Below are 57,671 nucleotides of genomic sequence, written 5' to 3'. Positions count from 1 at the left end.
GCTCAATATAAGCAGAACACTGACAATTCAATGGATATATACCCAATTTCAAGCACACCATCTTTGGTGCTGATATTAAAATCAGCCTTGGTTTGCCAACAAGCTTAACCAGATATGTGCTTGAATCGCACCGACGTGATATTTAACGACTTTTTTACAATAAAATGCGATTCCCTCAGCTTGAGGGAACCGCTATCGATTTATTAGTCACTACCAAACAGATCGCGGGTATATACCTTGTCTGTCACATCGCTCAACTCTTCAACCATACGGTTGGCCAATATCACATCACAACTCTCTTTGAATTGCGCCAGATCGGTAATGACTTTAGAGCGGAAAAACTCGGGCTCCCGCAAGGTGGGCTCATAAATGACCACTTCAATCCCTTTCGCCTTGATCCGCTTCATGACCCCTTGAATGGCAGAAGCACGGAAGTTATCGGACCCCGCCTTCATCACCAGTCGATAGACACCCACTCGCTTTGGATTCTTGCGGATCACCGAGTCGGCAACAAAATCCTTACGCGTGGTATTGGAATCAACAATTGCCCGGATCAGGTTATTCGGTACCTTGTTGTAGTTGGCCAGCAGCTGCTTGGTATCTTTCGGCAAGCAGTAACCACCATAGCCAAATGACGGGTTATTGTAGTGGCTACCAATACGGGGATCGAGACCGATACCATCAATAACCTGGCGACTATCGAGACCATGGAGCTGGGCATAGGTATCGAGCTCATTAAAAAAGGCAACCCGCATGGCCAGATAGGTATTGGCAAACAGCTTGATCGCCTCGGCTTCTGTGCTGTCGGTAAACAACACAGGCACATCTTTCTTGATCGCCCCTTCCAATAGCAAATTGGCGAACACGTGAGCCCGCTCGGAACGCTCACCCACAACAATGCGAGACGGATGCAGGTTGTCGTAAAGGGCGCGACCTTCACGCAAAAACTCCGGCGAGAAAATAAGATTGTCACATCCCAACTCTTCACGCAGCCGAACAGTAAAGCCGACCGGAATGGTGGATTTGATCACCATCACCGCATCGGGATTAATGGCCATCACATCCTGAACTACCGACTCCACCGTGCTGGTATTGAAGTAGTTGGTTTCGGGATCATAATCAGTTGGCGTTGCGATGATAACGAAGTCTGCCCCTTGATAAGCCTCTTCTTTATTAAGGGTGGCTCGCAGATTCAGATCACGGCTGGCCAGATAGCTTTCAATCTCTTTATCGACGATGGGGGAGCGGCGCTGATTGATCAGCTCAACCTTGCTGACAATCACATCGACGGCAACCACTTCATGGTGTTGCGCAAGTAAAACAGCATTTGATAATCCGACATATCCCGTGCCAGCGATAGCAATTTTCATTATTACACCTTAAGGTGAGTTATAGACAATTAAAGAAATATAAAAATGATGCTAGATATAATCCTATTACGACTGTACTATTCAAATCGCTTAAAAAGAAAATCTAATTCAGTCTCAGTGAGGTTAAATTTACGCCCCCAATATTTACCATCAGAGAAATTATTGTCAGGTCTTAGATAACTTGGATTCTTAGCGCCATTCCACTCGATATGAAATAAATTATCATTTACACATGAGAGTCGCCATTCAGAATTGCCTATAATTGTATGAAAGAACACTTCATCGACACAAACACTATATTTAAATTTTTTTATGAGTTCCTTTACATTACATTTATAAACAAGCCAATCAACAACATCCCTTTTTAAAGTAAACCATGGGGACCCTTTGTATATATCTACTTTATCAAAGTAATTGTTTCTAAAACCACAAATTGATAGTACAGATCCGATAGCATCAGAAAATTTACGCAGCAGAAGAAATTTTGGATAATATTTACTAGTAACATACAGGTGTATTTTAGATACTCTCTTTCGCATTTTAGGTTGAATAGAGTGAGCTAAAAAACTTTTGTCTGACGATGCAACAAACTTAATGAAATCGAAGGTGCTTTTTATTGGGAGACACTCACCACTTAATAGCGTAAACGCTGAGTTATCATCTTTCAGTGCATGCTCTAATAGATTAATTGTTGCCATTACTTGTGAGTAATGTCCCCACATGACACTAACCCTATTCTCTATGAACACTACATTTTCTAATACACACTCATCCTTCCATGCGTTTAATGACCGATAAACATTTTCAAATTTTTTATCTATATGTACATATATCCTAGCATGAGAGTTTAATAGTATCAGCAACCGCCTGAATTGGATTGTATCTTTATGAGCTTGTATTAAAAATGCATGCATACCACTTCACTCGCTATTACTTCGCCGGGATAAAAATCACAGTAACTATCATCGAAAGTTTTTATATAAAAATTTCAGAATTGATACAGGAAGAATATGAAAGAAAAGTCTGGAGAATATAAGAAAAAAATGTTTCAATGACAAATTTTTACTGCTAGCCATATAAGATAGCCTAATTCTAAATTCACTCCATGCCTTTCTTAATCCAATTCTTCTTTTCACTGCATTTTCATTCAACCTATAATCTAGTAAAACTTCATTTAAATTGGCTAGTTTATACCCACTCAAAATCAGCTTAATCCACAATGCCATATCTTCGGTAAGCTGAGTATTCACAGGATAACGATTGCCATCTGCAAAAACAGTAATTCTAAACATGACTGTTGGATGAATAAAAGGACAGCGAGTCACACTGAATTTAACTAAATCAGAATGAGTTTCTGGTAAATGCTTTTCGGCTAAAGCATAACTAGCACCGAATTCATGGCACGATGTCCCTAATATATCTATATCAGGATGCTGATTTAAATACTTTACTTGCCTGGCAATACGAGTGGGATGAGATATATCATCGCTATCCATTCTAGCTACAAAGTCATATTCTTTAGTTAGAATCTCGTCAATCATAGTATTAAGTGCATGTGCCAAACCACAATTGACATTCGACACCATCAACGTCACATTCGCATGGACATCACGTATCGAATTTAGAAGCGTTGATACTTCTGTGGACACAGGTCCATCTTGATAAAGATAAAGCGAACAAGGATATGTTTGCTTAAGTATACTGTCGATTGCATTTTCTATATCTGCGCATTTATCTGAGCGATAAACCGACATAATCACTGCAACACGCGCCTTCGATTCCTCAGTAACATCATTAAACATACTCGTCTACGCCTTAACAACCCAGAATTATCGATACATATAGCTCAAACAAAAGGCTTTATTCGTTTCAACAGCGAAGTTGGCATGAATAATGCCATTGATTTTAATGCTGGCTTGCAGACAAAAGATTTTATTGCAAAGCGCACTTTCAACAACTCGCTGGCATGAGAGCAGGAAAGAGCGACTCTAAAATAAACTTCCGCCCAAAAACATCTTGACACATCAAACTTATCCAATTCATTTTTGAATTTATCTGATATATAAGTTGCAGCAACCAAATATTTTTCATATTTAGAGCTTATTTGCGCTCCTGATGAATGGATTGTATAAATTAGATTCAAACCACCATCACTCATGACTTTTCCATGCTGAATCATGCGAAGCCATAACTCATAATCTTGCATTGCACCCAGTTTTTCATCAAACATTCCTGCGGCAATAAAAGCTGATTTACGAACTGCGGCGCAAGAGGTCGGCCCAATCAGGTTGCCTTGAGCCAATAGATGCTTAAGCGATAATTCATTGTCAGCTATCGGTTGCTTTGTTCTCACAACCATATCCAGATTATCACTCATTACAAACTGCACACCTGTATATACAAGGGCAAGTTGAGTATCACTTTCAAACAGACGCAATTTTTCAGATATTGTGTCAGCAGTGTAAGCATCATCATCATCTAGAAAGAAGATAATATCACCACTAGCGGCAAGTACGCCTTGGTTTCTGGCTTTATTACCACCAAGAGAAGTATCATTATTTATAACTTTAAACTCACAAATAGAATTTAGTGGCAGTACATTGTTTAATATTTTGGTGCCACCATCATTAACAATAACTATATCATCAGGGGTTATAACCCCCATCAAGATTGACTTGATTGCTCTAATTAGAAATTCAAATCTATCTTTAGTTGTAATTACGACACTAATTTTCAAGCTGCTACCTTTAAAATCACATATCAATTGAGTTATGCTGACGTTCAATATTTACAATCACCAAGACCAACAAGGATAGAAATATAAACAAACCATACGAACTAGCTAAATCATTTGATGTCATCCATGAAATCAACAGAGTTAAAAAAGCATAAAACAAAGGGAGTAAACAATTATTTGCAATTTGAGCATGTCTATTGATAAACGTATAGACCACAACAAAAACAATGTAACATATAAATATCAAAACCCCAATAAGGCCTACATTCAATGCAATTTCAAGCAAGATATTATGGGGATAAAAACCAAGATATTTAATGTAATTGTTGAGTCCCAGTCCAAAAGGATTATCAAGTATAAGCTCTAATGATTTTTTATAAGTTTCAAATCTAGGGTCTGCGCCCCCCACGACTGCAAGCGATTCCATTTTATAAATAAAATAACTATCAAAAATGTGGTCGTATAAAAAAGAAATTATTACATTCCCAATCATCACAAAAATAAAAATGGATAATGATATTATATATACCACAGTTTTGAAGCTTTTAAAAAATGAAACAATAAGAAACATGAAAAACATAGTAAATATGGCTGTTCGACCAGCCAGAGATAATACTGTGTAAGCAAGAATCAACAAGACAGAAAAATATACAAGTCTAACCTTCCCTTTGCCGTGGAAAAAATAACCCATCGCAACACTGCATCCAATTAATACTTGCATCGCAAGTATAAGATAACTTAACTCCCCACTACCAGAAGGTTTTACCACATTAAAAATAAATAACAACGACATTACCAGAGAATAAAAAATAAAAGAATGCAAAAAAAACTTGAAGTTTATATAATTAAAAATAACTGCGCAATATATTACGCATTGAATTATAAATATGATCCTAGTTAATGCTACTAAATCAGCATATCTATCATCTAATAATGGCGAAAATATATGTAGCAATAATAGTATGATCATCCCTGATATTGCCAATAGACTTCCTTTCATCATTTTAACATTCTTATATAGAATGCAATAAATTGAGATGCCTATCATCATAACAAAAACAATCATATTGACAACTGGGCTAAAAATGAAAAATTTAATGCTAGGGATAAATATAACTAAGGACAAAATAAATGTCGATATAATGGTGAATTTATCCTTCATTTTTCTATCAGCCCTTTTCGCCGATTAAATCATTAAGTAGGGAAACCCATTTACCACTCCACTGCTCTTTGCTAAATGAATTTGATATGGTATTTATTGAATTTCTTCTTACGTATTTTAATTGTTTATAATTTTCGATCACTATCGAGCACTTTTCTGTAAGATCTTTGACATCAGGTGAGGACATAAATCCATTATGACCATCAATAATAATATTTGTCATTCCACCAATATCTGTTGCTACACAAATGCAGCCACTTGACATGGCTTCTAATAATGATAGCGATGTACCTTCTGATCCTATGGATGGGACAAGTGCAATATCAAAATCACGATGAAAATTTATGCTGTCTTGACTTTTATAAGTTGTAATATTGACACGACCTGGGAATAGCTCTTGTAATCTCTCAATTCGATATTTTTCTGGTCCATCACCCGCAAAGGTCACGAATAAATGACTAAACTTTTCAAGAAGAATCTTGCAGGATTCTACAGCGAGTTCAATCCCACGTCGCTTTACAAAGCGGCGAGCAATTACCATTCTTACCGTTGCATCTGCTTCGGTATCGTAATCAACAAGTTTACTATCAAGTAACTCCGAGAAATTAGGGATAACAACAAAACGGGATTTTTCATATTCACTTGAAATATATGTTCTAATCCAGTTTTTGAAGTTGTAATCAACACAAACAACCTTAGCCCCATTTTTAACTAGAGTTCTTGCACGATATCTTTGTAACAGCTTATAAATTACAACAAGAGGAGAGTTTACAACAAGTTTCTTGATAAATGTATCTGTTGCTTCTGTATCAAACGCGATACCATGTTGAATATTAATGGATTTATAATTTTTTAGCTTAAAACTATATTGATCAGATCCCCATATAACAATGGTATTACTAGGTTCATAAGTGGACTGAAGACATTTCGACAATTTTTTTATTTTTCTCCTTTCATTGGGTTCTTTACAGACATCAACGCCTTTTACATAGTGGAGTCCTTTGTCTATAAAAAAGTCTTCGTTCCCATATTGTAATATAACAGGCTTCACACCAATCTTATGAAATATTACATCACAGAGATTTATCAAATAGGTTTGAATTCCGCCAATTGTAAGATCTTTACCATCTAGGTCGTACACTCTATTTGTTAAAATAATTAAATTCATTTTTCACCCAAATATATATTGCTTGACACAGAAGAAGAATACTATAAGAGATAATTAATCCATATGCTACCGAAAACGCGCCATTCTGACTATTCAAAAATATAACTGTCGACAGCATTAACAATGAAGACCATATTATATTAAATAGCAATGATGTATACATTTCGCCTTTTGCAATAAAATATTGTCCAGTAACCTTACATAAAGCACATGGCAATGCAGCTATAGACATATAAATAATAAGAGAGGATATATTAGTAACTTGATTGTCATAGAAGGCATCAATAACTGGAGAAGCAATATAAAGCAATACGATACAAATTAGTGTTGATATTAAATTCACTCCACAACTAACCATTAACACCTGACTGGTTTGTCGCTTAGATGCAGAAATTAATCTTGGCAAAAGTGCAGTTGATAAGGATTGTGGTATAAATGTAAGAGCATTAAACCACATAAGTGAAACTGCTATAGATGTTGCAGCCTGACTATCCTTATATATATTTAAGACGACAAAGATCTGCAACCAAGTAGCTAAAGAATATGTTAAATTTGAAAAGAATGCAGGCAGCGTAATATCAATAAATGGGTTTTTATATTTTTCATTACCTCCTGAATGTTCAGTATATTTAATTATGTTTTTTATCCGTGAAAAATATCTCATTATTGGATGGTACGTCATAAACACATAAAATAATGCCGTAGACAAAAAAACATAAAATGCGTTACCATCTTTAAATACATAGAGCAATAATAAAGAAATTAGGTACACTATTGTTGATACTATTCGATTGTACGATAGATATCCAAAATCTTTCATGGCAACCATATATGAAGATGCCACTACAGAAGAAATAGCTGCTACAGTTAAAATATAAAAATATAATGTAAAAAAATAATTCCCCGAAAACAAGCTCTCTGAAACAGGCTTCACAAAAATGATTGCCATAGTTAATACAATTATAGAAGTAAATTTGACACTCTGCCAAAAACTAGATAATTGTTTCAAAAAATAAGAATTGTTTTGACATAAAAGTTCAGACACAATTTTCACGATCGTTGTACTAAGTGCAAATCCAATTGCAGCAACAATCATATTTAGCGTTGAAATTAGTATAGTAAAATGTTGAAAGTCTGTATCTGATAATATTTTGGCAGTAATCACTGATAGAAAAATGAAGGATATTCTTACAACTGCATTACCTAAAAAATTAAGGATCGTATCTTTGATTAATGACTTGAACACTTTATATCTCCAGAGACTACAGAATCAAGTGTTCAACTATGTGTGCACAACTTTGTCCATTACCATATGGGTTATGTGCTTTGGACATAGTTGTATATGTAGATACATTTTCCAGTAAATGCTCTACCTTACTACAAATAACGTCAATATCGGTCCCCACAAGCACAACTGTGCCAGCGTCTACAGCCTCAGGACGCTCGGTAGTATCTCTCATAACCAAAACGGGCTTTCCAAGTGAGGGGGCTTCCTCTTGAATTCCACCTGAATCGGTCAAAATCAGATATGAACGATTCATGAGATAGACGAAAGGTAAATATTCTTGCGGTTCTATCAAATAGACATTATCTAGACCGCTTAATAAACGATTAACTGGCTCTTGCACATTTGGATTTAGGTGTACAGGATAAACGATTTGTACATCAGGATATTTTTTTGCAATCAGAGACAATGCCTCACAGATGCGCTCAAATCCACCACCAAAACTCTCTCTACGATGCCCAGTCACCAAGATCATACGACGGGATGCATCGAGGAACGGAAAACATGTAGCAAGATTATCGGAAAGCTCTCGATTATTCTCGATTTTATGCTTCACCATCAACAATGCATCAATCACTGTATTTCCTGTCACATAAATATGATTTTCATCATATCCTTCATCAAGCAGGTTTTGCCGCGATGTTGCTGTAGGGGCAAAATGGTAAGATGCAAGCGCACCAGTTAGTTTCCTATTTGCCTCTTCTGGCCAAGGGGAATAAATATTTCCCGTTCGTAATCCAGCTTCAACATGTCCAACTTTAATTTGTTCATAATAAGCAGCAAGGCTTGCCGCAAATGTTGTAGCGGTATCACCATGCACAAGAACAACATCAGGTTTAAAATCCTGCAAGACAGGCTTTAATTCCGTCAGTATTCTGGCAGTAATGTCGTTGAGAGTCTGACCAGCTTTCATAATATTCAGGTCATATTCAGGCGTTATCTCAAACAGCCCAAGCACCTGATCCAACATCTCTCTGTGTTGAGCAGTAACACAAACTCGAGCGTCAAAGCGTTCATCATTAGCTAACTGATGTACCAAAGGAGCCATCTTAATCGCTTCGGGTCTTGTTCCAAATACTGTCAAAACCTTTTTCTTATTCATGTTTACAGCCTTTTATATACTCTCAATACAATTAATGTGTCTTGTATGCATTTCTTTCTTTAAACTTTTTAACCCACCGCCCAAACTTCCATGCATATGTCAGACAAAGCGAATAAGCCACAAACAGCAACAGATAGAGCCCCATCATTAGCCACTCCGGTAATTTGGCCTGTTCGGCCAGAATACCGAAGAACACAACACCGAGGTTGGCAACGACAATCAGCAATAGGGATTCGCGAGGGGTAAAGCCGGCGTGCAACAGAATATGATGCAGATGATTGCGATCCGGGCGCAGAGGGGATTGGCCTTTGCGAATACGGCGGACCATGATGCCCACCATATCCATCAGCGGCAGGCCGATCAACCAGAGTGCTGTCACAGGGCGAAATGCAGGTTCCAGCTCATTATGTTGTGAACCAAACAGCACCAGATAGCCGATGATAAAGCCGAGGAACATGGAGCCGGCATCACCCAGGAAGATCTTGCGTTTGAAAGGAGGAATATTGAGATTGACGATCAGATAGGGGACCAGAGCAATGGTGATCACCAAACAGATATGAGTCATATCAGGCATGGTGCTGGCAAACAGAATAGATAGCCCCACGAGTGAAATACCTGCCATGCTGCCAGCCAGACCATCAATACCGTCCATCATGTTATAGGCATTGATCGCAGCACAGACCGCAACAACGGCAATCAGCAAGTCAATAAATGGAATTGTGATGTTCCCGATGCCCAGCACATCACCAAACTGATGGAGGCTGATATCGGTCGACAGGCAGAGGATAAGGATGAGCAATGCTTGCAGGGTCAGTCTGATCCAGGGGGAGATATCCTTGGCATCATCGATAGCACCAATCACCATCATGCAACCGGCACAGGCCAGCATGGTGATGATCGCGCTCTGCAGTGGAAGGGTGAAGAAGACGCTGAGGTATACCCCCAGACAAACCGCAATCCCACCAATCAGGGGGATCGCACCGACATGTTGTTTACGTTGATTCGGTAAGTCAACGAGTTGTAGCTTGGCAGACAGTGGACGCAAACAGGCGATAGCCAGCGCGGTTCCAACGAATGCAACCAGACCAGACGTTTCCATTATTGTTTTATCCCTAGAAATTTCAGGTTCGCTTCTGATGGCGACCTGCTTTTTATTTGCTTGATTACTGCCTGCCATCCAATTGATGGCAAAACAGCCAATGCCAGCTCAATAAACAACCAGATTATTGAAAAATTGAATAGCTACCGCCCCTGAGTTACAGCTCCCAGTGTGCATGCAGTCTTTTTATATTGTTAAAAGAGTTAGTAAATAGCGTTGTGATTTACAATCAGCAACCTCTGGCAAGAGGGGCGACAAAACCAGTCGCCACGCCAGCTATTCGCCATAACCCCTACACTGTGCACCAATATTTCACGCCAAAATGTAGGATAATTCCGAAATAGCGGGGGGGGATTGTACCTATGGTTCATCGAAATGAGTAGCCAATCTGGTCCATGACTGGCTCGATCGATTAAAAAACAAACAAATTGAGGGGGGAGCAAAAAAAAAGCGCCCAATAATGGGCGCTAATATAAAAACTCAGTGATTGGCAAGCAAAAAATCTATGTTATGTGAGGGCAATTTAACAACATTATCACTTGGTGGTAGCTGCTGCTTGGCCAGCCACACCAGATCACAAATACCATCCGTCGGTTCGAAGGCAGCCGGAGCATGCATCAGGATGTCGCGCACTTGCTGTTGATCAAAACGGTGACAAGCATCATCCAGCGAGGCCAGCAAGGGGCGCAGTCGCGACCAGGGCAGCCAGCTCTCTTGTGCCACCATGATCCGGGGATGCTCGGTTCCTCTGGCATCATCACCAATCAGTAACTCTTCGTAGAGCTTTTCACCCGGTCGCAACCCCGTCACCTCGATGGCGATATCACCATCGGGCCGCTGCTCATCACGCAGTGTCAGACCGCTGAGGCGTATCATGCGTTTGGCCAGTTCCATGATCCGTACCGGTTGACCCATATCGAGCACAAAGACATCGCCCCCCTCCCCCATGGCGCCAGCCTGGATCACCAGCTGGGCAGCCTCGGGTATCGTCATAAAGTAACGGATAATATCGGGGTGAGTCAGGGTGATGGGCCCCCCTTTATCTATCTGCTGCCTGAATAACGGCACCACTGAGCCGGAAGATCCAAGAACATTGCCAAAACGCACCATACAAAAACGGGTGCTGTGCTTCTCGCGGGTCAAGGCTTGCAAGATCAACTCGGCCAGACGCTTGCTGGCCCCCATGGTGTTGGTTGGCCGCACGGCTTTATCGGTAGAAATAAGCACGAATGTTTCCACCCCTGCCTCAATGGCCGCCTGTGCCGCATAAAGAGTGCCGAATACGTTGTTACGTACCCCTTCAATGATGTTGAACTCAACCAGCGGGACATGTTTGTAAGCAGCCGTATGGTAGACGGTCTGGATCCTGAAGCTCTGCATCACCGTCTTGAGACGATGCTGGCGCTGCACTGACCCCAGTAACGGCACCAGATCCGTTTCGATTTCTTCACGCTGACACTGCTCCCGCAGGTTCTTGTGCAGGACATAGAGGGCGTATTCGGATAGTTCGAACAGTACCAGAGTGGATGGCCGGCACCGCAAGATCTGGCGGCAGAGCTCAGAACCAATGGAGCCACCGGCACCTGTTACCATGACCGCTTTACCTGTGATATTGGCTTCCATCAAGGTGGTCACCGGCTCTACCGGATCTCTGCCCAACAGATCGTCGATGGAGACCTCATTGAGCTGATCTATGCGGGCAGAGCCATTGACCAGATCGGCCATCCCCGGGATAGAGAGCACTTCGCAAGAGAGGGGCTCAAGTGCATTAATCACCTCCTGACGACGCGCTCTGGTGCTGCTCGGCATAGCCAGCAAGATCTTCTGCACCCCATGGTGGTCAATCAAGGTTGGCAGCTGGGCGCTGTTATAGACAGTACACCCCTGGATTACACACCCCTGCTTGGCTGGATCATCATCAACAAAGGCAACGGGATAAAACTCATTGCCTTGCAACAAGGCCATTTGCAACTGTCGGCCCGAAGAGCCCGCGCCGTAAATCAACACCTGGGTGCGAGCCAAACGGGTGGTATTAAGGAGCGCCCGGAAAAACAGCCTTACACCACCAACCAGTAACACCAAAAAGGAGAGATAGATAACCGAGACCGTTCTCGGCAGAAAGATATCGAAGTAAAACGCAGAGAGAACAAAGAAACAGGTTGAAAGAAATGCCCCTAGCGAGATTGTCCATAACACCCGAAAGCTGACATATCGGAGCACTGCGCGATAAAGCCCCAGCCGTACAAACAGACTGAGGCTGACAATGATAATTGCGCCAAGGAGTGCCCAGTGATGCGGGCTATCGATTGGCCAATTATGTTCAAGCCGGATCCAGTACGCCCCCCAATAGGTCATGGTGATCAGGAGCATATCAACGGTGACAGAGATGGCACGCTTGCTGGCTCGTGACAGGGAGCCCAGGCAAGTCAGTAGCCAGCTCCCACCGGGTAAAAGCTCATTTCTCATTCTGGTACTCCTGCATTCAGGTGATACGCAAGAAAAGCTAACGGCAAGTAGGCAATGACCAGACCGCTCACACCATCGAGCTGGCCCAATACAATCATGACAGCGATCGGCGCAAGCCAGAGGCTATTTATAAGAAGCACAGCCAAAGTCACGTTTCGATGGCTCTGCCAACGCCTCGCCGCATACTGAAATGCATGGGTCCGATGAGCCTGGCTCAAACGGCATTTCAGGCGAAAGCGATTCAGCAAAGTCCAGGTCGCATCAACCACAAAGACTCCGAGCATGACGAGCCATGCCCACAGGAATTGAGGTGCAGATGCAGCATCCAGCAACATCAGGGAAGCCAGCATCAAGCCAAGAAATCCGCTGCCACCATCCCCCATAAAGATCCTGGCGGGCGGAAAATTCCAGCACAAAAAGCCCGCCGCCGAAATCCCCAGTAGCAGGATCAAACTGGCAGACGACCACTCCCCCCCAACCAAATAGTGAAATAACGCCATGAACAGGCAGACGACAACGGCCTCGCCAGCTGCCAAGCCATCGATGCCATCCATAAAGTTGTACAGGTTGATAAACCAGATCACCCCCAGCCAGGCCAGCAGGTAACCAAACCAGGCAAGATCCAGCTGCCAGCCAAAGAAGGTCAGCGCTGGCAAACCATTAACCGCAGATACCACCAAAGCTGCCGCCATGCTCTGCACAATCAGGCGGGTTCGGGGCTTGAGAGAGATGTGGTCATCTATAAAACCAACCAAGGCAATTCCCAGCGCCGCAGCCCATATCAATGCGAAGCTGCTCTGGGATATGCCAGAGGGCAGTGGGATCAGGGTGACAAACAACGGGGCTGCCAGCAGAAAGGTCGCCACGATAGCCATGCCACCGCCTCTCGGGGTGGGCACCTGATGCGAACTACGATGATTGGGTTGGTCAAGCAAGCGGGTCTGGGCGTAGCGCCTGAGCAGGCCGGTCATGGTGATTGAAAGAAACAGACAAAATATCGACAACAAAACAAATGCCAGCATCAAGACGACTCACTATGGATTGACGCCATCAGAGATAGAGTCTGAGAGAGCGAATAGGGTGCCGACCATTGTAATCGGCTCTGAGCCTTGCGGGTATCCATTTCCAGAGAGCCATAAATCCGTTGTAGCTTGGCATCAATCCCCAAACAGCGTCCAAGCACTCTTATTACTCCTGGTGGGAGATAAAAAAGCCGACAGCTAACGCCTTCTGCTTCTGCAATCGCCGCCAATAACTGCGACGTCGACACTGCGACAGGATCTGCGACTAAAAAGACCTGATTCACTGTAGCCGGGTGCGCCATCGCATGGGCAATAAAATCACACAGATTAGGTAACGCCAACAGGCTACGCGCATTGGTCAAGCGGGCAAAAGGGAGCGGGATCCCTTTGCGCACCCAGGTCATCATGCTGGCAAAATTAGCCTTTACCCCTTCCCCGTAAATAAGAGGAGGACGGATGATGGTTACAGCCATACCACACTCTTTCGCGAGTGCCATCAGCCCCTGCTCAGCCTCATATTTCGAGCGTCCATAGGGATCTTCTGGCGGACTTTGCACATTCTCATCAAATGGCTTGCCAGGCTCGGTCTGCTCGCCATTCACTTTGATCGAACTGATAAAGATGAAGCGCTTTACTCCTGCCTCAGCCGCTTGTCGAGCAAGAGCGAGGGTGCCCTCTGTATTCACCGCTCGAAAAGCCGCCAAAGGATCTGTCGCGGTATCCGACATCACGTGCACCCTGGCTGCACAGTGAACAACCACATCCACCTGTTGCAATTGGGCTGTCCAGTTTGCATCGGCAGTCAAAGAGGGAGCCTGAACCTGGTACGAAGCGAGCGGGCTACTGCGTACTGCACCTTTCACATTCGCTCCACACCTAAGCAGGTGTTCACAGACCGCTTTGCCTACAAATCCGTTGGCACCTGTCACCAAGACTGTACTTTTGATATCTGCCATTACCACCAACGCCAACCGTGAATATTGAAGAAAGTCACCATGGAACGCCCAAACATCCAGATATGGCGCCAGCCTTTGCGGGATGCATGCCCACCGTGATGAACGACCTTCACCTGAGGGACATAAGCAATCCTGCTGATCTTTCCTGCCCGCAAACTGATGTCAAAATCTTCAAAATAGAGGAAGAAGCGAGGGTCAAACCCTCCGAGCTGCTGCAGAACATCTGTGCGAAACAGCATAAAACAACCACTGACAATGGGTGGGTCCCACAGCACGTCACGATTGTTGAGCTGATCTGCCATCTCATATTTCGCCAAGCGAGTCTGGAATAACTTCTTCACAAACGCGGGCGCAAAACCACGCAGCAATAAATCAAATACGGTTGGATAGCGTTTACAAAGCCGTTGTACCTCACCATTTTCCCATGTAGCGAAAGGCGTCAATAATCCACAATCCGGATGTTGCTCCATAAACTCGAGCGCATTTTTCAGTGCATCTGGAGCAACTTCAAGATCCGGGTTAAGGATGAGGTGGTATTTTAAACTGCTATCATATCGCATGGATTGATTGTGTGCGATCCCAAAGCCAGGGTTATCATCACGGCCAATATATTTTATTGAGTTAAAGCATTGGATGGATTCTATATATTCTTTAATTTTTTTTGATGGTTGACTACTATTATCAATAACAACTAGGCTAGTGGATAAATCATGATGATTAAATGAGTTCAACGCATCAAAAAGCTTATCAAAAACTGTACCTAACAATATCTTATCAGGATTAAATAACACCATTGATATTAAGAGCAACGTTGAAAAACCTCATCAAACAACACAGCGAAACGATCACTCCATCTGGGCACTCTTGCTTTCATATGGTCATGCGCGAAAAATAATGTCCCGCTAGGTATAGAATAATGACAATTGCTTTTATTTATAATCTCTCTATGATGCCAAACCATTTCGCCAAAGTTAGTCGAGAGAATAGGTATTTCTGCAAGCGCATATTCGTAGTATTTTACTGGATCAACAAACCGGGTAATCTCGTTGATAACAAAAGGGATGATTGCCACATCAAATTTCGAGATTTCTGACATGACTTGACTATGAGGTATGGCACCTTTCAAAATAACATTTTTTGGCAAACATGTCGGGAGTCTGCTCTTGACAGGGCCAAATAGATGAACAGATGATGTTGGATTTAAATTGGCTAGCTCTATTACCCATTTCCAATCAAACCAACTAGCAATCGTTCCAATGTAACCAAAAACATGCCCCTGACTTTTGTCAACATCTTGCTCTTTAGTTACCCCATCAGCACAGGCATTTAAAACTAGCAACTTTTTATCATGAATAAACTTGTCATATAACTCATGGCTAGAACACATTATGATATCAACCTCTTTGATGAGATTAGCTTCCATTAGAGCCATGTGTGTTCTAGATAGGCCATGATAAAAAGATGGAAAGTCATCCATAGCATCATAACAGGAGAAGTCCCAGCCTCTTGCCTTGAGTAAGGCAAGAGAAAGGCGACATGGCTTACCTATAACAATACCAGCCTTTTCCGTTCCGACAAACTCAAGAATTGAGTTAATCAACTTATTAATACGACTACCATTGAAGAAATCAAATAATATTTCAATAGGTTCTAAAGGCATTAAAGAACCAGCCGAAACAATCTGCACATGATCTATGTTTGCAAGACCTGATGGTTCCGGGGCATGGCGCCCCGGAAGAAGATCTCCAAAATTAGGAAATCGGCTTGGATATGGTTCAACCCATAGTAACTCATCAACTCCATACTTAACTGCCATTTTCGCAAAAAAGTGTGGACGTTGATTTATACTACTCCAAGGTACAGGTGATATATATACCAGTCTCATATTTGCTTGCTATTAAAGTAATTTCTTACTATCTCTACAATGCGCTTACTAGCATTACCATCACCATAAGGCGATGCACCAATAGCCATCTTATCGTATGAAACTTTATCGGATAGTAACTGAGATGCCTCACGAACAATATCTATTGTCTCTGTACCGATTAATCTGACAACCCCCTCTGTTACGGCTTCAGGACGCTCTGTGTCACGACGCAAAACCAGTACAGGCTTACCAAGCGCCGGAGCTTCCTCTTGAACGCCACCTGAATCAGTAAGAATAAGATATGCGGACTTCATCGCCGTCACAAATGGACCATAGTCAAATGGCGAAACTAGCTGTATACGCTCATGGCCACGCAGATAACGGTCAGTAACCTCACGGACATTCGGGTTGGGATGCACAGGGAAAAGCACATAAATATCTTCGTGCTTTTCTATTAACTCCAAAATCGCCTTACAAATATTTACTATTGGTTGACCAAAGTTCTCTCTTCGATGAGATGTTACTAATACAATTCGCTTATCTTTAGGGATCTCGATACCAAGATTAAAGTCCGTCTTGGCTGTTTCTAGAAGTGCATCAATAACTGTATTTCCAGTTACAGTAATCTGCTCTTGTGAAATTCCCTCACGAAGCAGATTTTCTCTGGAAACGGAAGTTGGTGCAAAATGCAAGCATGCCAAGTGGCCAGCTAGAACTCGATTTGCCTCTTCAGGGAAAGGAGAATATAGATCATGAGTTCTTAGCCCAGCCTCTAGATGTGCAAATGGTATCTTTTTGTAAAAGCATGCAAGAGCGGTAACAAACACTGTTGTTGTATCACCCTGAGCTATAACCATGTCGGGCTTTGCCTCATCCAGCGTTTTATCTATGCTCAACATTAGACGTGATGTCAGCTCTGGTAGCGTTTGTCCCGGAGTCATCACATTAAGGTCATAGTCCGCTTGAATATTGAATAGGGCAAATGCTTGATCTAACAAATCACGATGCTGAGCCGTTGCCAGAACAATAACATCAAAGTCATCAGCTTTCTGTAACGCTTTAACCACTGGGGCCATCTTAATGGCCTCTGGCCGAGTTCCAACAACGCACATTATTTTTTTCATACATGCTCCAATTACATAATTTCTTGCCAATCTAACATAAACTTATCAGATGAGAATGTATTCCTCAGTAAGAGCATTTTCTCGTATGCCTGAATGTAATTATCAGCTACTGATGCTAATTTTAAACTCAAGTCTGTGCTATCCCCTAAATTATAAGTAAATTCATCAGAGTAATCTCCGACTAACTCTTTATGGGCATCAATATCGGATAACACTACAGGTATCCCCATACAAATTGCTTCTGCTGCAGATAAACCAAAGGATTCACCAATAGAACATGAAACAAAAATACCTCTTGACTTGTGTATCGAAAAGAGTAACTTTTCACTTTTCGAAAAATTTATCTCTGGCAATATAATCACACGCCCCTCAAGCCCTCTATAAGATATTTCACTAAAAATATCAATATCTGCACCAAGAGGTCCACATAAAATCATAAAGTATTCATCTCTTCTCTCTTGATTGAATTTGCAAAAAGCATCCAAAGCCTCAAGTGGATTCTTGTGTTTATCAAGTCTAGAAAAGAATAATATTGGCTTTAAATTATAGCCACAAAAAATATTTTCATTAATTTTATAACTCGTTACATCAACTATATCCCAAGGTACGAAATTTTGCACCGTTAATATTTTATGTTTATTTTCTCTATTTACAGATAAAAAATCTGCTAATTTACTCTTGAAAAGAACTGAAGGAACAATGATCCCACAACATGATATTGGTAGTCTGGTAAGATAATCCCAGCCATACTTATAAGTAGTATGACATTCTACATAATATTTTATTCTATTTCTATCACAAAAATCTATTGCCGCCTCGAAATCTATACAAAATACACAGTCGTAATTTCCATCTCTAAGAGCAGACAAATCAGTGACCTTAGCATTACACAAGGAAGATAATCCATAGTCATCTATAACCTTGTTCAAGGGTGCCAATCCACCAGAATCATGAGTAAATATAATATCAATACAGTTAACAGCTATTTTTTTATTTCTTGAAAATGCAAGTGCTCGATTAATAAGAACTCTTTCAACACCACCAAATGTAGCCCAGGGATATATAAAGGCAATTTTATTCATGGTCATATAGACGCCCTATCTTTTTATTTTTCGATATTTTCCCCATATACTCAAATCTAGCATGCCATGAGGTTTTAAGTAAGAATGCATTTATGTCTTTTTTATTAACTCTAAGTTTAAGCTCATCTATGTTAACTTGTTCAAGTTGTTCTTTATCAACAACAACCGTATTTGGATATGATGACAAATGTTCTATGCCAGTAACAATTACATCAAGACCAAAAAACAAATATTCATATATTTTTATCGGATCAACAGCTTGTGACAATTTTCCTTTCTTAAATGGGATGAGACCAATGGACCAATGCTTAATATGCTTATGCAGATCCTTTGGATAAACCTTCCCATGGAAAAATATATTGCTATGCTTTTCGATCTCGTTATAAATATAATCAGGCTCGCCATAGCCAATAATATGAATTTCATATTCTTTATTATCTAACGCCAATCTAAATATAAAATCCCAATCAAACCATGCATCTGTGAGATGGCCTACGTAACCAATTTTCTTTGCATTTCTATCAGCAATGAACCTATTATCACCAAGTACCACCTCAGAATATCCATTACCAAGAACATCTATATCTGCTCTAATGAATGAAAATTTCTCTTTCAAAGAAGGTGCAACACAAAATACGCTATCAGCCGATAGGAGTATTCCTTCCTCTATCTCTTTTTTATACCAAGGAGCTTGGCCTGCAAGATTAAATTCCTCCCACTCATCCATTATGTCATATACAATAGAGAAGTTTTTTCTGCGTAAAATATATAAAACGTCGAGAAATATTTTTGCTGGCATAGTAATCAAAAATATTGCTTCACCAAAATAATAATTTATATTTTTTACAGCGTTCGTAAACTCATACAACGGAACCTGATATACCTTGTCATAAACTAGACCACACCCTTTACTAAGTTTTTCATGGGGAGACCATTGCCAGGCAACAAATAACACCGTGAATCCTAGAGCTGAAAACTCTTTCGCTGCATTAATAGGTCTCTGATTTACAAGCTCATCAAACTCAAATCCACAAGGAACAATTAATAGTTTAGAACTTTTTTTAGCCGCCAATAACCAATCTGGCTCACATAGAGAGCATTCTTCTGTCGTGACATCTTTATGTAGGTTAATATTTGATACATTGCTAAGTAATTTTTTTTGGACATACCGATGCCTATGTCCATCCAGCTTCAGCCTTAACCATTCAGGTAAAGACCAATACATGTTTTTTATGGCTACATATCTTTTGTTTTTATCAAACAACCACTTTACATTTAAAAATAAGGATTTCATTCTATTTATCTTTATGGATTTACTTTTAACATTAGAATGTTCTAAATAAGAGTAAAAAGTCGTCAATGAAGCTTCGATTCTAGATAGCTTCTCTGCCATGTCCTCATTATGTAATTTATTAGTGACATTAACATCATGAAATCGTTGTGACATAGTCTCTTCGAGGTCATGGATTCGCTGGTATAAGTGATCAATATTTCTACGAGTTGCGTACGTATATATCCCACCTAAAAAAATAGGTGAGGATATATACGACTCATCACTAGCGTTAGTCAAATTACTTGATTGCAGATAATAATACAATGAATACAACACTTCTGGCGCGGTAGTATCAACCTGATCTAGTTTAGCAAAATATAATGGTAATACTTCATTTACATCATAATTACAGACTTCAATTCCATCTAAAACTTTTATATTAGTTAAAGCACGTTCAAAATCCTCTTCCTCTACCGTACGTAACGATCGTCCTGAAAAGTTACAAGTTTTAGCTTTTTCAAAAAGAGCGTTATCAACAATACCTTTGACACCATCGTAACCGACCAAAACAGCTGGCATCCCAGCTATTATGCCCTCTAAAAGGGCTCTACCCATACCAGCCACACCAAAATATTTTTCAAAAAGCTCTGATGGTTTCGCAACGTCACCAATAATATTAACCCATAAAAAACCATGAGATTTTATATAATCAATTAATTCCTCTAAAACAGGTCCATTACCAATGATGTCGACCTCATAAATTTTATTAGACTTAGATGCTAATTCTATAAAATGTATGATACCTGGTAACTTTTGAGCATCAATACGGCTCACGACTACCCATTTTTGTTTTGAGACATGAGCTATATTTTTATTATTCCTGCCAATATTATTTAATTCATGAAAATCAAAAAAATTAGGTAATATCATTCCATCTCTTCTAAAAAACGGCTCTGATATGAACTTCATTTCCTCGGATACATATAAAGTTAAGTCAACAGAACATCCTATTATATACCTTAGAAGATCGTTATATGGTGCTCCAGAAAAGGATGTTATTGTGCTTGGTCCATGCACAGTTAAAACTAGTTTCTTGTTCTCTAATTTTGCAGCGAATACAGACGGAATTATACTACCAAATGGGTGGGCATGTACCACATCAATATTTTGCTCTCGAATGATATTTCTTAACTCATCAATTGTTTTAAGTAATTCAGCCAAAGAATTGTCATGTGAAAGTTTTAGACCACTGTAATATTTATCAATTGATGCGTGAACTACCTTGCTTTCATTCGATTCCCCTGTAGCCAAATATAGCTTACAATCTTTTCCATGTAGCCAAGATGACATTGTATCTATATATGTTTCCACACCACCATGTTTATAGCTTTCACTAACCATTAATATTCTGTACATACTTCCTCTTTATTATGAAATTTTCAGAGAAACGTTAACGGGCAATGCTGCTATTCCCGACATGGTGGTTTTACCATGAAAAACCTTCATAATTAAAACATCAGTTTTTTTATCTAAATATCTCATATCAGCATGACTGATTGACTCCGCTATTGCTAACGTTACAAAGTATGTTCCCTCACATAAATTTAAATTTAAAGCAAACTTGGCTATTGCTTTTTCACCCGCTCGCAGGTTATGGATGTTCATGTTATGATACAAAGTACTTGTTCCAAACACTGATACACCTTCGATAGTTCTAATTAGTATGCCAGCTTGCAACTCATTAATATTCCCTAGAGAAGAGATTTCAAACTCTACACTTGCGACTTCACCGACACGATAAACCTCGCAGGGATTACCATTAGTATCGTAACATCCCCACTTAGTTATAAGCGCATCATTACTGGATGATTCATTATTATAATCAGAAATATCATCATTAATAACTGGCTCTTCTGGAACATTGGCGACATCGGATGAGGATATTTCATTTGGCAATAGCGAATTCAAATATCTAGCATATGTTTTTTCATCTGAGTAAAGTAATGCATGGTATTGATCGACAATTTCCTTTGCTGCTCCGATACCCTCAACATTACCTTTATTCAGCAAAACTGCTCTCTGACAGAATTTCTCTACAGTAGATGTTGAATGTGTAACTAACAATATTGAGCACCCATTTTCACGTAATGACTCTATATACTCAAAACATTTTCTTTGAAATTTTTCATCCCCTACTGCAAGAGCCTCATCTACTATTAGTACATCGGGCTTAATGCAGGCTTGTACAGCAAATGCTAACCTCACAGCCATACCACTAGAATATGTTTTAACGGGTTGATCAATATGATCACCGATATCTGCAAATGATTCAATTTCAGAAAATTTACCCTTCATTTGCTCATGAGTAAAACCTAAAATAGAACCATTTAGATATACATTTTCACGCCCGGTAAATTCAGGATTGAATCCAGAACCTAGTTCAAGTAATGCAGCTAGACGACCATTAACATTTACATCACCATCAGTTGGATTTAATGTGCCAGCAATGATTTGTAGCAATGTACTTTTACCACTTCCATTTCGACCCAATATACCAACTGTTTCTCCCTTATTGACTTCAAATGTAATATTTTTTAATGCTAGAAACTCTTTATGCTTTTCGCTTTTAATAGAAAAAAGACTTAACAGTCTTTCAAATGGACTTGAAAACATGTCATATTTTTTTGAAATATCTTTAACACTTATTGCTATGTTATTAGATGACATCAGCAAAGCCCTTCTTTGTAATCAAAAACCAAATATAACCAAATACCATAGTTAACAATGAAATTGCTGTGTATAAGAAAAACTCAAACATATTTAGTCCATTACCGAATATCATCAGATCCCTAGCTGACTCAACTATAAATGTAAGGGGACTTAGCTTCATAAAAACCTGATATGATTCTGGCAACATTGATACAGGATAAAATATAGGGGATAAATACATCAACACCATTACTGCAACACCAACAATCTGAGTTACATCTCTTACATATACAGAAAGTGAAGATAAAAACCATGACAAGCCTAGGACCATCATGGCAAAAGGAATGAATATCAATGGCACTAATATAAATGTCGCATGTGGCATACCAAAAAATATGATATAGAAAATAATCCACACAATGAGGCTAATAACAAAATGAAAGAAAGAAGATAGTAGAGATACTATAGGTAATATTTCTATTGGAAAAACTACTTTTTTAACGTAATTTACATTGGATGTAATTAAAGTTGGCGCTCTTGATATGCAATCAGAAAAAAGATTAAAAAATAGAAGACCACAAAATAAAACTAAAGCAAACTCCGTTTTAGAGCCTTCACCTCCAGACCACCTAGCTTGAAATATAACGCTAAAAACAAATGTATATACAGTCAACATCAATAGAGGAAATATAAATGACCACAGGACTCCGATCAAGGAACCTTTGTATTTAGATGCTATATCTCTTTTAGTTAATGATACAATAAGATTCCAGTTTTTAACAAACAAAAAAATAAACTTTAAAATTAAATCTTTCATCTTAAGATCCAAGGTAGAAATATGGTGCTATTTTGTCTTTATCCGAAATAATAGGGGTGTGCACGTCCCCCCAGTTAATATTTAGAGTTCTATCATCCCATCTAATGGCTCTCTCATATTTGGGGTTATAATAATTTGTTGCTTTATATAAAACTTCTGCTGTTTCTGTTCTAGTTATAAAGCCATGGGCAAACCCTTTAGGAATCCACAATTGCCGCTTATTCTCAGCTGATAGATGAACACCGACCCATTTTCCAAAGCTCGGTGAACTTTCACGAATATCCACTGCTACATCAAATACTTCTCCTACTACACATCGCACCAGCTTTCCCTGAGCGTGTGGAGATGATTGATAATGTAGTCCACGCAACACGTTTTTCGAGGATTTAGAATGATTATCTTGAACAAAAGTAACAGGATATCCTACTGCTTCTTCGAACAGCTTATGGTTGAAGCTCTCAAAGAAAAAGCCACGCTCATCACCAAATATTTTGGGCTCAAAAATAAGTACATCAGGGATCGCGGTCTCGATTACATTCATCTTCATATCCATATTTTATTTAGTTTATTTTGCAGGAATGGGTGTACACCCTTAACTCCAACTCATACTTTCGAAACCATCCTTAACAGGTATTGTCCATAAGCATTTTTCGCAAGTGGTGTCGCCAACGTTTTTACTTGCTCTGCATCAATGAATTTCTTGCGATAGGCGATCTCTTCCGGACAAGCGACTTTCAACCCCTGACGAGTCTCGATGGTCTGAATAAAGTTGCTCGCTTCAATCAGGCTTTCATGGGTACCGGTATCCAGCCAGGCATAACCACGGCCCATCATGGCCACCGACAGATTGCCTTGCTCCAGGTAGATACGGTTTACATCGGTAATTTCCAGCTCACCACGGGGCGACGGCTTCAGGCTCTTGGCGATCTCCACCACGCCGTTGTCGTAGAAATAGAGGCCGGTCACCGCATAGTTGCTCTTGGGCTGCAGTGGCTTCTCTTCCAGAGAGATAGCGGTACCCTCTTTATCAAATTCCACCACCCCATAACGCTCGGGGTCATGCACATGGTAGGCAAAGACGGTAGCGCCACTCTCTTTGGCCGCTGCCGCCGCCAACAGCTTCTGCAGGTCGTGGCCGTAGAAGATGTTGTCCCCCAGCACCAGCGCACAGGGATCTGAACCTATAAACTCTTCACCCAAAATAAAGGCTTGGGCCAACCCGTCCGGACTTGGCTGCACCTTGTATTGCAAGTTCAACCCCCACTGGCTGCCATCCCCCAGCAATTGCTCAAAGCGGGGGGTATCTTGCGGCGTGCTGATGATCAAGATCTCGCGAATACCCGCCAGCATCAGGATGCTTAACGGGTAGTAGATCATCGGCTTGTCATAGATAGGCAACAACTGCTTACTCACCGCCATAGTGACCGGATAGAGACGGGTGCCAGAGCCACCGGCCAGAATAATACCTTTACGTTTGGTCATGATGCTTGTTTCTTATTTTTAAATTGCAAAGAAAAGGGTGGCTTGCGGCCACACCTTCCTGTTTTATCCCTGCCAGCCAGGGAGGCAGTCACTACATCCCAGGCCAGTAATTTACTTACCGAGGATCTCGATCAACATCCGCTCCACACCGACGGTCCACTCCGGCAGCACCAGATCGAAGGTGCGCTGGAATTTACCAGTATCAAGGCGGGAGTTATGGGGGCGCTTGGCCGGGGTTGGGAAGGAGCTGGTCGGCACCGCATTGAGTTGCGTGACAGCCAGTTCAACCCCGGCTTCTCTGGCTTTGGCAAACACCAGCTGGGCGTAGTCAAACCAGGTTGTTGTACCAGAGGCAATCAGATGGTACAGCCCAGCGACCTCGGGTTTACTCTGCGCCACACGGATCGCATGGGCGGTGCAATCAGCCAGCAACTCGGCACCGGTCGGAGCGCCGAACTGGTCATTGATCACTGACATCTCGCTACGTTCTTTGCCAAAACGCAACATGGTCTTGGCAAAGTTGGCGCCACGAGCGGCGTAAACCCAGCTGGTGCGGAAGATCAGGTGACGGGAACAAAGCGCGGCCCCTTGCTCACCCGCCAGCTTGGTTTCGCCATAGACGTTGAGCGGGGCGGTTGCATCTGTTTCCACCCAGGGGCGCTCACCGCTGCCATCGAACACATAGTCGGTGGAGTAATGCACCAGCCAAGCACCCAATGCCTCCGCTTCTTTGGCTATCGCTGCCACGCTGGTGGCGTTAAGCAGCTCGGCAAACTCCCGCTCGCTTTCGGCCTTATCGACTGCGGTGTGGGCTGCGGCGTTGACAATCACATCCGGCTTGACCAGACGTACCGTTTCGGCCACCCCTGCCGGGTTGCTGAAATCGCCGCAATAGTCGGTGGAGTCAAAATCAACGGCGGTGATGCGGCCAAGCGGTGCGAGTGCGCGTTGCAGCTCCCAGCCTACCTGGCCATTTTTGCCAAACAGCAGAATATGCATCAGGCACGATCCCCATAATTCTGCTCAATCCAAGATTGGTAGGTACCACTCTTGACGTTGCTGACCCACTGCTGGTTATCCAGATACCACTGCACGGTTTTGCGAATACCTGACTCGAAAGTCTCCTCTGGCAGCCAATCAAGCTCACTGCTCATCTTGCTGGCATCGATGGCATAGCGGCGATCGTGACCGGGACGATCCGCTACATAGGTGATTTGATCGCGGTAAGAGCCCGCCTTCGGCACCATCTCGTCCAGCAGATCGCAGATGGTGTGGACCACCTCCAGATTCTGCTTCTCGTTGTGACCGCCGATGTTGTAGGTCTCACCGACCACGCCTGTGGTCGCCACCTTGTAGAGCGCACGCGCGTGATCTTCCACGTAGAGCCAGTCACGGATCTGGTCGCCCTTGCCATAGACAGGTAACGGCTTGCCATCCAGCGCGTTAAGAATTACCAGCGGGATCAGCTTCTCGGGGAAGTGGTACGGGCCGTAGTTGTTGGAGCAGTTGGTGACGATGGTCGGCAGACCGTAGGTGCGGCGCCAGGCGCGCACCAGATGGTCGCTGGAAGCCTTGGAGGCAGAATAGGGGCTGCTGGGGGCGTAGGGGGTGGTCTCGGTAAAGAGCGGCAGTGGTTCACCGATGGCTACTTCATCCGGATGGGGCAGATCCCCATACACCTCGTCGGTGGAGATATGGTGGAAGCGGAAGGCCGCCTTGCGCGCCTCATCCAGACCGTTCCAATAGGCTCGTGCCGCTTCCAGCAACATATAGGTGCCGACGATATTGGTCTCGATAAAGTCAGCCGGTCCTGTGATGGAGCGATCAACATGGCTCTCGGCGGCCAGGTGCATCACCGCATCCGGCTGGTGCTGGGCAAACACCCGATCCAGCTCGGCACGATTGCAGATATCCACCTGCTCAAACGCATAACGCTCGCTCGACGATACATCGGCCAAGGATTCCAAGTTTCCCGCATAGGTGAGTTTATCGAGATTGATGACTGCATCCTGAGTATCACGGATGATATGGCGCACCACGGCAGAGCCGATAAAACCAGCGCCACCGGTCACGAGGATTTTCATAAACATGTATCTCTTGCGAGGCGTTGATATGTGATAGGGGCGGACTGAAATGGAGTAAACGTTGAAGAACTGAAGCAATCTCTAAAATTCACTCAATATCCGAGAGCTGACATTTTAGACAAAGCAAAAGTTACATTGATGACAGGCAAACATCATGGCTACCGCCCCTGGGTTACAGCCCCCAGCTTGCTGCTTTTTACCATATTGTTCACGCCTTTGGTCATCATGCCTCCAGCATCGTTATGTATTGGCAGCGTCTATCACAACTACCTCTCACGGACATGCCGCGAGTTGGCACACTGCACCAGCCCGATTTGATAGGGAATTCTATCCCGTTTTTCCCAAAGATGAACAGTCGAAAGTATTTTGTGATGGGGGCAACCTGAGGCTCATCACAACCTCAAGGTCACGAAATGCCTGCTCGGGTCACGCTTTACCTCTTACAACCGAGCAATTTTTGCTTACATTTTTAACCAAAAAACAGGGCAACCCATGAGGTTGCCCTGCTTGATTGTCAGCCAGACCAAAGCTGGCTGGCGATTTATTGAACTCTGTTCAAATTAGCTAAACCTGCATGCCATCAGTCACCTTTTGACTCAACCGCTGCAGCCATGCGCGCCTCTTTACTCTTGTGGCTAGTGAAGTAGCGCATCACCAGCACAAAGAAGAGCGGCACGAAGAAGATGGCCAGCACGGTGGCGCTGATCATCCCCCCCATCACGCCGGTACCGATGGCGTTACGGCTGCTGGCGCCCGCGCCGGAGCTGATCACTAGCGGCAGCACCCCGAGGATAAAGGCGAGCGAGGTCATCAAGATCGGACGCAGGCGCAGGCGCGCCGCCTCCACTACGGCTTCACCCAGTCCCATCCCCTTGTCATAGAGCTCTTTGGCAAATTCCACGATCAGAATCGCGTTCTTCGCCGACAAGCCTATGGTGGTGAGCAGGCCTACCTGGAAGTAGACGTCGTTCTCCAGCCCGCGCAGAGTGGCAGCCACAATGGCCCCCAGAACCCCGAGCGGTACTACCAGCATCACCGAGAACGGAATGCTCCAGCTCTCGTAGAGGGCCGCCAGACAGAGGAACACCACCAGCAAGGAGATGGCGTAGAGCGCGGGCGCCTGTGAACCGGCCTGCCGCTCCTGGAAGGAGAGCCCGGTCCACTCGATGCCCACCCCTTCCGGCAGCTGTTTCACCATCTGCTCGATGGCGGCCATCGCATCACCGGTACTCTTGCCGGGTGCCGCCTCACCGACGATCTCCATCGCCGGCACGCCGTTGTAGCGCTCCAGACGCGGCGAGCCGAAGCTCCACTCGGTGCTGGCAAAGGCTGAGAAGGGCACCATCTGACCGGCACTGTTGCGCACATACCAGAGTTTCAGATCTTCCGGGTTCATCCGGAAGGGGGCATCCGCCTGCATGTAGACCTTCTTGATCCGGCCACGGTCAACAAAATCATTGACGTAGGACGATCCCCAGGCAGTGGCCAGGGTGTTGTTGATATCCGCGATGGATAGCCCCTGCGCCAGCGCCTTCTCGTAGTCGATCTTGATATCGAGTTGCGGCGTATCTTCCATCCCGTTCGGGCGTACCCGTACCAAGGTGGGATCCTGCGCCGCCATGCTGAGCAGCTGGTTGCGCGCCGCCATTAGCTTGTCGTGACCAATACCGCCGCGATCCTGCAGGAAGAAGTCAAAACCGGTCGCCGTCCCCAGCTCCGGGATCGGAGGCAGGTTAAAGGCGAACACTTGCGCCTCCTTGATGCTGAACAGATAGCCCATGGCGCGGCCGATGATGGCATTGGCGCTGCGATCCGGGCTCTTGCGCTCGCTCCAGTCCTTGAGCTTGATAAAAGCCATCCCCGCGTTCTGGCCACTACCAGCGAAACTGAAGCCGGATACGGTCAGCACAGAATCGACATTATCCTTCTCGTTTTTCAGGAAGTAGTCGCGCATGTCCGCCAGCACCACCTCGGTGCGCTGCTTGGTGGCCCCCACCGGCAGTTGCACCATGGACATGATGACCCCCTGATCCTCTTCCGGCAGGAAGGAGGTGGGCATCCGCATAAAGAGCACTGCCAGTACCGCCAGCATGGCGCCGTAGATCAGGCTGTAGCGCACGCCCTGCTTGATCACCTTGCGCACGCCACTCTGATAGCGATTGGTACCAGCATCAAAGGCGCGGTTGAACCAGCCAAAGAAGCCGCGCTTGGCCCCAAACTCGCCATGTTTCATCGGCTTGAGCAGGGTGGCACAGAGCGCCGGAGTCAGGATCAACGCAACCAGCACCGACAGCACCATGGCCGAGACGATGGTCAGCGAGAACTGGCGATAGATGGCGCCGGTCGAGCCGCCGAAGAAGGCCATCGGCACGAACACGGCGGAGAGCACCAACGCGATCCCCACCAGCGCACCGGTGATCTGGGTCATCGACTTGCGGGTCGCTTCCAGCGGGGAGAGATCCTCCTCGCTCATCAGACGCTCCACGTTCTCCACCACCACGATGGCGTCATCCACCAGCAGGCCGATGGCCAGCACCATACCGAACATGGTGAGGGTGTTGATGGAGAAGCCGAACGCCGCCATCACCCCGAAGGTACCGAGCAGCACCACAGGCACCGCAATGGTCGGGATCAGGGTGGCGCGGAAGTTCTGCAGGAACAGATACATGACGCAGAACACCAGGAATATCGCCTCGATCAGGGTCTGCACCACCTCCTCGATGGAGATCTTCACAAACGGCGTAGTGTCGTAGGGGTAGACGATCTCCATGTTGGCCGGGAAGTAATCCGACAGCTCATTGAGCTTGGCACGCACCTTCTCGGCGGTATCCAGCGCGTTGGCGCCGGTCGCCAGCTTGATGGCGACCGCGGCGGTAGACTGACCGTTGTAGAGCGCATCGGCGTCATAGCTTTCACCCGCCAGCTCGACCCGGGCCACATCTTTCAGCCGCACCTTGGAGCCATCCTGATTCACCCGCAGCAGGATGTCGTTGAACTGCTCCACGGTAGAGAGACGGGTCTGCCCCATGATGGTGGCGGTGAACTGCTGATCTTCCACCGACGGGGTGCCACCCAGCTTGCCGAACGCCACCTGGGCGTTTTGCGCCTTGATGGCCGCCTGCACATCCCCCGGGGTCATCTGCACCCGGTTGAGCTTGTTGGGATCGAGCCAGACCCGCATCGAGTACTGGCTGCCGAACAAGGTGATATCCCCTACCCCGTCCAGACGACTCAGAGGCTCCTTGATGTTGGAGACCACATAGTCCGCCAGATCGTCGTTGTTCATGCTGCCATCGCTGGAGATGAAGGCCGCGACCATCAGGAAGCTGCTGGAGGTCTTCTGCACCCGGATCCCCTGCTGCTGCACCTCTTGCGGCAGCAGCGACATCGCTTGCTGCAGCTTGTTCTGCACCTGCACCTGGGCAATATCGGGATCGGTCCCCGGCTGGAAGGTGAGGGTCACCGACACCCGCCCCGCGGAGTCAGACTGGGAGGACATGTAGAGCAGGTGATCCAGCCCGGTCATGTTCTGTTCGATGATCTGAGTTACCGAGTCTTCCACCGTTTTGGCGGATGCGCCCGGATAGCTGGCGGAAATACCGACAGCGGGCGGCGCAATGCTCGGATACTGGGCGACCGGCAATTTGATGATGGCCAGGCTGCCCGCCAGCATGATCACCAGCGCGATCACCCAGGCAAAAATGGGTCTGTCTATAAAAAATCGAGCCATGAGGCGATTACTCCATCCTACTTGTTGGCCGGGGGGTTGGACGCGGCTTGAGCAGACGGTGCATCAGCACCCTGCTCGGCGGGATTGACCACGGCGCCCGGTCGTACTTTCTGCAAGCCAGCCACGATCACCCGCTCGCCGGAGGTGAGCCCTGACTCCACCACCCAGTTGCTGCCGACGACACGGCTCAGCTGCACGTTGCGCAGCTCCACCTTGTTGTCAGCGGTTACCACCATCACGGTGGCGCCACCATTGGGGGTGCGAGTCACGGCAGTTTGCGGCACCAGCAGCCCTTGCGCCCGCTCACCCTCTTGCAGGGTGGCGCGCATGAACATGCCGGGCAGCAGCAGCTGGTGAGGGTTGGGCACAATCACCCGCAGGGTCACCATGCCGGAGGTCTCATCCACGGTCACATCGGAGAACTGCAGCGAGCCCTCTTCGCCATAAGTGGAGCCATCTTCCAGCTGGAAGGTCACCCTGGCCCCCTTCTGCTCGTCCTGGGTCAGCTTGCCCTCGGCGACCAGTCGCTTGAGGCGCAACAGATCGGCGGTGGACTGACGCACATCCACATACATGGGATCGAGCTGCTGAATGGCGGTCAGGCTATCAGCCTGCTGGGCGGTCACCAGCGCCCCCTCGGTCACCGCGGATTTACCGATGCGGCCACTGATGGGGGCAGTGATGCGGGTGTAACCGAGATTGATCTCGGCAGTGCGCAGGGCCGCCTTGCTCGCCATGATCTCCGCTTTGGCCTGCTTCCAGCTGGCGTCGGCGTCGTCATAATCCTGACGGCTGATGGATTTGACCTTGAGCAGCTCCTGATAGCGCTGCGCCTTGAGGCGGGCACTCTGCTCGTTAGCCTCGGCCTTGGCCAGATTGGCCTTGGCGCTGGCGACTGCCGCCTGATAGACAGCCGGGTCGATCTGATAGAGCAGATCGCCCGCCTTCACATCGCTCCCCTCGGTAAAGAGGCGCTTGAGGATGATGCCGCTCACCTGCGGACGCACTTCAGCCACCCGCAACGGGGCGCTGCGGCCGGTCAACTCGGTGGTCAACATCAGCGGACCGCTCTGCAGGGTCACCACATTGACCGCCGCGGGGGGCATGCCGCCCTGTCCCTGGGGGGCGCCCCCCTTGTCACCACAACCTGCCAGCAAGCCTGTAGCCAGCAAGGCAAGACCAACTGAACGAGCAAGAATATGTTTATGCATGAAACACCTGAGCCTTTGCCAGTCAATGAACAATCAGGGCCGCATGGGCCCTGTTGGTAAATAGTCGAAAGATGAGGCAATATACATACATTCATAAATGTATGTAAGTGACTTTTTGCTTGCATGAGGCACAAATTTCGATGGCCAGACGAACCAAAGAAGAGGCGCAGCAAACCCGCTGCCACATCATGAGCACGGCGCTGGATCTGTTCTGCTCTCAGGGCCTGGCCAAGACCAGCCTGACCGACATCGCCAGAGCGGCAGACCTGACCCGCGGGGCCATCTATTGGCATTTCAAGAACAAGGATGAACTCTTCATTTCGCTCTGGCAGGAGCTCTGCAGCCCCCTCGCCCACCAGCTCGATGCCTGCCTCAATCCAGATGAGCCGGATCCGCTCGGGCAACTGCGCCTCTTCTTCGAAGGGGTGCTCCACAGCTTCATTCACAATCCGGCCCAACGGCAGATGTTCACCATCCTGTTCAATCTCGAATCGCTGGAGGGGGAAGCCATCTCATTGCGCGAGCATATCCGCAGCCAGTCCGCCAACTTCTTTCGGGACCTGGAGACCACTCTGGCCAACGCGGTACGGCGGGGCCAGCTGCCCGCCAACCTCAACCTGCAGCGCGCCGCCACCCTGCTCCACTGCACTCTGGATGGCTACATCATCAACTGGCTCCACTTTCCGGGGCGGATAGACCTGCAGGGCGAATCCGCCTTCCTGATAGAGAGCATGTTCACCATGCTGGCCCAACCCCACGGGCCTGCCTGCGGCCGCTAACCGGCGCCAGCAACTCTCACACTTCCAAATCGGGGCCTGACTGCGCGCTTTGGCAGTCTGGCCCCGATTTGTTACCCTGTGCGCCCCCTGCTTGAGGTAACCCCTGTGCCACACTCTGACGCAATCCCCGCTTCTCGGCCATTTAACGACCAGCACGCCCGCGCTCGGGCTGCCTTTGTGGTGCGCCTTAAACCCGGTGCTCACCTGCTCAATGGTCAGTGCGGTACGGGGGAGGATCTCTGCTGGCTGCGTGCAGAAGGGTATGTGGTCACCGCCTGCGAAGCAGTGCTGGCTGACGCCAAAGTTGCCTCGCAGCAATCCGGACAAGCAGTGCGGGTCTGCCCGCTGGCGAAGATGCACTCGGTGCTCCCTTACGATGGCATCTGGCTGAGCCACCCGCTTGATGGCGACGCGGCCACCCTTGTTCCCCAGTTGCAACAGCTGGCGACCCTGCTCAAAGCGGGTGCTCCGCTCTGCTTCCCCCTGCCGCCAAGCGGCAAGATAAGTCACCATCAGCTACAGCAACTGGTCACCACATCCGGGATAGCGCTGCAACTGGCGCCAATAGAAACCGCCTCGACCAACACGCCATCATGCACAAGTCAACACGCCAGCCAGTACGTCATGTTGCTGCGTGGCGATCATCAGGCCACCTAACGGGCTAATTCATCACGAATTTTCCAGTTCAACGCCAAGCCGACAGCTAGTCGGCGATCTTGACCTTCGACAATATTTAACTCGGCGTTAACGCAGAAAAGGCAGACATAACACGGCTTACGTGTTAAAAAGTGTGATTAATATCAAAATTTAATAACAAAACAGACAATACAACCAACTCCGGATTTCCTTATGAAACTTGTCCTGAAACTCATTGCTGGCATCCTTGCCGGTCTCTTGCTCGGTCTCTACGCCCCTGAGTGGGTGGCGCGCGTGCTGTTTACGGCCAAGACAGTGATAGGTCAGCTGATCACCTTCACCATTCCGCTCATCATTCTGTTCTTTATCATGAGCGGCATCGCCAGCCTGCCGAAAAACTCCGGCAAGCTGCTGGGCAAAACCGTGGCCCTCTCCTACTGCTCCACCATTCTGGCGGGGCTGTTCGCCTTTACCGTGGCGAGCCACCTGATCCCGCAGTTCACCACCGCCGCCGAGCCCACCACGGCCACGGCTATCAAGCTCGCCTCCTACGTCAATCTGGAGATCCCGCCGCTGTTTGGCGTGATGTCGGCACTGGCCGCCGCCTTCGTGTTCGGCATCGGCATCAGCGCCACCCAGGCCACCGATCTGCGCCGGGTCGCCGATCAGGGTCGTGACATCATCGACCGCCTGCTGGCCAAGGTGATCATTCCGCTGCTGCCGTTCTATATCGCCGGGGTCTTTGTCGAAATGACGGTAGAAGGCACCGTATTCGCCACCCTGAAAACCTTCGGCGTGGTGCTGGTGATGGCGATCCTGATGCACTGGATCTGGCTCTCCGTACTGTTCGTGGGTACCGGTCTGGCCCTTGGCCGCTCACCGGCCCAGCTCATCAAGAACATGCTGCCCGCCTACTTTACCGCGCTGGGGACCATGTCGAGCGCCGCCACCATTCCGGTAGCTCTGCAATCGAGCAAGAACAACGGCGTGAGCGACGGTATCGCCAACTTCACCGTGCCGCTGTGTGCCACCATTCACCTCTGTGGCTCCACCATTACCCTGGTCACCTGTGCCACCGCGGTGATGTTCCTCTCCGAGCATCTGGCCATTCCGGGCATCGAGACCATGCTCCCCTTCATCATGATGCTGGGGGTGATCATGATCGCCGCTCCAGGCGCGCCGGGTGGTGGCGTGATGTCGGCGCTGGGCCTGCTCACCTCCATGCTCGGTTTCGGTGAAGCCTCCATCGCCCTGATGATCGCCCTCTATCTGGCGCAAGACAGCTTCGGCACCGCCTGCAACGTCACCGGTGACGGCGTGATTGCCCTGTGGGCGGATCGCTTCGCCAATGGCAGCGAGAGCGCAGCCCCCGTGGCCGAGGCCGAACAGGCGTAAGCGCGTCGGGATAGCCCGACCATCCTCTGCAAAACCGCAGGCCCGAACCATGTTCGGGCCTGCTTCGTTTCTGCCACCTTCACTGCTTTTGTATGTATTCCTCCTCCCTCTCTTTACCCCTCTCTGCCGTAAACAGCACTCGCGCTACCCTCTGCATCAGACAAAATTATTGGCATATGCCATATATGGGCGTATAAATGACTTATGCCAATTAGGAGCCACCATGCCAAGACCCAAGATTGCCCGCCAGATCTGTGGCCGCCCCGCCAACAGCTGCTTCAAACCCAACGGCCGCCCCATGCATCAGCTGGAACAGGTCGCGCTGGCCCCTGACGAGTTCGAGGCACTGCGCCTCGTCGACCTTCAAGGAATGCAGCAGCAAGAGGCCGCCCTGGTGATGGGGGTCTCCCGCCAGACCCTGGCCAATATCCTGAAAAAAGGGCGCTACAAGGTGGTGGAGTGTCTGAGTCTGGGCAAGGCATTGATGATGCAACCCGCCGAGCCCGACCACCCAACCAGTGGAGAAGAGCCGACATGAATGCTGTCACAACCATGACCACCACCCTCTGCAACAGCGCCCTGATGCTGAGTCAGGGGTTGCTGGCTGGCCACTTTACCCGTGCCGAGCAGCTGCAAATTCTTAACCCCGAAAGGAACGTTATAGCCACCCTGGCTAACCCGGCCGCAGCCGAAGGCTGCCACGGCAAGCAAGCACTGCTCGACGCCCTCGCCCATCATCAGGTGGGTCAGGTGGTGGTGCGCAATATCGGCGAGCGAATGCTGGGGCGCCTGCTGGCGGCCAATATCCGGGTACTGCAGTGCCGCTCTGCCCGCCTGCCGCTGCCGGCGCTGCTGGCCCCCGCCAATCTGCAACCTCTAACCGAGGCCAGTCAGGGCCGTCCGTCTCGCTGTCATCAGAGCAAGGCGACTATCCGTGCCATCCAGCCCCTCGGCGCAGGCCAGAGTCATGCGAATTGCCACGGTGGGTGCAACAGTGGCTCCGATCACTGTTGCGCCAGTAGTGGCAATCAGGCAGAGAGCCCACTGCAAGGCCATACTTGTTGTCACGACAGTGAGGGCGCAGGCCAACAGGGCGGTTGCTGCCATCATCACTGATGCCATCGCCGTGCATGTCATCACCATCAAGGAGAAGAGATCATGTCCATCTGGTTGTTGAGCCTGCTCGCCTCGTTCGTACTGATCCTGGCCATGGGCACCATCATCTGGTGGCGCCAATACCAGCTTGCCCAGAAGCGGGAAGATAAAGAGGTGCGTCCCTGTGGCTGCTCCAGTGCCTGCGCGGATCACCTCTATCAGATCAGCGAGCCGACGCCCAAAAAGTAACCTGACCGCAAACGCCATAGCCGCAGATAGAAGGTCGGCAAAATAAGGGCGCGTGGAATCGAGAGGCGCATAAAAGAGAGGGGGCACCTGCTGGTGCCCCCTCTCTATTTACTCCTTGTCATGCTTGAACCACCCCTTTCCCCCTTATGCTCATCACACGCGCTCAACCCGGCTCGGCGCCGCTGGGCGCCACACTCGCAGAGCAGGCCGGATCCTGATACTGCTGATAGATGGCATAAAACTCGGCCTTGTTCTGCAGGGCCGCAGCGACACAGGCGGGATCAAACTGGCTGCCGGCATGCTCCTCCAGATAGGCAAACGCCGTCTCGAACGGCCATGCCTTCTTGTAGGGGCGCTCGCTGGTAAGAGCATCAAACACATCGGCCACCGTCACGATGCGTGCTGCCAGCGGGATCGCCTCCCCCGCCAGCCCCAGCGGATAGCCAGTGCCGTCAAAGCGTTCGTGATGGCTGGCGATGATATTGGTCAGCATATCGGTGTGGTGAATGCCATCGAGACCAAACTCGTTGATCATCAGACTGATCATCTCCCGCCCTTTGCCGGGGTGGATCTTCATGATCTCGAACTCTTCCGAGGTCAGCTTGCCCGGCTTGAGCAAAATGGCATCCGGCACCGCGATCTTGCCGATGTCGTGCAGCTCGGAGAAGAGGTAGATAAACTCCACCTCCTCATCGCTCAGCCCGCAAGTCGGGGCCAGCGTCTTGGCGATCAGTCGGGAGTAGGCCGACATCCGGTGCAGATGGTTGGCGGTCTCCTCATCCCGATAACGGCTGAACTCCCGCGCCGTGGTCAGCGCGCCGCCAAGGGTCTGGATGGAGAAAAACTCCACCGCAATGATGGCCGACAACGCCTGGGCATAGGCCGACAGCTCGCTGCGGATCGGCTCCTCGAAGTATCCCGGCTCCATGGCATCGCAAAACAGAAAACCAAACAGCTTGCTGTTGAACAGCAGCGGCTCGGTATAGCTGGAGGCATAGCCCGCCTCCAGCACCTTGCGGCTGTGCTCCGATGCCGAGCCACGCAGGGCATCGAGATTGCCGAGCACCCGGGGCTGCTTGTGCTCCGCCAGATAACTCAGGGAGGGAACATCGCTCAGCTTCACCTCATACTGCACCAGCGGCGAGGGCCCCTCGGTGCTGTGGGCAAAGGTCTTGAGCTGATCGGTATGGGGATCGTAAATCGCGATGGCCACCCGACTCAGCTTGTCAAAGCGCTGCCTGAGCGTGGCATGTACGCTCTGCATTTTTTCGCCAAAGGAACTTTCCATCGCCATCTCCAACGGGACCCCGTGATGGAAGTATAGTGACTCCCTTTGACGCTCTCCCCGCCACAGCATCAAAATTGACAGAAAAATCAACAAAGCAGCGTCCCCACAACAAGCCGGCATGGCAGAGGCAATAGCCCTACCAAGGGCGCGCCATCAACGGCTGTTGGTGCGGCGCAATCTTGCCTGGTCGGAGATATTGTTCGGTTCTGCCATGCTGGCTGTATAGTTTTTGGTTAACCATTCCGGTAAAATCCGCGCCCTTGAATAAGAGCCACCTAAGAGTGATTGAGCGATGTCCAACACAAAACAGGCCCCCAAAGTAGGATTCGTCTCCTTGGGTTGCCCCAAAAACCTGGTCGATTCAGAACGCATCCTGACCCAGCTGCGTACCGAAGGGTACGATGTGGTGCCCAGCTATGACGATGCCGAGCTGGTCGTCGTCAACACCTGCGGCTTTATCGACAGCGCGGTGCAAGAGTCGCTGGAAGCGATCGGCGAAGCGCTGGCCGAGAACGGCAAGGTGATCGTCACCGGCTGCCTTGGCGCCAAAGAGAATCAGATCCGCGAGATCCACCCCAAGGTGCTCGAGATCACCGGCCCCCACGCCTATGAAGAGGTGCTGGGTCACGTCCACAAATATGTGGAGAAGCCGCAGCACAACCCCTTCACCAGTCTGGTACCAGCCCACGGCGTCAAGCTGACCCCGCGTCACTACGCCTATCTGAAGATTTCCGAGGGCTGCAACCACCGCTGCACCTTCTGCATCATCCCCTCCATGCGCGGGGATCTGGTGAGCCGCCCCATCGGCGACGTGCTGGCCGAAGCCAAGCGCCTGAAAGAGGCTGGCGTGAAGGAGCTGCTGGTGATCTCCCAGGACACCTCCGCCTACGGCGTCGATGTGAAGCACCGCACCGGTTTCTACGACGGCATGCCGGTCAAGACCAGCATGGTCGCCCTGTGCGAAGAGCTGGCCAAGCTCGATATCTGGGTGCGCCTGCACTACGTCTACCCCTACCCGCACGTAGATGACGTCATCCCGCTGATGCGCGATGGCAAGGTACTGCCCTACCTCGATATTCCGCTGCAGCACGCCAGCCCGCGCATCCTGAAACTGATGAAGCGCCCGGGTACCGTCGAGCGCACCCTGGAGCGGATCCAGAAGTGGCGCGAGATCTGCCCGCAGATCACGCTGCGCTCCACCTTTATCGTCGGCTTCCCGGGCGAGACCGAGGAAGATTTCCAGATGCTGCTGGAGTTCATCGACAAGGCGGAGCTGGATCGGGTCGGTTGCTTCAAATACAGCCCGGTCGAAGGGGCGCTGGCCAACGAGCTGCCGGATCCGGTGCCGGAAGAGATTCAGGAAGAGCGCTTCCAGCGCTTTATGGAGCTGCAACAGCAGGTCTCCATCCGCAAGCTGGCCCGCAAAGTGGGTCAGGAGATGACCGTTATCATCGACGAAGTGGACGAAGAGGGTGCCACTGGCCGCTCCTTCGCCGATGCACCGGAGATCGACGGTCTGGTCTACCTCAACGGCGAAACCAACCTCAAGCCGGGCGACATGGTCAAGGTACGGATCGACGAATCCGACGAATATGACCTGTGGGCCAGCCTGATCAGCTAATTGAGGCCCTACCTGCCAAATGAAAAAAGCGCCTGCGGGCGCTTTTTTATTGGCTCAATGTCGCAGGCAAAACCGCTGGCCTAGCTCAAATCATGGAGCGCCTTGCCAAGAGGCGGGGTGAGGCGCAGGTCAGAGAAGCGCACCGCCAGCCCCTGCCGCTCCGGCGTGCAGCACATCACCCCGATAAAGCAGCGCTCGCTTGGCGGAAACGGGGCGAGGCGCAGCAGCGGCCACACCTTGCCATCGATGGAGTATTGCAAACGCAGGCAATCAGCCAGCCGGGTCAGCCGCAGCCAGAAGCGGCGCGGATTGCCGCTGAAAATACCGGTGGCCCAGTCAGAGCGCGGATTGGTCAGCACGCTGCCGATCATCGGCTGAGCATCGTTGTACTCGATCCCCGCTTTCAGCCAGTGCGCCTCGTCTAGTAGCAGCATCAGCCCCGCCTGATCGTAGAGGGTGGTGAACTCCCCCTCGACGCAGACCTGAAAGGTAAATTCCCCTGTCACCTCGCAGCCATAGAGATGGCCACTGTGGCGCTCGAAGCCATACCAGGTGCTGCGCCAAAAATCGGTCTGCTGGTCTGTCACCACCTGCAAACCGCCCTCTGTCTGGTGCCACTGGGCCGGTTCATTGAGCCAGCGCCATTCCATCCCTTCCATCATCCTGCTTTGCTCCCTTATCGCGCGTAATCCCGCACAAATGCGGCTCACCAACCCCTCGTCCGGTCACGGCAGGTTATGGCTGCGCCTCTGCGGAACCCAAAAAGGAGTCAATAGTGTTGCTATTGCCGTCCCGATACAAGGCTTGTGCGTTGCGCCATCACTGCGCCCAAAAATGCGCGGGGGGCCTGATGGCCCCCCGCAAACACACCGGATGAGAAAATGCCTTACTTGGCGGCGCTATCCTTCACGCACTTCTGGACAAAGCTGTTCTTGGCCGCGCCAGCCAGCTTCTTGTCGGCCGCCGCCTTCTCGCACTTGGCCGCCGGATCCACCGCCGCGCCCGTCTTCACGCACTTCTGGATAAAGCTGTTCTTGGCCGCACCGGCCAGCTTCTTGTCGGCGGCCGCCTTCTCGCACTCGCCAGTTGCGGCGCCAGCGGCATCTTTCACGCACTTGCCGACAAAGCTGGTCTTGGCGGCGCCGTTAAGCTTTTTGGCTGCGGCCTGCGCCTCGCACTGCAACTGGGCTGCGTCGTTGGCAAAGACCGGATTGGCCAGCAGCACGCTGCCGCAGAGCAGGCCGAACAGGATGGTACGCTTCATGGGTGATCTCCTCTCTATCTGGTGATGTGTTTGCATGGTCATATTTGCATGACGATGTGTTGCAAATGGCTGTGATTGCAACAGCTGATTGTTGCCCCAGATCCCCCGCCTCGCCAGCTTGGGAGCGGAGCACAGGGCAACCATCGCCCGCACTATAGCGCCGATTGGCAGAGCGGGATTGTCCCCGTAAAGCCTTCTCCAACAGCAAGCCTGCCCCCTACCTTCCCGCCAACCCCAATAGAATCAAGGGTCATGGGAATCCTGTGCCCGATCTCTGCTGTTTTTTGAGCCAGCGCAAAAAAACAATCATTACTGACAGTTACGTCACTTTTTGTCTGGTGTGGCCGGATTCATTTGGCTTAACATAGCCATCCGATGCCTATTCATCAGTGATGGGCTGCTGCCCTCGCTGGTTAATGGAGCATTTTGGAAGCTGTAATCCACGGGCGGTAGCGTGAGATTTCATGAGATAACATCTTTATCATAATTTTTTATCTCATCTTTTTTAAATCTCAATAGAGAATCCAAATGAAAAAAATAAATGAACTTTTCAATCCTTCAACAGATGCCGTTAATTACAACACCAAAGAAAATAGGCAGTTTTTTTCAAACGCATATTTAAAGACAAGTTTTTTAGAAACAGCAACGAATAGTAGCTGCTATTATATAGTAGGTGAAAAAGGATCAGGTAAATCGGCCCTGGCTTTTCACTTTCAAAATAGCTCACCCAAAGGGATTTCTGCAAAACATATAGCTATAACGGAGACTCAATATAAACGCTTTATTCATTTAAAGCAAAATGGGAAAGCTTCCTATACTGACTACTCTGTTGTTTGGCGAGCAACCCTATTATATCTTGCATCAAAAACTATCATTGAAAAAAATAAAAAATGGATACATAAATTAACCAATCGATTCTCCCCTATTGAGAAGGCTATTAAAGATTATGATTCAAACTCTCATCTTCCAGAGCTTGAATATGTAATTGAGTTTGTTTCAACTTTAACAACTTCTTCCGATCTTGGAGCAGAAATACCACAAGTATTGAAGTCAACGCTAAAAGCTAGCGATAGTAGCTCAACGAAAACAACTATCACAGAAGTAAAAACAGCTCTGCTAGATTGTGAAATTAAGCTAAAGGCTGGTTTAAAGGACGTTAAATTAAATAACGATATTGTTCTTTTTATTGATGGCCTAGATGCCAAACCAAATGGTGTAGACTTTGATGAATACAGAGACTGTCTCATTGGTTTATCTGAAGCTGCATGGCATTTGAATACCGAATTTTTCCCAAATATAAAAGATTCAAAAGGCCGCCTTAGAATTGTATTACTGTTACGTCCTGATGTTTTCAACTCGCTAAACCTTCATAACTCAAATTGTAAGCTAAATGATAACTCTGTTCTATTGAATTGGGTCACTACAAAAGAAAGACATAGAAATTCAGAGTTATTTAAAATGTCTGATAAATATTTTTTATCTCAAAATCAAAATGAAATAAATAGTGGGTGGGACTATTATTTCTCTGAAAGTCCATTAAAAACTAAAGAATCATTCCCCAGTCTTATGCATAAATCATTTCAAAGACCAAGAGATATATTTTCTGCAATAAAAATACTAATAAACATATATTCAGGGAATGAGAAGTCAGGTCGCGACAAATTTGACACAGATATTCTTGATTACCCAGGGTTTACAGAGAAATATTCAGAATATTTATTGGGAGAAGTGAAGAATTACGCTAATTTTTACATTTCAAATGAAGACTTCGAGCAATACACTGCTTTTTTCCAGTATTTAGATGGAAATTCAACGTTTGACTTTGATGTATTCAAAGCTGCGTTTGAGCGTTTCACATTCGACATTGGCAACAGAAATGATTTCGATAAAAAACTAATGTCTTCACCTGAGGTTTTTTTACAATTCTGGTATGATGTTAATGTAATTGGTTATAAAGAGATGCTCGAAAACAATAGTGGGCACTTTTATCGATGGTCTTATCGAGAAAGGTCAAACGCAAAGATAATGCCAAAAATAAAATTCGATCGCCAATACATAATTCATAGTGGCATAGCAAAATCTCTAAATATTGGTCAAAAATTCCAGCGCCAACAAGGCGGTAAATAAAAAACAGCTTAAAATAAGTTTAAGCTGTACCGTTCTAGTTATCACACATTCTGACTGAGCCAGCCATTACTCGGCTGGCAATTTCAGTCATACAGACAATTACTTGCTAGAATAACCCCCTACACGAAGGTTATGAATGCCCCACGTGATAGCAACCCAACTTTTCCCCTGCCGTTGAGATAAAGCTCCATCGAAATATTTTCTGAAACTTTCGACTGCTTGCTTCATACCCCCTCAAACCAATACTCCCTTTCCCCCCCGCCAAAAAGTCGGGTTCATGGGAGACGAAATTTGGGACTCCCACCTTTCTGAACCAGTCATTACTCGGCTAGCTCAGAACTTATTCACCTTGCCCTATGCACAAAACAAAAATCCCCCGTTACCGGGGGATTTTTGTTTCTATCGGTTATCTCAGCTCAGCTACTTACCCCACCAAGAACGCCCTTAACCGGGCAAACTCCGCAGGTAAATTAACGGAGAGCAGTGGCAGCTCGGCATGCTTGGCGAGCGGGCCGGGCAGCGGTACATCCAGACTCAGGATCTCGTCTACCGACTCCTTGAACTTGGCGGGATGGGCGGTGCAGAGGAACACCCCCACTTCATCCTCGGCCAGCTGTTCACCTAGCAGATCCCAGGCGATGGCGCCATGGGGTTCGCACAGATAATCCAGCTCATGCAGCCGCTTCAGGGCAGCGCGGGTCTGGGCGTCGTCACGCATGCCAGAGCCCAGAGTCTCCAGCGCCCAGCCTTTGCGACGGCAGAGCTCCTCTACCCGCGGCCAGTTGTTGGGGCGGCTCACATCCATGGCGTTTGACAGGGTTGCCACTGTCTGGTGCGGATCCCACTGGCCGGTTTTCAGGTAGCGCGGCACGGTATCGTTGGCGTTGGTGGCGGCGATAAAGCGCTTCACCGGCAGCCCCAGCGCCTTGGCAATCAAGCCTGCGGTGAGGTTGCCAAAGTTGCCGGACGGCACGCTGATCACCGCCTTGGCACGGTCGGCTTTGGGCAACTGGGCCACCGCTTCGAAGTAGTAGCAAACCTGCGCCAGCAGGCGGCTGATATTGATGGAGTTGGCGGAGTTGAGGCCAATGGCCTTTTTCAGCGCCTCGTCGTCAAAGGCCTGTTTTACAAGCGCCTGACAGGCATCGAAGTCGCCGTCGATGGCGATGGTGCGAATATTGCCGCCGAGGGTGCAGAAGAGCTTCTCCTGCAAGGGGCTGATCTTGCCCTTGGGATAGAGGATCACCACCTCAATCCCCTCCAGCCCATAGAAGGCGTGGGCCACGGCGGCGCCGGTGTCGCCGGAGGTGGCGGTGAGGATAGTAATCTTGTCGTTGGTTCTAAAGGCCGCGAGGCACTGGGCCATAAAGCGGCCGCCAAAGTCCTTGAATGCCAGGGTCGGGCCGTGGAACAGCTCGAGGGCATAGGTGCCATCCTTGAGTTTCACCAGCGGCGCCGGGAAGGTGAAGGCGGCGTTGACAAGCTCGCTCACCTTGGCGGCGGGCACTTCGTCCCCCAGCAGGTGGCTCAGGATGCGGGCAGAGCGTTCGGCCAGCGGCAGATCGAGCAGGGCATCAACATCGGCGAGCGGTTCGAGTTGTTCAGGGAAGAAGAGCCCCTGTTCGCGACCCAAGCCCTGACGCACCGCCTGCGCAAAGCTCACCTGTTCGCTGTTGTCCTTGATGTTGTAGAGATTCATAGCTCGCTTCCTGTTACCCGTGCCCCGGCCATGTCCAGTTTGCAGACCCGGGCAAATCCATCTTCGTTCTGCACGAAATGTGCTTCCATCCAATCTTTCATCCGCTCGGCCTGCGCCAGATCCTTCATCACCACAAACACGGTGGGGCCGGAGCCGGAGATGCCGGTGGCCAGCGCCCCGTTCTGGGCCGCCTGCGCCCGCACCTCGGCAAAGCCTTCGATCAGCGCCGCGCGGTAGGGCTCGGCAATCACATCTTTCAAGACGCTCGCCGCCAATCCCTCCTGCCCGGTGTAGCTGGCGTGGACAAAGGCAGCCAGACGGCGGCCATAGGTGAGGCAATCCTGACGGCGATATTGGGCCGGCAAAATGGCGCGGGCAGCCGCGGTCGAAACCACGGTACCCGGGTAGCAGACCACCCAGTACCACTGATCGAACACCGGAATACCCTGGCTGATAACGCCGTGCTCTTCCAGCACCAGCTGCATGCCACCCAGATAACAGGGGGCCACGTTGTCGTAGTGAACGGAGCCGGAGATCTTGCCTTCCATCTCCCCCATCAGCAGCAGCATGTCGTGCTCATTGAACGGCTCGCCGTGGAAAGCGTTGAGCCCCTCCAACGCCGCCACCACGCTACAGGCGCTGGAACCCAGCCCCGAGCCCACTGGCAAGTTCTTCTCCAGCACCATTTCGAGCGGCTTGAGTTTAAGGCCGCGCTTCTCCAGCGCCTCGCCATAGGCGACCCAGCAGTCATGGAGGATATTCTTTTTCGGATCGTCCGGCAGCTTGTGGACGTAGCGGCCCACGGATGAGAGGGCAAACGGCACGTCAGCCGCTTTTACCTGCACCCGATCGCCGAGCAGAGAGCCATCGACGGGGGCGAGCGCCGCCCCCAGTACATCGAATCCCACGCTCAGGTTGGCGCTGGAGGCAGGCGCGTAGGCGACCACACTACTGCTCTGGTACATGTCTGAACTCATGCTTACAACTCCTGCTTCCAATTCTGGGTGCGCAGCACGTCGGCAAAGACGCCCGCCGCAGTCACTTCGGTACCGGCGCCATAGCCACGCAGCACCAGCGGGATCGGCTGGTAGTAGGTGGAGAAGAAGGCGAGCGCGTTCTCCCCGTCTTTGACCTTGAACAGCGGCTCGTCGCCACCGACCGCCTTGATGGCGACCTTGCACTTGCCACCTTCGATGGAGCCCACATAGCGCAGCACCTTGCCTTCACGCTGGGCCGCGGCGAACTGGTCGCGGAACCAGCCGTCAGCCTCCGGCAGGCGGGCCATAAAGGCTTCCACGTCGCCGCTGGCGTCAAAGCCCGGCGGCAGCGCCTGCTCTACCTCGACATCGGAGAGCTCCAGCGCCATGCCGGCTTCGCGAGCCAGAATGAGCAGCTTGCGCGCCACATCCATGCCGTTGAGATCGTCGCGAGGATCCGGCTCGGTAAAACCATTGCTGCGGGCAATCTTGGTGGCTTCAGAGAAGGCCATCCCTTCATCCAGCTTGCCGAAGATAAAGGAGAGCGAACCGGACAGAATGCCATCGAAGGCACGTAGCTTGTCTCCGGCCTTGATGAGGTTCTGCAGGTTCTCGATAACCGGCAGACCGGCGCCGACGTTGGTCTCGTACAGGAACTTGCGGCGAGTCTGGCGGGCGGTGCGGCGCAGCGCCTTATAGTAATCGAGCGAGCCGGTGTTGGCCTTCTTGTTCGGAGTCACCACGTGGAAACCGGCGGCCAAGAAGTCGGCATACTGAACGGCCACCGCCTCGGAGGAGGTGCAGTCGACGATCACCGGGTTGATGATGTGGCTATCTTCCACCAGCTTTTTCACCCCTTCCAGCGAGAAGCTGTCACGGGCTTCCACCAGCTGTTCACGCCAGTTGGCGAGGTTCAGGCCATCCTTGTTGACCGCCATCTGGCGGCTGTTGGCGATGCCGACCACGCGAAGGCCAGTGCCCTGCTCGGCCAGTACCGGTTGCTGGCGGGCAATCTGATCCACCAGCGCGGCACCGACGCCGCCGACCCCGACCACAAACAGATCGATAAACTGCTGGCTGCCAAAGAAGTTCTGGTGGCACGCCTTGATGGCTTCCGCCACCTTGCGATCCCGCACCACCGCCGAGATGGAGCGCTCGCTAGAACCCTGCGCGATAGCGACGATATTGATGGAGGCTTGCGCCAGCGAGGTGAAGAAGCGGGCCGCCATCCCCTTGCTGGTGCGCATGCCGTCACCGATCAGGGAGATGATCGCCAGATCGCTGATGATATCCAGCGGCTCCAGCAGCTGGTTTTTGAATTCGAGCTCGAACTCGCGCTCCAGCACCTTGCGGGTCTTCTCGCTGTCGTAGCTGTGGATACAGAAGCTGACGCTGTACTCGGAAGATGACTGGGTGATCAGCACGATACTGACCCCGGCGCGGGAGACGGCGGAGAAGATGCGACCGGCCATGCCGACCATCCCCTTCATGCCGGGGCCGGAGACGTTGAACATGCACATGCCGGAGAGATCCGAGATGGCCTTCACTTTCAGGTCATCGTCGCCGCTCTCGGGGCCGATCAGGGTGCCCGGCCCTTGCGGGTTGAAGCTGTTCTTGATGAGGCAGGGAATATGGAACTGGGCCACCGGCGCGATGGTTTTCGGGTGCAGCACCTTGGCACCGAAGTAGGAGAGCTCCATCGCCTCCTTGTAGGAGAGGGTTTTCAGCAGGTAGGCATCCGGCACCAGACGGGGGTCGCAGCTGTAGCAGCCCTCGACGTCAGTCCAGATCTCGCAGCACTCGGCATCGACGCAGGCAGCCAGCACGGCGGCGGAGTAGTCGGAGCCATTACGGCCCAGCAGCACGGTCTCGCCCTTGTCGCTGCCACCGGTAAAGCCCGGCATCAGGTAAAGACAGTCGCTACGCAGACCCTTGGCGGCAAAGCGCAGGCGGGAGGCTTCGATATCGACGTGCGCTTCCAGATAACCGCCGTCGGTGACCAGCAGATCTTCCGGTACGATCAGCTCCAGATCCAGACCGCGCACTCGCAGCAGTTCGTGCATAAAGGCGATGGAGAGGTTCTCGCCACGGCTCAGAATGCGCGCTTGCACGTTGTCCGGGCAGAGCCCCAGCAGACGGATGCCCTGCATCAGCCGCTCCACCTGATCCAGCTCGGCGGTGAGACGGGCCAGCAGCGCCTTGTCATCGAGCGCCGGATAGGCCGCCTTCAACCCGGCCAGCAGGCGGGAGAAGATACCGTTCACTTCAAACAGGGTGGAACTGGCATCCATGCCGCGACTGGTCTGTTCCACCAGCGCCACCAGATGATTGGTCACCTTGGCAGGTGCAGAGAGCACCAGGGCTACCTGAGATTGGCCGTGGGTGTTGACCGCGATATCGGCCACCCGTAAAAAACGTTCTGCATCGGCCAGTGAAGACCCGCCAAATTTCAACACTCTCATCGCTTTCTCTCCCTGTAAATCTATGAAATTCAATCTAAAAACCAGTCCAACAAAAAGGCCCGTACTGGGTGGGTACGGGCCTTTTCTGATTTCTGTGCTTGTTCGTCAGCGCATCAACCGGCCCCAGTGCCACCTGTGGTGGTACCGGTAATAATGGTGGTGGTGATGACGTTGGTGAATAACTGCATGACGAACACTCGTTGACGAAGCTGGCTTTTAGCAATACCGCGGCGGGCGGCGGGCTGTCAACCTAAACCTCTTTGCTACTCACGCCCAAAGCGGCGAGCAAGGTCTTTGCAGAGCAGGTGGAGCATGTTCAAATCCCGCTGCGGCAGCATGGGTACCCGGTCCATCACCCATTGATGCAGTTTTTCATCCTGCGAAACTCCGAGTTCACCCAGCAATTCTGCTATTTTGCTTTTCAGCACCCGAACCTGCCCGGCATTCTCAAAATTTTCTGCTACCGCAGCGGCGCCGTCGGCGTTCAGCTCATCCATCAGCTGACTCATCTCGTAGGCGTAGAGCATGATCGCCTGCCCCAGATTGAGAGACGGGTAGCTCACCTTGAGGGGCAGATAGCTGATGAGATCGACCTCGGCCAGCTGCTCGTTGGAGAGCCCCGACTCCTCGCAGCCAAAAACGATGGCGACCTTGTTGAGGGAAGGCTTGCTGCGGATCTGCTCGCGGATCTCCCCCGGGGTGAGGTAGTGCTGGTAGCGACCGCGCTCACGGGCGGTGGTGGCGATCACCAGATCCATGTCCGCCAGCGCCTCGGGCAGGGTATCGAACGCTTCGGCCTGAGTCAGGATCTCCTGGGCGCCGTGAGCCACCCAGCTCGCCTCCTCCTCTTCGTGTACCCGGCTCGCGACCAGTCGCATGGCATCGAATCCCATGGTTTTCATGGCGCGGGCAGCCGCCCCCACATTCGCAGGTCGGGCAGGTGCCACCAGGACAAAATAGAGCTTCATCGGGTTTCCTCACAGGCCGAACGGCCTCTCAAACAGACAGCAAACAGTCGCTAAACCATCACCAAAACAGGGGCGCAATCTACCGTTTATCCCCGAAAATTGCCACTTGAACAGACGTTTGAATGTTGCGATAGTGGCCAGACGTGTGAACAAATTACACCCAATCCTTCGCGCTATCGGCCCGACAGATCACAAGGAAGAGAGAGATGCAGCAGCCATTGGAACAGGCCGTCGCCGAGACTATCTTGCAACGCTTCGAGTCGTTTTACAGCCGGTTTCTCGAGATAACCCAGGGCAGCAAGAGCCGCTTCGAGAACAGTGACTGGCTGGGGGTGCAGCTCGCCGGGCGCGAGCGAATTCGCCTCTATGACCACCATGTGGGGGCAACCGCCAGCTCCATCCGCCAGATGATGGGGGAGCACCACGCCACCCAGGAGCTGCTCAAGCGGGTCAAAAGCGCCTTCAGCGATCTATTGCCCCGTTGTGACAACTTCGAGGTGGCGGAGTCCTTCTTCAACTCCGTCTATCGCCGGATCTTTCGCCATCGCAATATCCGCGACGAGAACCTCTATATCCACCCCTTTGTCAGCCGTGGCGAAAAACCGGACCTGAGCGCCCTGCTGCGGATCTATCGCACCGATCTGGCCCATCTGCCGCAGACCTTGAGCCAGCTTTTGGGGGATTACAGCTTCACCCTCCCCTACGAGGACAAGCAGCGGGATATTGTCGACATCCACCGCCATCTTGCGGAGAACGGCCCGCAAATCCTCCATGACGAGCCGTTTGCCATCGAGCTCCTCAAAGAGGTGTTCTACCGCAACAAAGGGGCCTATCTGGTGGGGCTGATCCGGGCCCGGGATCAGGTGTTCCCCTTTATCCTGCCCCTGCTCAGCACCGGCCACAGCATCTATGTGGATACAGTTATCTTCGAGCCGGACCTCGCCTCCATCGTGTTTGGTTTCGCCCGCGCCTATTTCATGGTCTATGCCCGCGAACCGGCGCTGTTTGTCGCCTTCCTGCGCCAGATCATGCCCCACAAGCCCGATTACGAGATCTACAACGCCATTGGCTGCCAGAAGCATGGCAAGACCGAGCTCTATCGCCACTACCGTCACCATCTGGCCCAGAGTCGGGATCAGTTCATCATCGCTCCCGGCATCAAGGGGATGGTGATGAGCGTGTTCACCCTCCCCTCCTACGATGTGGTGTTCAAGGTGATAAAAGACGAGTTCACCCCGCCCAAGGATGTGAGCCACGAGCAGGTGAAGGCAAAATACCGGCTGGTTAAACAGCACGACCGGGTTGGCCGGATGGCCGATACCCAGGAGTTCACCAACTTCGAGTTTCCGCTGGATCGCATCTCGCCCGAACTCCTTGCCGAGCTCAAGACGGTGGCACCGTCAGCCCTCACCATCAGCGACGACAAGCTGGTGATCAAGCACCTCTATACCGAGCGCAAGATGATCCCCCTCAACCTCTATCTGGACAAGGCGGACGAGCAGCAAACCCGCCTCGCGCTGGAGGAGTACGGCAACGCCATCAAGCAGCTGGCGGCGGCCAACATCTTCCCGGGGGACATGCTGTTCAAGAACTTCGGCGTCACCCGCCACGGCCGGGTGGTTTTCTACGACTACGACGAGATCTGCTACATGACGGAGTGCAACTTCCGCCAGATCCCGCCGCCGCGCTACCCCGAGGATGAGTGGAGCGCCGAGCCCTGGTACTCGGTGGCCCCCAACGACATCTTCCCCGAGGAGTTCGCCACCTTCCTGCTGCAAAAGCCACAGGTGCGCGAGATCATGTTGCAGTTGCACAAGGAGATGTTCGACGCCAACTACTGGAAGATGCTGCAGAGCAACATCAAGGTGGGGGTATTCGAGGATGTCTATCCCTACCGGCGCAAGAAGCGCTTCAAGTACCAGCGCGGCGGCTGATCCCGCAGCGCCCGCCCACATCGCAGCAACGAAAACGGGGTGGCCAAAGCCACCCCGTTTTGCTGACCGCTGCGCGACTTAACTGCCGCGACGGCGGATCACCCCCTCCTGCATGGTGCTCGCCACCAGCATGCCATCACGGGTAAAAAACTGGCCGCGCACCAGACCGCGACCGCTGCTGGCGCTCGGGCTGTCTACCACGTAGAGCAGCCAGTCGTCGAAGCGGAAATCCCGGTGGAACCACATGGAGTGATCGATGGTGGCCACCTGCATATCCGGCTCCCAGTAGGACACCCCGTGGGGCTGCAGCGAGGTGAGCAGGAAGTTGAAGTCGGAGGCGTAGGCCAGCAGGTATTTGTGCACCCGCAGATCATCCGGCATCTGGCCGTTGGCCTTGAACCAGACGTGACGCACCGGATCCTGCACCGTTGGCCGAATAGGGTCGACCAGGGTCACCGGGCGCATCTCGATGGGCTGCTCGCAGAGGATCTTGTCGCGCAGGGAGGCCGGGATCAGGTTCTCGTAGGGGCGCACCAGCTCCAGCTCGCTCTTGAGCTCCTCCGGCGGGGTGATGCCGGTGGGCATCTGCGCCTGATGCTCGAAACCGTCGGCCGGCACCTGAAACGAGGCGTTGAGATAGAAAATGGGCTTGCCGCCCTGAATCGCCTTGACCCGGCGAGTGGAGACGGTCTGGCCGTCACGGATATTCTCCACGTCATAGACGATGGGACGGGTCACATCCCCCGGACGCAGGAAGTAGGAGTGAAAACTGTGAACCTGACGGCCGGTCTCGACCGTCTGCTTGGCGGCTGACAAGGCCTGCCCCATTACCTGTCCGCCAAACACGGCCCGCAGACCGAGATCCTGGCTCTGGCCCCGAAACAGGCCCTCCTCGATTTTTTCCAGCGCCAGCAACGCCAGCAGCTCATCAAGTACCTTGCTCATTGTTCACTCCTCTATCAGAGCCGCACAGGCTAACAAGCTCACCGGAGCAGAGCAACCGCCACAACCCCTTCCGCCCGCCAAAGGGAACTTCAAGGGCCATACGCCGCGACCAACAGCATTTATCGAGTCTGTTTTTTCCCTGCCAGAACCGCTACGCTGTCAGCAATCGATAGAGGTGAGGTCACCCGCCATGCACATCCGTTATCCGGTCACTCCCTCTGCCACTTATCGCCTCCGCTCGTCCCTTCGCTTTCTTGCCACCCTGTTTGCTCTCTCGCTGCTCCCGGCCGCCACGGTGCAGAGCGCGGTGATTATCACCGGCGAATTGCCCCCCTACTCTTCGGCGACGCTGGCCAATGGCGGCGAGCTGGCGAGCAAGGTGCTCACTACCCTCAAAGCGGCGGGCCACCCGGATCTGCGGGTCTCCTACCAACCCTGGCCGAGAGGACTTAAAAACATCGAACTGGGCAACGCCATCGCCGCCTTCCCTTTTACCTGGACCAACGAGCGCAGCAACACCCTGCTGTTCAGTACCCCCATCGCATTCGATATCCAGTCCTGGTACACCACGCCCGACAAGAAGGGGCTGGAATCCCCGCCCTGGCAGCAGAAAACCGCCTGCGTGCCCAAGGGGTGGTTCTCCGATGCTATCGAGCGGGTGACCATCGAGCAGAAGCTGATCGTCAGAACCACCAACCGCCTCAACCAGTGTGTCGAACTGCTGAAAAAGGGCAAAGTCGATCTGGTGCCCATCAACGACACCTCGAAAAAGAACCTCTCGGAGGAGGACAACGCCGCCCTCTACCGCCTCTCGTTGTTTCGCCAGAACGTCACCTTCTATCTGGTCACCGCCCGCAATGAAGAGGGAGAGATGTTTATACGTGACTTCAACAAAGAGTGGATGACACCGGCCAACTGAGGAGTGTGAGAGCAATCATTACCACATGACCAGAGCCAGCCGGCAGCTGGAGGTCCCCCGCTAGAGATGAAAAAGGCCCGCACCAGTTGGTGCGGGCCTTTGCTTGGCCGACTGTGCGCTATTTGACGGCGCGCAGTTCGCAACGGGTTGTCGGCTTACTTGCTGCCGGTACCTGAGTTGCGGGTAGAGGCTTGCGGCTTGCGACGGGCGGTGGTGGCGCGAGCGCGCGGCTCTTTGCCCTGCATCTCTTTGTGACGCTGCACAGCACGACGGATCTGGGCGGCCTGCTTGTGACGGCTGGTTTTGCCATCCTGCTGCAGATCGACCTTGGATTCGGTCTCCGGCGGCAGGTTGACCAGACCGCGCAGATAGTTCACTTCCGGCAGTTTCAGCTCTTGCCAGCCACCACGGGGGATGCCGCGGTCCAGCTTGACGTCGCCGTAGCGGATCCGCATCAGGCGGCTCACCTGCACTTCCTGGGATTCCCACAGGCGGCGCACTTCACGGTTGCGACCTTCGGTCAGGGTGACGTTGAACCACTGGTTCAGACCCTCACCGCCAGCCGGTTTGATCTTGTTGAACTTGGCGGTGCCATCTTCCAGCTGCACGCCCTTGCGCAGACGCTGCAGCATGGCTTCGGTGATTTCGCCAAAGACACGTACCGCGTATTCCCGCTCCACTTCGTGGCTCGGGTGCATCAGACGGTTGGCCAGCTCACCATCGGTGGTGAACAGCAGCAGACCGGAGGTGTTGACGTCGAGGCGGCCGACCGCGATCCAGCGGGCACCTTCCATCTTGGGCAGACGATCAAACACGGTGGGACGACCTTCCGGATCGTGACGGGTACACATCTCCCCTTCCGGCTTGTGGTAAGCCAGTACGCGGCAGATCACTTCCTCTGCGGCACGGGTCTTGACCTGGTGACCATCCACCCGGATCACGGCGTTCACTTCGACGCGATCCCCCAGCGTGGCGACCTTGCCATCCACACTGACCCGACCTGCGGTGATCAGGGCCTCCATCTCACGACGGGAGCCGTGACCCGCGCGGGCCAACACTTTTTGCAGTTTTTCACTCATCGGGGTTACCTGATTGTTGATCGCTGCCCACCGGTAAAAGGGGCAACGGGGTTAACTGTAACAAACGCCGGTTGGAGCCTTCGTCACAGTTGAAAAATGTATATCTCGGTGACATCGGCACGCTTGGGCGCCATTCACCGGGCATCGTTCTCCCCGTCCACCGCAGAGGGCAACAGGGGTTGCAGCTCCGGATCCAGCTCGGGGAGCTGCTCCAGACTCTGCAGATTAAAGTAATCCAGAAACTCTCTGGTGGTGGCGAGCAGTTCGGGGCGACCGGCCACCTCTTTGTGGCCTATGCTGCGCACCCAGCCACGCTCTTTCAGGGTATTCACTATCTGGCTCGACACCGCAACCCCGCGGATCGCTTCGATCTCGGCCCGGGTGATGGGTTGGCGATAGGCGATCAGGGTCAGTGTCTCCATCACGGCGCGGGAATAGCGCGGCGCCCGCTCGCTCCAGAGCCTTGATAGCTCCTCGGCATACTCCTGACGCGCCTGAAAGCGCCAGCCGGAGGCGACCTCTTTGAGTTCGACGCCCCGCGAGCTGTAATCTTGCCTGATCTCGGCCAACAGCAGCTGAACATAACGGCTGGTCACCGGATAATCCGCCAGCACGCTGCTTTTCAGCTCGCTGACATTGAGCGGGCGACCGGCCACAAACAGCGCCGCTTCGATCAGGGTCTTGAGTCGTTCAGTGGGCAGCGCCACGGTTGCCCTCCTCGCTCTGCTCGGCCAATGCAAAATGGATTGGGCCAAGGGGTTCTGCCTGCAGGATCCAGATCAGTTGCTCCTTGCACAGCTCCAGCAGGGCCAGAAACGTCACCAGTACCCCCATGCGCCCCTCTTCGGCGCGCAGCACCTGCTCAAGGCGCAGGGTCTGGCCCAGCGTGAGCATGGCGAGGATCTCCGCCATGCGCACCCGGGTCGGGATCTGTTCGCGGCGGATCTGGTGATGTTCGAAATGAGTCGCGCGTTTTACCACACTTTGCATGTAAAGGGCGAGCTCAACCAGCGAAACATCGGGCGCCAGTGGCTTGAGGGCGCCAAAATCGGGGGGCAAGGCGGCTGCGATATAAATCTCCCGCTCCACCCGTGGCAGCTCATTGACCCTCTCTGCACCTACCTTGTAACGCTCGTACTCCTGCAGGCGGCGGATCAGGGTCACCCGCGGGTCTTCCCCCTCCTCTTCATCCTCCAGCTCCGGCGCCTTGGGCAGCAGCAGGCGGGATTTTATCTCCGCCAGCCAGGCCGCCATCAGCAGATATTCGGCCGCCAGCTCAAGGTTGAGTCCCTGCATCAGCTCCACGTACTCCATGTACTGGGCGGTGATCTGCAGGATCGGCAGGTTGAGGATATCGAGCTGCTGGCGTCGGATAAGGTAGAGCAGCAGATCCAGCGGCCCCTCGAAGGTATCGAGGAACACCTCCAGCGCATCGGGCGGGATGAACAAGTCCTGGGGCAGCTCGTGATAGGGCTGCCCCAGGACTTTCGCGATGGGTAGCGCGGAGCCAGCCCCCATCTCGGCAGCGGGGACTGTCACCGGTTCAGCGACATCACTCAAACGGGGTTGGATCTCCGGCGCCGCGACGACGCAATACCGGCTCGTCGTCAGAGAAATCGACCACTGTGGTGGGCTGCTCGCCCAGATAGCCGCCGTTGACCACCAGATCGATCTGCTTGCCCAGCTTGTCGAAGATCTCTTCCGGGTCGAACTCGGCCATCTCGGAGTCCGGCAGGATCAATGTGGTGGAGAGCAGCGGCTCGCCGAGTGCTTCCAAGAGCGCCTGGGCAATCTTGTTGTCCGGCACCCGGATGCCGATGCTCTTTTTCTTCTCGTTCATCAGGCGGCGCGGCACCTCTTTGGTCGCCTTGAAGATGAAGGTGTAGGCGCCCGGGGTGTTGTTCTTGATCAGGCGAAACGCGCTGTTGTCGACCTTGGCGTAGGTGGAGATCTCGGAGAGATCGCGGCACACCAGGGTGAAGTCGTGGTTGGCGTCGAGGCGACGGATGCGGCAGATGCGTTCCAGCGCGCCCTTGTCACCCATCTGGCAACCCAGCGCATAACCGGAGTCGGTCGGATAGACGATGACGCCGCCGTTCTGGATGATCTGTACCGCCTGACCGATCAGACGGGCCTGGGGGTTTTCCGGATGTACGTAAAAATGCTGACTCATAGCTTGTTCTCGCAATGGGGGCAGCAATACCTGCCCGCTCGTATGGTCACGGGTCAAAGACCCATGACACTACCTTAACCTGTTTGTGGCTGCTTCGCTGGCGCCGTTACCGGCTCGCCAGCAGCTCGGCATACTGTTCGGTGGTGAGCCCAAAGTGACCGGGATAGGCCAACCACACCATGGGAATCCCCCCTTTCCCGGCTTGTTCCCTATTTCGCTGGCGCCGTTACCGACTCGCCAGCAGCTCGGCATACTGTTCGGTGGTGAGCCCAAAGTGACCGGGATAGGCCAACCAGACGGGCATTCCCTCTTTGGGCAGCCAGAGATGGCGGCCCAGCTCGGTCCAGTTGGAGGGGAAGTGAAAATCCGATCCCACCGAGATATAGAGGTCGTGATCCTTGGCCCACTGGCCCAGATTGGCCCGCTCCTGCGGGCTCTGCTGAGGCAATGAGACCTCCATGGCATCGCCACCGGCCGCCTTGAAAGCCACCAGCAGCCGCTTGATCCACTTGGCGGTGAGATCGTAACGGCTGGGGTGGGCCAGCACCGCCAGCCCACCAGCGGCGTGAATGGCGGTGATGGCTTCACTCATCTCGGGCCACTCGGCCGGGGCATAGCCTTTATTGCCACGGCTCAGGTACTTTTTGAATACCTTCTGCATATTGTCGGCCACCCCGCGTGCCACCAGCACCCGGGCAAAGTGGGCGCGGGTCACGGCGGCGTCACCGGCGAGCGCCTTGGCCTCTTCATAGGTGCCGGGGATGAGGCACTTTTCCAGACGACGCCCGATTTCCTGCGCGCGCGCCTCGCGACGGGCCAGCTGACCAGCCAGAAAGTCGGTCAGCTGCGGATTTTTTTCATCCACCCCCAGTGCCACGATATGGATCTCGTGGTGCTCCCAGCCGGTGGAGATCTCGACCCCGCTCACCAGTCGCAGCGGCAGTTGCTCGGCTTCGATAGTGCGACGCACCTCATCAAGCCCGGCGAAGGTGTCGTGGTCAGTAACTGCTAACACCTCGACCTGTTTTTCGGCAGCGCGGCGCACCAGTTCGGCCGGGCTCAGCACCCCGTCGGAGGCAGTGGTATGGCAGTGAAGATCGAATCTCATCAGGTTATTCCGCTCTCGTGGTCAGGTCACCATTCATGGCAAATCGGTGAAAGAAGGCTAAAAAGCGACTTGACTTGGCCGCGGCTTTATCGTTTTCTGTAGGCACTTCATTGCAAACATCTTTTTACAGGACTTTATCATGCAAACGACTTCCATCCTGACCATCTGGTGGTGGCACACTCCCTGACATGCGGGCGTGTGGTCGTTGCTGTACCTGTAATCTGACAGCAAATTAAGAACCCAAAGAAAAAGCCCGCTGACCCCAGCGGGCTTTTTTATTATCCGGCAAATGGACCTGTGATGAAACCGAGAATTCAGACAAGCAAGCTGACCTGGCGATGGCGCCCCTGAACCAGCCACCCCAGACCAATTAAATTTCTAAGGAATTCAATGTCATGAACATCGGTAAAACGCATCACACGCAAGGGAACGCACTATGACAGCCACACATCGCCTTCCTCTGGGTGAATTCGATACCCTCAAGCTCAACGCCCCCTATGTGGCCGATCCGCTGGCGCTCTATACCCGCCTCTGTCAGGGCCGCCCCAACAACCTGCTGCTGGAATCGGTGGAGATCGACTCCAAGGCAGGCAAACAGAGCCTGCTACTGGTAGACGCCTGCCTGCGCATCGAGTGCCGTGGCCGCACCGTGCGGGTTCGCAGCCTGAACGACAACGGCGCCCAGTTGCAGAGCCTGCTGGCCGAGCGGCTGCCTGCGGTGGTGGCTCGTTCGCTGGTAGATGGCGAGCTGCAACTCGACTTCCCTGCCTCCGATCGGGAGCTGGACGAAGATTCCCGCCTCAAGGGGAGCAGCGTGCTGGACGTGCTGCGCACCCTGCAGCGGGAGCTTGATTGCCAGCTCGGCAAAGAAGCGCTCTTTATGGCGGGCAGCTTCGCCTACGACCTCATCGCCTCTTTTGAAGATCTGCCCGAAGTGCCACAGGGGAGCAATGACTGCCCCGACTACTGCTTCTACGTGGCCGAGACCCTGATCACCATCGACCATATCGAACGCACCACTCAACTGCTGGCCTGTATCTTTGGCGGCGATAGCGACGAAAGCCAGGTTGAAGACAGATACACCCGCCTGACCGAACGGCTCACCGACTTCAAACAGATTGGCCAGCAACCCCTCTGCGCCGAGCTGACCACCCAGCCCCTGACCGGCGGCATGGGCGTGGACAAGAGCGACAAACAGTTCTGCGCC

The 57,671-nt window shown here is 50.8% G+C and carries 49 protein-coding genes (1 of these 49 only partly in view); 11 read left to right on the top strand and 38 right to left on the bottom strand.

The annotated features are described in order from the left end of the window. Nucleotides 1-203: 203 nt before the first annotated feature. The 25 genes from LRL22_RS00520 to LRL22_RS00400 form a co-directional block, all read right to left on the bottom strand. Nucleotides 204-1,370: a nucleotide sugar dehydrogenase gene (locus LRL22_RS00520; protein WP_111807427.1), complete on the bottom strand. Its 1,167-nt coding sequence runs from the start codon at nt 1,368-1,370 to the stop codon at nt 204-206. Between the two features lie 77 nt (nt 1,371-1,447). After that, nucleotides 1,448-2,284 (bottom strand): beta-1,6-N-acetylglucosaminyltransferase, encoded by an 837-nt coding sequence (locus LRL22_RS00515; protein ID WP_270904450.1) that lies wholly within the window; start codon nt 2,282-2,284, stop codon nt 1,448-1,450. A 48-nt stretch (nt 2,285-2,332) separates the two neighbouring features. Continuing rightward, complete coding sequence (locus LRL22_RS00510; RefSeq protein WP_111807423.1) at nt 2,333-3,172, bottom strand: glycosyltransferase; 840 nt, start codon at nt 3,170-3,172, stop codon at nt 2,333-2,335. A 44-nt stretch (nt 3,173-3,216) separates the two neighbouring features. Then, nucleotides 3,217-4,107, bottom strand: coding sequence for a glycosyltransferase family 2 protein (locus tag LRL22_RS00505; RefSeq protein WP_161506983.1), 891 nt, complete (start codon nt 4,105-4,107; stop codon nt 3,217-3,219). A gap of 16 nt (nt 4,108-4,123) precedes the next feature. Then, nucleotides 4,124-5,110, bottom strand: a complete 987-nt coding sequence (locus LRL22_RS00500; RefSeq protein WP_270904449.1) for an O-antigen ligase family protein — start codon at nt 5,108-5,110, stop codon at nt 4,124-4,126. A 166-nt stretch (nt 5,111-5,276) separates the two neighbouring features. Next, nucleotides 5,277-6,437, bottom strand: coding sequence for a glycosyltransferase family 4 protein (locus LRL22_RS00495; protein ID WP_270904448.1), 1,161 nt, complete (start codon nt 6,435-6,437; stop codon nt 5,277-5,279). Further along, nucleotides 6,412-7,683, bottom strand: coding sequence for a hypothetical protein (locus LRL22_RS00490; RefSeq protein WP_270904447.1), 1,272 nt, complete (start codon nt 7,681-7,683; stop codon nt 6,412-6,414). The genes LRL22_RS00495 and LRL22_RS00490 overlap by 26 nt, the downstream gene beginning before the upstream one ends. Nucleotides 7,684-7,699: 16 nt before the next feature. Beyond that, on the bottom strand, nt 7,700-8,824 hold the full coding sequence (wecB, locus tag LRL22_RS00485; RefSeq protein ID WP_270904446.1) for a non-hydrolyzing UDP-N-acetylglucosamine 2-epimerase: 1,125 nt from the start codon (nt 8,822-8,824) through the stop codon (nt 7,700-7,702). A 31-nt stretch (nt 8,825-8,855) separates the two neighbouring features. Beyond that, the gene (gene wecA, locus LRL22_RS00480) at nt 8,856-10,001 is read right to left on the bottom strand and encodes a UDP-N-acetylglucosamine--undecaprenyl-phosphate N-acetylglucosaminephosphotransferase (protein ID WP_270904445.1); all 1,146 of its coding nucleotides are present in this window, start codon (nt 9,999-10,001) and stop codon (nt 8,856-8,858) included. A 402-nt stretch (nt 10,002-10,403) separates the two neighbouring features. Next, a complete protein-coding gene (locus LRL22_RS00475; RefSeq protein WP_100654172.1) occupies nt 10,404-12,389 on the bottom strand; it encodes a nucleoside-diphosphate sugar epimerase/dehydratase in 1,986 nt (661 codons plus the stop codon). Beyond that, nucleotides 12,386-13,411: an MraY family glycosyltransferase gene (locus tag LRL22_RS00470; RefSeq protein ID WP_270904444.1), complete on the bottom strand. Its 1,026-nt coding sequence runs from the start codon at nt 13,409-13,411 to the stop codon at nt 12,386-12,388. The genes LRL22_RS00475 and LRL22_RS00470 overlap by 4 nt, the downstream gene beginning before the upstream one ends. Beyond that, the gene (locus LRL22_RS00465) at nt 13,411-14,367 is read right to left on the bottom strand and encodes a UDP-glucose 4-epimerase family protein (RefSeq protein WP_270904443.1); all 957 of its coding nucleotides are present in this window, start codon (nt 14,365-14,367) and stop codon (nt 13,411-13,413) included. Before LRL22_RS00465 ends, LRL22_RS00470 begins: the two co-directional genes overlap by 1 nt. Next, nucleotides 14,367-15,134 (bottom strand): glycosyltransferase family 2 protein, encoded by a 768-nt coding sequence (locus LRL22_RS00460; RefSeq protein ID WP_270904442.1) that lies wholly within the window; start codon nt 15,132-15,134, stop codon nt 14,367-14,369. The genes LRL22_RS00465 and LRL22_RS00460 overlap by 1 nt, the downstream gene beginning before the upstream one ends. A gap of 32 nt (nt 15,135-15,166) precedes the next feature. After that, a complete protein-coding gene (locus tag LRL22_RS00455; RefSeq protein ID WP_270904441.1) occupies nt 15,167-16,252 on the bottom strand; it encodes a glycosyl transferase in 1,086 nt (361 codons plus the stop codon). Next, nucleotides 16,249-17,358 carry a non-hydrolyzing UDP-N-acetylglucosamine 2-epimerase gene (wecB, locus tag LRL22_RS00450; protein WP_201942251.1) on the bottom strand — a complete coding sequence of 370 codons (1,110 nt, stop codon included), beginning with the start codon at nt 17,356-17,358 and terminating at the stop codon, nt 16,249-16,251. Before wecB (LRL22_RS00450) ends, LRL22_RS00455 begins: the two co-directional genes overlap by 4 nt. A gap of 11 nt (nt 17,359-17,369) precedes the next feature. Further along, complete coding sequence (locus LRL22_RS00445; protein WP_270904440.1) at nt 17,370-18,446, bottom strand: glycosyltransferase family 4 protein; 1,077 nt, start codon at nt 18,444-18,446, stop codon at nt 17,370-17,372. Continuing rightward, nucleotides 18,433-21,129, bottom strand: coding sequence for a glycosyltransferase family 4 protein (locus LRL22_RS00440; protein WP_270904439.1), 2,697 nt, complete (start codon nt 21,127-21,129; stop codon nt 18,433-18,435). The genes LRL22_RS00445 and LRL22_RS00440 overlap by 14 nt, the downstream gene beginning before the upstream one ends. Before the next feature lie 12 nt (nt 21,130-21,141). Beyond that, the gene (locus LRL22_RS00435; protein ID WP_270904438.1) at nt 21,142-22,440 is read right to left on the bottom strand and encodes an ABC transporter ATP-binding protein; all 1,299 of its coding nucleotides are present in this window, start codon (nt 22,438-22,440) and stop codon (nt 21,142-21,144) included. Then, a complete protein-coding gene (locus LRL22_RS00430) occupies nt 22,430-23,239 on the bottom strand; it encodes an ABC transporter permease (protein ID WP_201942262.1) in 810 nt (269 codons plus the stop codon). Before LRL22_RS00430 ends, LRL22_RS00435 begins: the two co-directional genes overlap by 11 nt. A gap of 1 nt (nt 23,240) precedes the next feature. Next, nucleotides 23,241-23,780, bottom strand: a complete 540-nt coding sequence (gene rfbC / locus LRL22_RS00425; protein WP_201942265.1) for a dTDP-4-dehydrorhamnose 3,5-epimerase — start codon at nt 23,778-23,780, stop codon at nt 23,241-23,243. Between the two features lie 62 nt (nt 23,781-23,842). Then, complete coding sequence (gene rfbA, locus LRL22_RS00420; RefSeq protein ID WP_270904437.1) at nt 23,843-24,721, bottom strand: glucose-1-phosphate thymidylyltransferase RfbA; 879 nt, start codon at nt 24,719-24,721, stop codon at nt 23,843-23,845. A 111-nt stretch (nt 24,722-24,832) separates the two neighbouring features. After that, on the bottom strand, nt 24,833-25,720 hold the full coding sequence (gene rfbD, locus LRL22_RS00415; protein WP_270904436.1) for a dTDP-4-dehydrorhamnose reductase: 888 nt from the start codon (nt 25,718-25,720) through the stop codon (nt 24,833-24,835). Beyond that, complete coding sequence (rfbB, locus tag LRL22_RS00410; RefSeq protein WP_270904435.1) at nt 25,720-26,805, bottom strand: dTDP-glucose 4,6-dehydratase; 1,086 nt, start codon at nt 26,803-26,805, stop codon at nt 25,720-25,722. The genes rfbD and rfbB overlap by 1 nt, the downstream gene beginning before the upstream one ends. Before the next feature lie 580 nt (nt 26,806-27,385). Beyond that, the gene (locus tag LRL22_RS00405; protein WP_270904434.1) at nt 27,386-30,535 is read right to left on the bottom strand and encodes an efflux RND transporter permease subunit; all 3,150 of its coding nucleotides are present in this window, start codon (nt 30,533-30,535) and stop codon (nt 27,386-27,388) included. Between the two features lie 17 nt (nt 30,536-30,552). Continuing rightward, entirely contained in the window at nt 30,553-31,746 is a 1,194-nt protein-coding gene (locus LRL22_RS00400; RefSeq protein WP_270904433.1) for an efflux RND transporter periplasmic adaptor subunit, read from the bottom strand. Between the two features lie 140 nt (nt 31,747-31,886). Here LRL22_RS00400 and LRL22_RS00395 point away from each other — a divergent pair, with 140 nt between their 5' ends. The 6 genes from LRL22_RS00395 (at nt 31,887) to LRL22_RS00370 (ending at nt 35,900) form a co-directional block, all read left to right on the top strand. Further along, on the top strand, nt 31,887-32,525 hold the full coding sequence (locus LRL22_RS00395; protein WP_040065945.1) for a TetR family transcriptional regulator: 639 nt from the start codon (nt 31,887-31,889) through the stop codon (nt 32,523-32,525). 105 nt (nt 32,526-32,630) lie between these two features. Continuing rightward, on the top strand, nt 32,631-33,182 hold the full coding sequence (locus tag LRL22_RS00390) for a class I SAM-dependent methyltransferase (protein WP_270904432.1): 552 nt from the start codon (nt 32,631-32,633) through the stop codon (nt 33,180-33,182). 192 nt (nt 33,183-33,374) lie between these two features. Further along, the gene (locus tag LRL22_RS00385) at nt 33,375-34,556 is read left to right on the top strand and encodes a dicarboxylate/amino acid:cation symporter (protein ID WP_005359180.1); all 1,182 of its coding nucleotides are present in this window, start codon (nt 33,375-33,377) and stop codon (nt 34,554-34,556) included. A gap of 223 nt (nt 34,557-34,779) precedes the next feature. Further along, nucleotides 34,780-35,094, top strand: coding sequence for a DUF134 domain-containing protein (locus tag LRL22_RS00380; RefSeq protein WP_270904431.1), 315 nt, complete (start codon nt 34,780-34,782; stop codon nt 35,092-35,094). Then, nucleotides 35,091-35,672 (top strand): NifB/NifX family molybdenum-iron cluster-binding protein, encoded by a 582-nt coding sequence (locus tag LRL22_RS00375; RefSeq protein ID WP_270904430.1) that lies wholly within the window; start codon nt 35,091-35,093, stop codon nt 35,670-35,672. Before LRL22_RS00380 ends, LRL22_RS00375 begins: the two co-directional genes overlap by 4 nt. A gap of 42 nt (nt 35,673-35,714) precedes the next feature. After that, on the top strand, nt 35,715-35,900 hold the full coding sequence (locus LRL22_RS00370; protein WP_005338109.1) for a hypothetical protein: 186 nt from the start codon (nt 35,715-35,717) through the stop codon (nt 35,898-35,900). Nucleotides 35,901-36,063: 163 nt separating this feature from the next. Here LRL22_RS00370 and LRL22_RS00365 read toward each other — a convergent pair whose 3' ends face one another. Beyond that, entirely contained in the window at nt 36,064-37,188 is a 1,125-nt protein-coding gene (locus LRL22_RS00365; RefSeq protein ID WP_270904429.1) for an HD domain-containing phosphohydrolase, read from the bottom strand. Between the two features lie 292 nt (nt 37,189-37,480). Between LRL22_RS00365 and rimO the strand changes: the two genes are divergently transcribed. After that, entirely contained in the window at nt 37,481-38,809 is a 1,329-nt protein-coding gene (gene rimO, locus LRL22_RS00360) for a 30S ribosomal protein S12 methylthiotransferase RimO (RefSeq protein ID WP_270904428.1), read from the top strand. 80 nt (nt 38,810-38,889) lie between these two features. Here rimO and LRL22_RS00355 read toward each other — a convergent pair whose 3' ends face one another. Then, entirely contained in the window at nt 38,890-39,471 is a 582-nt protein-coding gene (locus tag LRL22_RS00355; protein WP_270904427.1) for a DUF1349 domain-containing protein, read from the bottom strand. Between the two features lie 224 nt (nt 39,472-39,695). Then, nucleotides 39,696-40,073: a hypothetical protein gene (locus LRL22_RS00350; protein WP_005338113.1), complete on the bottom strand. Its 378-nt coding sequence runs from the start codon at nt 40,071-40,073 to the stop codon at nt 39,696-39,698. A gap of 528 nt (nt 40,074-40,601) precedes the next feature. On the opposite strand from LRL22_RS00350, the gene LRL22_RS00345 reads away from it, so the two are divergent. Next, nucleotides 40,602-42,200 (top strand): P-loop ATPase, Sll1717 family, encoded by a 1,599-nt coding sequence (locus LRL22_RS00345; protein ID WP_270904426.1) that lies wholly within the window; start codon nt 40,602-40,604, stop codon nt 42,198-42,200. 424 nt (nt 42,201-42,624) lie between these two features. Here LRL22_RS00345 and thrC read toward each other — a convergent pair whose 3' ends face one another. The 4 genes from thrC to LRL22_RS00325 form a co-directional block, all read right to left on the bottom strand. Continuing rightward, nucleotides 42,625-43,899 (bottom strand): threonine synthase, encoded by a 1,275-nt coding sequence (gene thrC, locus LRL22_RS00340; RefSeq protein WP_270904425.1) that lies wholly within the window; start codon nt 43,897-43,899, stop codon nt 42,625-42,627. Further along, complete coding sequence (gene thrB, locus LRL22_RS00335) at nt 43,896-44,876, bottom strand: homoserine kinase (RefSeq protein WP_270904424.1); 981 nt, start codon at nt 44,874-44,876, stop codon at nt 43,896-43,898. The genes thrC and thrB overlap by 4 nt, the downstream gene beginning before the upstream one ends. Before the next feature lie 2 nt (nt 44,877-44,878). Continuing rightward, nucleotides 44,879-47,338 (bottom strand): bifunctional aspartate kinase/homoserine dehydrogenase I, encoded by a 2,460-nt coding sequence (gene thrA, locus LRL22_RS00330; protein WP_270904423.1) that lies wholly within the window; start codon nt 47,336-47,338, stop codon nt 44,879-44,881. 263 nt (nt 47,339-47,601) lie between these two features. Then, nucleotides 47,602-48,306, bottom strand: coding sequence for a tRNA/rRNA methyltransferase (locus LRL22_RS00325; RefSeq protein ID WP_270904422.1), 705 nt, complete (start codon nt 48,304-48,306; stop codon nt 47,602-47,604). Nucleotides 48,307-48,512: 206 nt separating this feature from the next. On the opposite strand from LRL22_RS00325, the gene aceK reads away from it, so the two are divergent. Next, a complete protein-coding gene (gene aceK / locus LRL22_RS00320) occupies nt 48,513-50,240 on the top strand; it encodes a bifunctional isocitrate dehydrogenase kinase/phosphatase (RefSeq protein ID WP_058059117.1) in 1,728 nt (575 codons plus the stop codon). 78 nt (nt 50,241-50,318) lie between these two features. Here the strand turns inward: aceK and tesB are convergent, their stop codons facing one another. Then, nucleotides 50,319-51,185: an acyl-CoA thioesterase II gene (gene tesB / locus LRL22_RS00315; RefSeq protein ID WP_019445657.1), complete on the bottom strand. Its 867-nt coding sequence runs from the start codon at nt 51,183-51,185 to the stop codon at nt 50,319-50,321. 190 nt (nt 51,186-51,375) lie between these two features. Between tesB and LRL22_RS00310 the strand changes: the two genes are divergently transcribed. Then, nucleotides 51,376-52,104, top strand: coding sequence for a transporter substrate-binding domain-containing protein (locus LRL22_RS00310; protein WP_265784249.1), 729 nt, complete (start codon nt 51,376-51,378; stop codon nt 52,102-52,104). 155 nt (nt 52,105-52,259) lie between these two features. Here LRL22_RS00310 and rluB read toward each other — a convergent pair whose 3' ends face one another. From rluB to rnm, 5 genes are all read right to left on the bottom strand, one after another. After that, entirely contained in the window at nt 52,260-53,183 is a 924-nt protein-coding gene (rluB, locus tag LRL22_RS00305; protein WP_005347347.1) for a 23S rRNA pseudouridine(2605) synthase RluB, read from the bottom strand. Between the two features lie 134 nt (nt 53,184-53,317). Beyond that, nucleotides 53,318-53,890, bottom strand: coding sequence for an SMC-Scp complex subunit ScpB (scpB, locus tag LRL22_RS00300; RefSeq protein WP_005338125.1), 573 nt, complete (start codon nt 53,888-53,890; stop codon nt 53,318-53,320). Beyond that, the gene (locus tag LRL22_RS00295; RefSeq protein WP_270904421.1) at nt 53,874-54,743 is read right to left on the bottom strand and encodes a segregation and condensation protein A; all 870 of its coding nucleotides are present in this window, start codon (nt 54,741-54,743) and stop codon (nt 53,874-53,876) included. The genes scpB and LRL22_RS00295 overlap by 17 nt, the downstream gene beginning before the upstream one ends. After that, on the bottom strand, nt 54,736-55,356 hold the full coding sequence (locus LRL22_RS00290; protein WP_005338129.1) for an L-threonylcarbamoyladenylate synthase: 621 nt from the start codon (nt 55,354-55,356) through the stop codon (nt 54,736-54,738). The genes LRL22_RS00295 and LRL22_RS00290 overlap by 8 nt, the downstream gene beginning before the upstream one ends. Before the next feature lie 226 nt (nt 55,357-55,582). Then, entirely contained in the window at nt 55,583-56,464 is an 882-nt protein-coding gene (gene rnm, locus LRL22_RS00285) for an RNase RNM (protein WP_270904420.1), read from the bottom strand. Nucleotides 56,465-56,900: 436 nt separating this feature from the next. On the opposite strand from rnm, the gene LRL22_RS00280 reads away from it, so the two are divergent. After that, nucleotides 56,901-57,671 carry the 5' end (the start) of an anthranilate synthase component 1 gene (locus LRL22_RS00280; RefSeq protein ID WP_270904419.1) on the top strand. It continues 864 nt past the right edge of the window, so 771 of the gene's 1,635 nt are visible here — the first part of the coding sequence; the start codon lies at nt 56,901-56,903; the stop codon falls past the right edge of the window.

The sequence above is a fragment of the Aeromonas sp. PI_26 genome (assembly GCF_027854445.1).
In the GTDB taxonomy this organism is placed as follows: domain Bacteria; phylum Pseudomonadota; class Gammaproteobacteria; order Enterobacterales; family Aeromonadaceae; genus Aeromonas; species Aeromonas veronii.
The sequence above is the reverse complement of the archived record's forward strand: the minus strand, read 5'-3'. Positions and strand labels throughout refer to the sequence as shown.

Bases quoted from the DNA above. Each gene is read 5' to 3' on its own strand.
- LRL22_RS00520 (WP_111807427.1), bottom strand. From the start codon at position 1,370: ATGAAAATTGCTATCGCTGGCACGGGATATGTCGGATTATCAAATGCT.
- LRL22_RS00515 (WP_270904450.1), bottom strand. From the start codon at position 2,284: ATGCATGCATTTTTAATACAAGCTCATAAAGATACAATCCAATTCAGG.
- LRL22_RS00510 (WP_111807423.1), bottom strand. From the start codon at position 3,172: ATGTTTAATGATGTTACTGAGGAATCGAAGGCGCGTGTTGCAGTGATT.
- LRL22_RS00500 (WP_270904449.1), bottom strand. From the start codon at position 5,110: ATGATGAAAGGAAGTCTATTGGCAATATCAGGGATGATCATACTATTA.
- LRL22_RS00495 (WP_270904448.1), bottom strand. From the start codon at position 6,437: ATGAATTTAATTATTTTAACAAATAGAGTGTACGACCTAGATGGTAAA.
- wecB (WP_270904446.1), bottom strand. From the start codon at position 8,824: ATGAATAAGAAAAAGGTTTTGACAGTATTTGGAACAAGACCCGAAGCG.
- wecA (WP_270904445.1), bottom strand. From the start codon at position 10,001: ATGGCAGGCAGTAATCAAGCAAATAAAAAGCAGGTCGCCATCAGAAGC.
- LRL22_RS00475 (WP_100654172.1), bottom strand. From the start codon at position 12,389: ATGAGAAATGAGCTTTTACCCGGTGGGAGCTGGCTACTGACTTGCCTG.
- LRL22_RS00470 (WP_270904444.1), bottom strand. From the start codon at position 13,411: ATGCTGGCATTTGTTTTGTTGTCGATATTTTGTCTGTTTCTTTCAATC.
- LRL22_RS00465 (WP_270904443.1), bottom strand. From the start codon at position 14,367: ATGGCAGATATCAAAAGTACAGTCTTGGTGACAGGTGCCAACGGATTT.
- LRL22_RS00455 (WP_270904441.1), bottom strand. From the start codon at position 16,252: ATGAGACTGGTATATATATCACCTGTACCTTGGAGTAGTATAAATCAA.
- wecB (WP_201942251.1), bottom strand. From the start codon at position 17,358: ATGAAAAAAATAATGTGCGTTGTTGGAACTCGGCCAGAGGCCATTAAG.
- LRL22_RS00445 (WP_270904440.1), bottom strand. From the start codon at position 18,446: ATGACCATGAATAAAATTGCCTTTATATATCCCTGGGCTACATTTGGT.
- LRL22_RS00440 (WP_270904439.1), bottom strand. From the start codon at position 21,129: ATGTACAGAATATTAATGGTTAGTGAAAGCTATAAACATGGTGGTGTG.
- LRL22_RS00435 (WP_270904438.1), bottom strand. From the start codon at position 22,440: ATGTCATCTAATAACATAGCAATAAGTGTTAAAGATATTTCAAAAAAA.
- LRL22_RS00430 (WP_201942262.1), bottom strand. From the start codon at position 23,239: ATGAAAGATTTAATTTTAAAGTTTATTTTTTTGTTTGTTAAAAACTGG.
- rfbC (WP_201942265.1), bottom strand. From the start codon at position 23,780: ATGAATGTAATCGAGACCGCGATCCCTGATGTACTTATTTTTGAGCCC.
- rfbA (WP_270904437.1), bottom strand. From the start codon at position 24,721: ATGACCAAACGTAAAGGTATTATTCTGGCCGGTGGCTCTGGCACCCGT.
- rfbD (WP_270904436.1), bottom strand. From the start codon at position 25,720: ATGCATATTCTGCTGTTTGGCAAAAATGGCCAGGTAGGCTGGGAGCTG.
- rfbB (WP_270904435.1), bottom strand. From the start codon at position 26,805: ATGAAAATCCTCGTGACCGGTGGCGCTGGTTTTATCGGCTCTGCCGTG.
- LRL22_RS00405 (WP_270904434.1), bottom strand. From the start codon at position 30,535: ATGGCTCGATTTTTTATAGACAGACCCATTTTTGCCTGGGTGATCGCG.
- LRL22_RS00400 (WP_270904433.1), bottom strand. From the start codon at position 31,746: ATGCATAAACATATTCTTGCTCGTTCAGTTGGTCTTGCCTTGCTGGCT.
- LRL22_RS00395 (WP_040065945.1), top strand. From the start codon at position 31,887: ATGGCCAGACGAACCAAAGAAGAGGCGCAGCAAACCCGCTGCCACATC.
- LRL22_RS00385 (WP_005359180.1), top strand. From the start codon at position 33,375: ATGAAACTTGTCCTGAAACTCATTGCTGGCATCCTTGCCGGTCTCTTG.
- LRL22_RS00380 (WP_270904431.1), top strand. From the start codon at position 34,780: ATGCCAAGACCCAAGATTGCCCGCCAGATCTGTGGCCGCCCCGCCAAC.
- LRL22_RS00375 (WP_270904430.1), top strand. From the start codon at position 35,091: ATGAATGCTGTCACAACCATGACCACCACCCTCTGCAACAGCGCCCTG.
- LRL22_RS00370 (WP_005338109.1), top strand. From the start codon at position 35,715: ATGTCCATCTGGTTGTTGAGCCTGCTCGCCTCGTTCGTACTGATCCTG.
- LRL22_RS00365 (WP_270904429.1), bottom strand. From the start codon at position 37,188: ATGGAAAGTTCCTTTGGCGAAAAAATGCAGAGCGTACATGCCACGCTC.
- rimO (WP_270904428.1), top strand. From the start codon at position 37,481: ATGTCCAACACAAAACAGGCCCCCAAAGTAGGATTCGTCTCCTTGGGT.
- LRL22_RS00355 (WP_270904427.1), bottom strand. From the start codon at position 39,471: ATGATGGAAGGGATGGAATGGCGCTGGCTCAATGAACCGGCCCAGTGG.
- LRL22_RS00350 (WP_005338113.1), bottom strand. From the start codon at position 40,073: ATGAAGCGTACCATCCTGTTCGGCCTGCTCTGCGGCAGCGTGCTGCTG.
- LRL22_RS00345 (WP_270904426.1), top strand. From the start codon at position 40,602: ATGAAAAAAATAAATGAACTTTTCAATCCTTCAACAGATGCCGTTAAT.
- thrC (WP_270904425.1), bottom strand. From the start codon at position 43,899: ATGAATCTCTACAACATCAAGGACAACAGCGAACAGGTGAGCTTTGCG.
- thrB (WP_270904424.1), bottom strand. From the start codon at position 44,876: ATGAGTTCAGACATGTACCAGAGCAGTAGTGTGGTCGCCTACGCGCCT.
- thrA (WP_270904423.1), bottom strand. From the start codon at position 47,338: ATGAGAGTGTTGAAATTTGGCGGGTCTTCACTGGCCGATGCAGAACGT.
- LRL22_RS00325 (WP_270904422.1), bottom strand. From the start codon at position 48,306: ATGAAGCTCTATTTTGTCCTGGTGGCACCTGCCCGACCTGCGAATGTG.
- aceK (WP_058059117.1), top strand. From the start codon at position 48,513: ATGCAGCAGCCATTGGAACAGGCCGTCGCCGAGACTATCTTGCAACGC.
- tesB (WP_019445657.1), bottom strand. From the start codon at position 51,185: ATGAGCAAGGTACTTGATGAGCTGCTGGCGTTGCTGGCGCTGGAAAAA.
- LRL22_RS00310 (WP_265784249.1), top strand. From the start codon at position 51,376: ATGCACATCCGTTATCCGGTCACTCCCTCTGCCACTTATCGCCTCCGC.
- rluB (WP_005347347.1), bottom strand. From the start codon at position 53,183: ATGAGTGAAAAACTGCAAAAAGTGTTGGCCCGCGCGGGTCACGGCTCC.
- LRL22_RS00290 (WP_005338129.1), bottom strand. From the start codon at position 55,356: ATGAGTCAGCATTTTTACGTACATCCGGAAAACCCCCAGGCCCGTCTG.
- rnm (WP_270904420.1), bottom strand. From the start codon at position 56,464: ATGAGATTCGATCTTCACTGCCATACCACTGCCTCCGACGGGGTGCTG.